This is a genomic window from Nodosilinea sp. P-1105 (assembly GCF_012911975.1).
Classification (GTDB): Bacteria; Cyanobacteriota; Cyanobacteriia; order Phormidesmidales; family Phormidesmidaceae; genus Nodosilinea.
Window position 1 is genome coordinate 57,672 of record NZ_SMDQ01000014.1, and the last position, 50,317, is coordinate 107,988.

The 50,317-nt window shown below is 56.7% G+C and carries 47 protein-coding genes, 1 tRNA gene and 2 pseudogenes (1 of these 50 running past the window's edge); 27 read left to right on the top strand and 23 right to left on the bottom strand.

What is annotated here, in order from left to right; genetic code table 11:
• Positions 1-472 carry the 3' portion of a photosystem II manganese-stabilizing polypeptide gene (locus E1H13_RS08720; RefSeq protein WP_169613025.1) on the top strand. It extends 356 nt beyond the left edge of the window, so only the last 472 of its 828 coding nucleotides appear in the window; its start codon lies off the left edge, out of view; its stop codon occupies positions 470-472.
• A gap of 335 nt (positions 473-807) precedes the next feature.
• On the opposite strand, the gene E1H13_RS08725 is transcribed toward E1H13_RS08720, so the two are convergent.
• A complete protein-coding gene (locus E1H13_RS08725) occupies positions 808-1,554 on the bottom strand; it encodes a creatininase family protein (protein WP_169613026.1) in 747 nt (248 codons plus the stop codon).
• A 470-nt stretch (positions 1,555-2,024) separates the two neighbouring features.
• Here E1H13_RS08725 and E1H13_RS08730 point away from each other — a divergent pair, with 470 nt between their 5' ends.
• On the top strand, positions 2,025-2,336 hold the full coding sequence (locus tag E1H13_RS08730) for a DUF6679 family protein (RefSeq protein ID WP_169613027.1): 312 nt from the start codon (positions 2,025-2,027) through the stop codon (positions 2,334-2,336).
• Positions 2,337-2,408: 72 nt separating this feature from the next.
• Here the strand turns inward: E1H13_RS08730 and E1H13_RS08735 are convergent, their stop codons facing one another.
• The 3 genes from E1H13_RS08735 to E1H13_RS08745 all read right to left on the bottom strand — a co-directional run bounded on the left by E1H13_RS08735 (position 2,409) and on the right by E1H13_RS08745 (position 4,694).
• Positions 2,409-3,320, bottom strand: coding sequence for a hypothetical protein (locus tag E1H13_RS08735; protein WP_169613028.1), 912 nt, complete (start codon positions 3,318-3,320; stop codon positions 2,409-2,411).
• Positions 3,321-3,525: 205 nt separating this feature from the next.
• Complete coding sequence (tilS, locus tag E1H13_RS08740) at positions 3,526-4,569, bottom strand: tRNA lysidine(34) synthetase TilS (protein ID WP_169613029.1); 1,044 nt, start codon at positions 4,567-4,569, stop codon at positions 3,526-3,528.
• A 52-nt stretch (positions 4,570-4,621) separates the two neighbouring features.
• Positions 4,622-4,694: transfer RNA gene (locus E1H13_RS08745), tRNA-His, on the bottom strand.
• Positions 4,695-4,767: 73 nt separating this feature from the next.
• Between E1H13_RS08745 and E1H13_RS08750 the strand changes: the two genes are divergently transcribed.
• The 3 genes from E1H13_RS08750 to cobA all read left to right on the top strand — a co-directional run bounded on the left by E1H13_RS08750 (position 4,768) and on the right by cobA (position 7,236).
• Entirely contained in the window at positions 4,768-5,160 is a 393-nt protein-coding gene (locus tag E1H13_RS08750) for a DUF4359 domain-containing protein (RefSeq protein ID WP_169613030.1), read from the top strand.
• Between the two features lie 205 nt (positions 5,161-5,365).
• On the top strand, positions 5,366-6,343 hold the full coding sequence (locus tag E1H13_RS08755; RefSeq protein WP_169613031.1) for a sirohydrochlorin chelatase: 978 nt from the start codon (positions 5,366-5,368) through the stop codon (positions 6,341-6,343).
• A gap of 89 nt (positions 6,344-6,432) precedes the next feature.
• Positions 6,433-7,236, top strand: a complete 804-nt coding sequence (cobA, locus tag E1H13_RS08760) for a uroporphyrinogen-III C-methyltransferase (protein ID WP_169613032.1) — start codon at positions 6,433-6,435, stop codon at positions 7,234-7,236.
• Between the two features lie 321 nt (positions 7,237-7,557).
• Here the strand turns inward: cobA and thrC are convergent, their stop codons facing one another.
• Positions 7,558-8,664 carry a threonine synthase gene (thrC, locus tag E1H13_RS08765; RefSeq protein WP_169613070.1) on the bottom strand — a complete coding sequence of 369 codons (1,107 nt, stop codon included), beginning with the start codon at positions 8,662-8,664 and terminating at the stop codon, positions 7,558-7,560.
• A gap of 397 nt (positions 8,665-9,061) precedes the next feature.
• Between thrC and E1H13_RS08770 the strand changes: the two genes are divergently transcribed.
• The 3 genes from E1H13_RS08770 to E1H13_RS08780 all read left to right on the top strand — a co-directional run bounded on the left by E1H13_RS08770 (position 9,062) and on the right by E1H13_RS08780 (position 10,910).
• Entirely contained in the window at positions 9,062-9,358 is a 297-nt protein-coding gene (locus E1H13_RS08770) for a hypothetical protein (RefSeq protein WP_169612977.1), read from the top strand.
• 86 nt (positions 9,359-9,444) lie between these two features.
• Positions 9,445-10,284, top strand: coding sequence for a hypothetical protein (locus E1H13_RS08775; RefSeq protein WP_169613033.1), 840 nt, complete (start codon positions 9,445-9,447; stop codon positions 10,282-10,284).
• A 101-nt stretch (positions 10,285-10,385) separates the two neighbouring features.
• A complete protein-coding gene (locus E1H13_RS08780) occupies positions 10,386-10,910 on the top strand; it encodes a hypothetical protein (RefSeq protein WP_169613034.1) in 525 nt (174 codons plus the stop codon).
• 150 nt (positions 10,911-11,060) lie between these two features.
• On the opposite strand, the gene E1H13_RS08785 is transcribed toward E1H13_RS08780, so the two are convergent.
• Complete coding sequence (locus tag E1H13_RS08785) at positions 11,061-12,779, bottom strand: hypothetical protein (protein ID WP_169613035.1); 1,719 nt, start codon at positions 12,777-12,779, stop codon at positions 11,061-11,063.
• A gap of 175 nt (positions 12,780-12,954) precedes the next feature.
• On the opposite strand from E1H13_RS08785, the pseudogene E1H13_RS08790 reads away from it, so the two are divergent.
• A pseudogene (locus tag E1H13_RS08790) lies at positions 12,955-13,110 on the top strand (YjbQ family protein); the annotation flags it as partial.
• A 25-nt stretch (positions 13,111-13,135) separates the two neighbouring features.
• On the opposite strand, the gene aqpZ reads toward E1H13_RS08790, so the two are convergent.
• On the bottom strand, positions 13,136-13,894 hold the full coding sequence (gene aqpZ, locus E1H13_RS08795) for an aquaporin Z (protein ID WP_169613037.1): 759 nt from the start codon (positions 13,892-13,894) through the stop codon (positions 13,136-13,138).
• A 230-nt stretch (positions 13,895-14,124) separates the two neighbouring features.
• On the opposite strand from aqpZ, the gene glgX reads away from it, so the two are divergent.
• From glgX to E1H13_RS08825, 6 genes are all read left to right on the top strand, one after another.
• Entirely contained in the window at positions 14,125-16,281 is a 2,157-nt protein-coding gene (gene glgX / locus E1H13_RS08800) for a glycogen debranching protein GlgX (protein ID WP_169613038.1), read from the top strand.
• 3 nt (positions 16,282-16,284) lie between these two features.
• Complete coding sequence (locus E1H13_RS08805; RefSeq protein ID WP_169613039.1) at positions 16,285-16,665, top strand: MGMT family protein; 381 nt, start codon at positions 16,285-16,287, stop codon at positions 16,663-16,665.
• 343 nt (positions 16,666-17,008) lie between these two features.
• Positions 17,009-19,513: a tetratricopeptide repeat protein gene (locus E1H13_RS08810; RefSeq protein WP_206070252.1), complete on the top strand. Its 2,505-nt coding sequence runs from the start codon at positions 17,009-17,011 to the stop codon at positions 19,511-19,513.
• A gap of 76 nt (positions 19,514-19,589) precedes the next feature.
• Positions 19,590-19,883, top strand: a complete 294-nt coding sequence (locus E1H13_RS08815) for a DnaJ domain-containing protein (protein ID WP_169613040.1) — start codon at positions 19,590-19,592, stop codon at positions 19,881-19,883.
• A gap of 11 nt (positions 19,884-19,894) precedes the next feature.
• Entirely contained in the window at positions 19,895-20,404 is a 510-nt protein-coding gene (locus E1H13_RS08820) for a nucleotide exchange factor GrpE (RefSeq protein ID WP_169613041.1), read from the top strand.
• A 109-nt stretch (positions 20,405-20,513) separates the two neighbouring features.
• Positions 20,514-22,076, top strand: a complete 1,563-nt coding sequence (locus E1H13_RS08825) for an Hsp70 family protein (RefSeq protein WP_169613042.1) — start codon at positions 20,514-20,516, stop codon at positions 22,074-22,076.
• A 9-nt stretch (positions 22,077-22,085) separates the two neighbouring features.
• Here the strand turns inward: E1H13_RS08825 and E1H13_RS08830 are convergent, their stop codons facing one another.
• Positions 22,086-23,507: an amidohydrolase gene (locus E1H13_RS08830; protein WP_169613043.1), complete on the bottom strand. Its 1,422-nt coding sequence runs from the start codon at positions 23,505-23,507 to the stop codon at positions 22,086-22,088.
• A 109-nt stretch (positions 23,508-23,616) separates the two neighbouring features.
• Here E1H13_RS08830 and E1H13_RS08835 point away from each other — a divergent pair, with 109 nt between their 5' ends.
• On the top strand, positions 23,617-23,871 hold the full coding sequence (locus E1H13_RS08835; RefSeq protein ID WP_169613044.1) for a ribbon-helix-helix domain-containing protein: 255 nt from the start codon (positions 23,617-23,619) through the stop codon (positions 23,869-23,871).
• A gap of 528 nt (positions 23,872-24,399) precedes the next feature.
• Here E1H13_RS08835 and E1H13_RS08840 read toward each other — a convergent pair.
• The 6 genes from E1H13_RS08840 to E1H13_RS08865 form a co-directional block, all read right to left on the bottom strand.
• Positions 24,400-24,645, bottom strand: a complete 246-nt coding sequence (locus tag E1H13_RS08840) for a type II toxin-antitoxin system VapB family antitoxin (RefSeq protein ID WP_169613045.1) — start codon at positions 24,643-24,645, stop codon at positions 24,400-24,402.
• Between the two features lie 110 nt (positions 24,646-24,755).
• Positions 24,756-25,787 carry an aromatic ring-hydroxylating dioxygenase subunit alpha gene (locus E1H13_RS08845; protein ID WP_169613046.1) on the bottom strand — a complete coding sequence of 344 codons (1,032 nt, stop codon included), beginning with the start codon at positions 25,785-25,787 and terminating at the stop codon, positions 24,756-24,758.
• Positions 25,788-25,925: 138 nt separating this feature from the next.
• Positions 25,926-26,990: an aromatic ring-hydroxylating dioxygenase subunit alpha gene (locus tag E1H13_RS08850; protein WP_169613047.1), complete on the bottom strand. Its 1,065-nt coding sequence runs from the start codon at positions 26,988-26,990 to the stop codon at positions 25,926-25,928.
• A gap of 226 nt (positions 26,991-27,216) precedes the next feature.
• Complete coding sequence (locus tag E1H13_RS08855) at positions 27,217-28,053, bottom strand: ABC transporter permease (protein ID WP_169613048.1); 837 nt, start codon at positions 28,051-28,053, stop codon at positions 27,217-27,219.
• An 82-nt stretch (positions 28,054-28,135) separates the two neighbouring features.
• Positions 28,136-28,909 carry an ABC transporter ATP-binding protein gene (locus tag E1H13_RS08860; protein ID WP_169613072.1) on the bottom strand — a complete coding sequence of 258 codons (774 nt, stop codon included), beginning with the start codon at positions 28,907-28,909 and terminating at the stop codon, positions 28,136-28,138.
• A 176-nt stretch (positions 28,910-29,085) separates the two neighbouring features.
• On the bottom strand, positions 29,086-30,171 hold the full coding sequence (locus E1H13_RS08865) for an ABC transporter substrate-binding protein (RefSeq protein WP_169613049.1): 1,086 nt from the start codon (positions 30,169-30,171) through the stop codon (positions 29,086-29,088).
• A gap of 268 nt (positions 30,172-30,439) precedes the next feature.
• Here E1H13_RS08865 and E1H13_RS08870 point away from each other — a divergent pair, with 268 nt between their 5' ends.
• Both E1H13_RS08870 and E1H13_RS08875 read left to right on the top strand, forming a co-directional pair.
• Positions 30,440-31,180, top strand: a complete 741-nt coding sequence (locus E1H13_RS08870) for a GntR family transcriptional regulator (RefSeq protein WP_169613050.1) — start codon at positions 30,440-30,442, stop codon at positions 31,178-31,180.
• 156 nt (positions 31,181-31,336) lie between these two features.
• Positions 31,337-31,915 carry a hypothetical protein gene (locus E1H13_RS08875; protein ID WP_169613051.1) on the top strand — a complete coding sequence of 193 codons (579 nt, stop codon included), beginning with the start codon at positions 31,337-31,339 and terminating at the stop codon, positions 31,913-31,915.
• Positions 31,916-31,942: 27 nt separating this feature from the next.
• On the opposite strand, the gene E1H13_RS08880 is transcribed toward E1H13_RS08875, so the two are convergent.
• From E1H13_RS08880 to E1H13_RS08895, 4 genes are all read right to left on the bottom strand, one after another.
• On the bottom strand, positions 31,943-34,510 hold the full coding sequence (locus E1H13_RS08880; protein ID WP_169613052.1) for a tetratricopeptide repeat protein: 2,568 nt from the start codon (positions 34,508-34,510) through the stop codon (positions 31,943-31,945).
• The gene (locus tag E1H13_RS08885; protein WP_169613053.1) at positions 34,467-35,804 is read right to left on the bottom strand and encodes an AAA family ATPase; all 1,338 of its coding nucleotides are present in this window, start codon (positions 35,802-35,804) and stop codon (positions 34,467-34,469) included. The genes E1H13_RS08880 and E1H13_RS08885 overlap by 44 nt, the downstream gene beginning before the upstream one ends.
• Before the next feature lie 64 nt (positions 35,805-35,868).
• Positions 35,869-36,543, bottom strand: coding sequence for a DUF2293 domain-containing protein (locus E1H13_RS08890; protein ID WP_169613054.1), 675 nt, complete (start codon positions 36,541-36,543; stop codon positions 35,869-35,871).
• A 29-nt stretch (positions 36,544-36,572) separates the two neighbouring features.
• Positions 36,573-36,980, bottom strand: a complete 408-nt coding sequence (locus E1H13_RS08895; RefSeq protein ID WP_169613055.1) for a universal stress protein — start codon at positions 36,978-36,980, stop codon at positions 36,573-36,575.
• A gap of 192 nt (positions 36,981-37,172) precedes the next feature.
• On the opposite strand from E1H13_RS08895, the gene E1H13_RS08900 reads away from it, so the two are divergent.
• Positions 37,173-38,378, top strand: coding sequence for a phosphoglycerate kinase (locus E1H13_RS08900; RefSeq protein WP_169613056.1), 1,206 nt, complete (start codon positions 37,173-37,175; stop codon positions 38,376-38,378).
• A 160-nt stretch (positions 38,379-38,538) separates the two neighbouring features.
• On the opposite strand, the gene E1H13_RS08905 is transcribed toward E1H13_RS08900, so the two are convergent.
• Together E1H13_RS08905 and E1H13_RS08910 are read right to left on the bottom strand one after the other, a co-directional pair.
• Complete coding sequence (locus E1H13_RS08905) at positions 38,539-40,173, bottom strand: PAS domain-containing sensor histidine kinase (RefSeq protein ID WP_169613057.1); 1,635 nt, start codon at positions 40,171-40,173, stop codon at positions 38,539-38,541.
• A gap of 304 nt (positions 40,174-40,477) precedes the next feature.
• Positions 40,478-40,669: an EF-hand domain-containing protein gene (locus E1H13_RS08910; RefSeq protein ID WP_169613058.1), complete on the bottom strand. Its 192-nt coding sequence runs from the start codon at positions 40,667-40,669 to the stop codon at positions 40,478-40,480.
• Positions 40,670-41,051: 382 nt separating this feature from the next.
• Here E1H13_RS08910 and E1H13_RS08915 point away from each other — a divergent pair, with 382 nt between their 5' ends.
• A complete protein-coding gene (locus E1H13_RS08915; protein ID WP_169613059.1) occupies positions 41,052-41,756 on the top strand; it encodes a thioredoxin domain-containing protein in 705 nt (234 codons plus the stop codon).
• Between the two features lie 105 nt (positions 41,757-41,861).
• Here the strand turns inward: E1H13_RS08915 and E1H13_RS08920 are convergent, their stop codons facing one another.
• Complete coding sequence (locus tag E1H13_RS08920) at positions 41,862-42,149, bottom strand: Precorrin-3B methylase (RefSeq protein WP_169613060.1); 288 nt, start codon at positions 42,147-42,149, stop codon at positions 41,862-41,864.
• 88 nt (positions 42,150-42,237) lie between these two features.
• Between E1H13_RS08920 and xth the strand changes: the two genes are divergently transcribed.
• The 5 genes from xth (at position 42,238) to E1H13_RS08945 (ending at position 47,969) form a co-directional block, all read left to right on the top strand.
• Complete coding sequence (xth, locus tag E1H13_RS08925) at positions 42,238-43,023, top strand: exodeoxyribonuclease III (RefSeq protein ID WP_169613061.1); 786 nt, start codon at positions 42,238-42,240, stop codon at positions 43,021-43,023.
• Between the two features lie 120 nt (positions 43,024-43,143).
• The gene (locus E1H13_RS08930; RefSeq protein ID WP_169613062.1) at positions 43,144-46,395 is read left to right on the top strand and encodes a DEAD/DEAH box helicase; all 3,252 of its coding nucleotides are present in this window, start codon (positions 43,144-43,146) and stop codon (positions 46,393-46,395) included.
• 196 nt (positions 46,396-46,591) lie between these two features.
• The gene (locus tag E1H13_RS08935) at positions 46,592-47,341 is read left to right on the top strand and encodes a DUF554 domain-containing protein (protein ID WP_169613063.1); all 750 of its coding nucleotides are present in this window, start codon (positions 46,592-46,594) and stop codon (positions 47,339-47,341) included.
• An 81-nt stretch (positions 47,342-47,422) separates the two neighbouring features.
• A complete protein-coding gene (locus E1H13_RS08940; protein WP_169613064.1) occupies positions 47,423-47,593 on the top strand; it encodes a hypothetical protein in 171 nt (56 codons plus the stop codon).
• Positions 47,594-47,603: 10 nt separating this feature from the next.
• Positions 47,604-47,969 (top strand): Lin0512 family protein, encoded by a 366-nt coding sequence (locus E1H13_RS08945; RefSeq protein WP_169613065.1) that lies wholly within the window; start codon positions 47,604-47,606, stop codon positions 47,967-47,969.
• Positions 47,970-47,992: 23 nt separating this feature from the next.
• Here E1H13_RS08945 and E1H13_RS08950 read toward each other — a convergent pair whose 3' ends face one another.
• Entirely contained in the window at positions 47,993-48,691 is a 699-nt protein-coding gene (locus tag E1H13_RS08950; protein WP_169613066.1) for a hypothetical protein, read from the bottom strand.
• A 17-nt stretch (positions 48,692-48,708) separates the two neighbouring features.
• Positions 48,709-48,930 (bottom strand): hypothetical protein, encoded by a 222-nt coding sequence (locus tag E1H13_RS08955; RefSeq protein ID WP_169613067.1) that lies wholly within the window; start codon positions 48,928-48,930, stop codon positions 48,709-48,711.
• Between the two features lie 373 nt (positions 48,931-49,303).
• Here E1H13_RS08955 and E1H13_RS08960 point away from each other — a divergent pair, with 373 nt between their 5' ends.
• Both E1H13_RS08960 and E1H13_RS08965 read left to right on the top strand, forming a co-directional pair.
• Positions 49,304-49,702, top strand: coding sequence for a cytochrome c (locus E1H13_RS08960; protein ID WP_240966547.1), 399 nt, complete (start codon positions 49,304-49,306; stop codon positions 49,700-49,702).
• A gap of 358 nt (positions 49,703-50,060) precedes the next feature.
• A pseudogene (locus E1H13_RS08965) lies at positions 50,061-50,317 on the top strand (photosystem II q(b) protein); the annotation flags it as partial.

Here is a 50,317-nt window from a genome sequence, read left to right on the forward strand (position 1 = left end):
TAGCCTGCTGTTCTCTGAGACCGGTGGCATGGATTTCCAGGCCACCACGGTACAGTTGCCTGGCGGTCAGCAGGAACCTTTCCTGTTTACGGTGAAAGGCTTAGTCGCTGAATCCCAGCCTGGGCTCAATGCCATTACCACCTCCACTGACTTCGAAGGGGACTATACGGTACCTTCCTACCGAACCTCCAACTTTTTGGATCCTAAAGGTCGTGGCTTAGCAACAGGCTATGACACCGCCGTTGCTCTTCCCGCCAGCGGTGACAGCGAAGAGTACGTCAAGGAAAACACTAAGGCCTTCGACATAGGCCAGGGTCACATTTCCCTCAGAGTGTCTAAGATTGACGCCTACAGTGGTGAAATTGCGGGTACTTTTGAGGCCGAACAACCCTCTGACACTGACATGGGTACGGCTGAGCCTGTGGATATCAAGGTTCAAGGGATATTCTACGGTCGTCTAGAAGAGGTCTAAGGACATTTCCAGGAAAGATTTTCCCTCTGCGTAGGATGGGCAAAGGGGTGTGCCCGTGTCCATCCGCAGCTTTCATAGAATGGGCTGTGCCTACCAATTGATAAGAAAGCTTTCCAGACATCACCTAAGTACCCTGAGGGGACGGCTCTCGCCAGAGTCGTCCCCTTTTGTTTAGGCAATTTCCAGGCAGGATTTTCCCTCTAGAGCATCGGTACAGTATGGCTAAAAACCCGGTTTCTTCGTCGCTGCTCTAACGACATGACTGGCCTTCTACCCCAGAAACCGGGTTTCTGTACCGGCGTTCTAGCGGTGGTATTTTGTTATCCAGACATTGCCTAAGCCGACAAAAACTGTAGATAGTCATTGCTCAAAGCTTTGACAGCCACCTCGTACAGTTGCTTGCCGTGCTCAGGGGTGGCTAGGGCCGGGTTCGATCCCATCCGCCCATCGGGATAGTGTTGACGGAAATCGGTGGGACTGTAAATCGCGTGGCCTGAGGGTGCGATCGCTGGGATGAGGTCTGCCTGTTTAATGTGGTCGGGGTAAACATACTGAGTTAAGGCCACTTCACTGGGGGTCGCATGGGAGCCTTCCTGATTGCCATACAGGGTTTTGGCGAGCCCGTGCACCGCTTGGGCCATAAACCAGTTGGCGACCACACACCGCACCTGGGGCGCTTGGGGAACCTGCTCTTGGGCTAGGGCAGCGTAGGTTTCAGCAAAGGCGGCTTTTAGGGTGGCAATGTTGCCCCCATGGCCATTGATAAAAAAGAAGCGGGTAAACCCATACCGGGCTAAGGGAAGAACATAGTCTTGGATCAGAGCAATCAAAGTGCTGGGGCGTAGGCTCATGCTGCCAGGGAAGGCGGTGTGATGTAGGGCCATACCCACATTGATGGTGGGGCCTACCAGTGCATTGGTCGCGTCTCCGACCCCCTTGGCGATCGCCTCAGCACAAATGGCATCGGTGCCAATCAGCCCCGTAGGACCATGCTGTTCTGTGGAGCCAATGGGCATAATGATGCCGGTCGATTGGGCCAGATAGGCTTCGACCTCGGGCCAGGTGCATAGGTGCAGCAACATGGATACTAGGGAATGAAAGGTCAAAGTTCACTATAGCGCTGGTAATGATTGACCTGGGGATGCGGTCATAAGTGCATGTCTGCCACACCTGATTCAGACTGTTGGACAGGCTCATACATGGGGCTAAATCAGGTCTCTAGAGCAGGGGTATTGTTAGATGGCCTAGACTGAGGCCAGCCAACCGTAGCCTGAGCTACTTTGCTATGCTGGACCTACTGATAAGAGAGGGAATAACGCCTTTGGTGGTCAGAACTAAAGTCAGACTTTCGTTAGGTTCCCGTGACAGGGCTGGCAGTGCCCACCTTAGCGGATTAAGGCCCTGAGTGATTTGCCAGGGCTAGTTTTATCTTATTTCAGTGCCATTAAGGGCTATTATCGTTTACCCAAGAGGGTGACTCATTAAGCGATCGCCTAGACTGATGAATCAAGGGAATCAAGCGTTGATGTTACCTGTTGAGGAGACTCGACCTATGCTAAGCCGCAAAATCTATCAACTCTGCTGTGATGGTCGAGAAGTATGGATTTTCTTACGGGATCAGCAGCGTTGGATCGAGCGCGCGCGGATTCTAGACATAGAGGGGGACTTAGTTACGCTCCGCTATGAGACAGAAGAGGATGATGAAATTTGCTCTTGGGAAGAAATGGTGCGCCTAGAAAGCATTGGTACAATTACTCAGCGCCTGGCGGTTGTACCCCGGGGCAATGTGGAGCTTAACATTGCCGAAGACTGCCCTGAGCCTGAGCAAATCAAAGACTCGTACCCAGAATCGAATCCGGATTAGAGGGTTCCCTCTCAATACTACTTATTATCTGGATGATCTGGGATGTCACTGCGATCGGCCCAACGGATTGGGTTACCAGTCTTCGTTAGGATTGGAAAGCGTGTCGATGTGGCCCCCGCCTGTATGGGTACCGGGAGCCCGTGGGGCTGTAAAGGGAACTGAGTCCACCGGGGCGGTAGCCGGATTGATGTTGTGATCTGGGGACTGCGGTGCCGGGAGACGGTCAACGCCAGTCGATCGGCGAGCAGGCTGAGGGTCCATGGGCACATCTGGATGCACCCTGGGGGCGGGAGCGGTAGGTTTTAGGGCATCTGTCCCACTCCTGGGGGCACTTCTGGGGGACGGCTGGTTGAGGTTGGGCGGTTGAGTATAGCCCGTGATTCTGGAGGAGGAGGGCAAAACAGGCTGACGACGGTCCCTATCGAAAGACGCTGTATCCGGCTGGGGGGTGCTAGGACTAGCCATGTTTCTGTCCTGTGACCCGGGAGCGGTTCCGGCAAAACTATGGGGAGGACGTTCCGCGAAGGGGGTGGGTGCTGTTGTATCTGGTATTTGACTGGGTGGGGACAGGGAACCAACCCGAAACTGACGCCGTTCTAAATAATCAGCAAAGGGGCTCTGGACGCCCTGGGTCTCAGGGCTGCCCAGATCTAGCTGCAGCGGTTCTGGGGGAGTGGCATCGGCCGATTCTAACCAGGGTGGGGATTGATTGGGGCCAGAGGCGGTGCCGGCCAGCGATTGTTCAACCGGGCTGGATAGGGGGACAGGGGCTGCTTCACCCAGGGGCATGAGCTGATTGGGGGATGGGGTTGAGGCGCTACCGGACTGACTCGGGGTAGGGGAAGACGGCGAATGGTACCCGATATGGGTGGGCCGCAGGTGCTCCACCACGATCACGAGACCTAGTCCGACAACGGCAGCCCACACCACCGGATGATTAAAGTGGTGCAGTCGTTGCTGCCAGGTTCTAGATAAGGGTGCCATGGTTGCGGCTGGTATCGGCTTTCCCCAGTGTAGATCACTGATTTAGTGACTAATACCAAATCCGATGCACAAAACCCCGAAACAAGTTAGGGCTTGCTCCCTTTGGGAGCCACTTCGTGTTTCATGTCGCTTGCGAAACGACAAGCTCAGCCTGAGCGGTATAGGGTTTGATTCGGGGGTATACAACTAGGATTTGTTATCGGGTTTAAGGGCCAGGGTTAGCGGTGGGGGGTCTGATCAGCACAATCCAGTCGGTATCGACCCGGGCAAGCCATCCCCCTGGAAATGGATCAGTCTGACTGCGGTTGGGGGCATAGATCAGGCTAACCAGCTTTTCTCCGTGGTTAAAGCTCACTTCACTGGCCACGACCTGCTGCAGCACTTGACGCACCACCCGTCGTTGCAACGCCAGGGGGGCGGCCTGTAATGGCGATCGCTGAATCCGCCAGCCTGGGAAATCTGTAGCGGCATGCACAGTCTGGTCGTAAAGGGTTTGAGCTAGCTGATCGAGCAGGGCGACCTCTGCCGTTAATAGCTCTGCGGTTTGGGCGAGGGTCGTTTCCACCTGGGGATTAAAGTGCTGCTGCAAGTACGGCATCAGTTCTAGGCGAATCCGGTTGCGGGTATAGCTGAGGTTTTGGTTTGTGGTATCTGCCCAGATGGGTAAGTCAAACTGATGGCAAAAGGTGATGGTCTGTTGTCGAGTCAATGACAAAATAGGCCGAACCACCTGGATATGAGGACTTTGGTCACTCAGGGAACGTTGGGGAGCCAGGGCTTGCAGCCCCTGACTACCACTGCCTCGTAATAGGTTATACAGCATGGTTTCTGCCCGATCCGAGGCCGTGTGGCCCGTGGCCACATGGGTCACCTGATCGGCGATCGCCGCCGTTTCAAAAACCTGGTAGCGCCACTGCCTCGCCTCGGCCTCGGTGTGCAGCGGTTCTGGGGCTGTGACCACCTGGATGGGGATGCTCCAGCTGTGACACAAGTTAACCACAAAGGCGACATTGTCAGCGGAATCTGATCGCCAGCGGTGGTCACAGTGGATGGCCTGCAACCGCCAATGCCATTTCGGCTGCAAGTCCACCAGTAATTTCAGGAGGCAAACAGAATCTTGCCCTCCGGATATCGCCACCAGGCAGACGGCCCCAGGGGGAATTAACGCCGCTGACGGTTGGGATGGCGATCGCCCCTTGAGCTGCCGATGCACCGTAGCATGAATATCACTCCAAGCCCCCTGCGCCATCTACCGGGCCCTTGCACACAGTGCTATATCAGCCAGGGACTGAATTAACCAGGGCGAGTGAAGGGAATCGAACCCTCGAATGGTGGAACCACAATCCACTGCCTTAACCACTTGGCTACACTCGCCATAATCGCGTTTTTCAATATAGCATTGATGGGCAAAGAGAAACTAGTAAAACGGGTTTTTGGGTGAGTTAAGATGGCCAAGCTTAATTTAGGATGTGCCATAACGGGTCTAGCTGTGGCGGGTTTGGCTGGGGGGATGGTCGCCACCAATCCTGGCCCCGAAGCCTATGGGGACTATGCTTACCGCACCCTGACCGAGTATGTCAGTGGTAATTTGTGCGACAACCTACCCCCAGTCCTAGGCTCGATGCTGGGAACCTCCTGTGAGGACTTAGTACAAACTACCCAGGTGGTGACACCACAGATGATTCTCGATCGCACCCAGCGCTATAACCTGGGTCTGTTTAGCCTCTACCGCACCACCCTGGGGTTGCCGGTGGAGGGGGTTTTGCCCACCTACCAGGCTGATACTATTGGCGTTTTTGATCGGTTCTTTACGGTGCGGGTAGAGCAAATCGACGGCTGAGGTCGCTGGGGTCATGCCTGCCTGGGCCATGGGCTATCGCTTTAATGTGGATGCTATGTAGGGACTATTCTGGCCAATTGCGTCATTGGATACCAGACGGTACCGGTGAAATTCCTATAATGTGATTACTCTTTATAAAGAGTGACAACATCTGGTGCCAGGTGCTCTGTTCGCTCGGTGGCCCATCAATTTTCAGGTTTGACTTGTGTCTGCATCCCCCTCCACAGCGTATCTTTTAGTTTCCCACGGTAGCCGTGATCCACGGCCGGGGCAAGCTCTGGAGCACTTAGCCCAGTTTGTACGCCAAGCGGTAACTGGTCCTCCAGGGCGATCGCCTCTGGTGCAAGCCGTTGATAACCCCAACCGCAGTGGCGTGATGGTGGCTTACGCTAGATCTTCGTTGTCGGAGCTGACGACTAGGCGTCCCCGGTCTACGGCACGATCGCACGCCTATGAGGTGCTCACTGGCCAAGATGCCAGTCACCAGCAAACCCATATGCCCCTGGTGGGTACGGCCTGCTTAGAGGCCACCAGCTTACCGTTGCACCAGCAGGTGATTGACTTTAGCCGCCGGGCTAGGGCGATGGGAGTCACCAAGCTCTGTATTGTGCCTCTGTTTCTGTTGAAAGGCGTCCACGTGATGGATGACATTCCAGCCCAGGTGAACCAGGCCCAAGGGGCTGTTCCCGACATCACCTTGGACATCTGTACTCACCTGGGGGGGCATCCCGGTATGGCTAACCTGCTGCGCCAGCGGCTCAAGTCCACAGATACAGAATCGCTACTGCTGCTGGCCCATGGTAGTCGTCGCCCTGGGGGCAATGCCCCGATTCAGGCGCTAGCGCGCTCCCTGGGGGGAGCGGCGGCTTTTTGGTCGGTGGCTCCCCAGCTTGAAACCCAGGTAGTGCAGTTGATGCAGTCTGGGGTGCAGCGTTTGGCCATTTTGCCCTACTTCTTATTTACGGGTAGTCTCACCGATGCCATTACCCACGCCACCGAAGAACTGGCGGAGCGATTTCCCCAGTTAGGATTTCATCTGTTGCCACCCCTGGGTCCCTCCCAAGACTTGGCCAACCTAGTGATTGATTTGGCGCTGCATCGGGTGCCGCCCAAAGGCGCCCAGGCGATGCCGATGAAACGGGTCGCGTTTAGGCATCAGCTGCATACCCCTCTCGTCTCTTAGGGGCGTATCTTGGGCTGTGGGGCTTGGGGCGATCGCTGGCTGCTTCGCTAATATGCTAGAGTGCTGTTCTCAGATTTTCTTAACATTCTATGGTGCCAACAGCCGCTCGACCCGATGGGGACATTACCTATGGCAAGGTCTATCTTGTGGGTGCTGGCCCTGGGGACCCTGGCCTGTTTACCCTCAAAGGCAAAGGGCTGTTGGAATGTGCCGATGTGGTCATTCATGATGCCCTGGTTAGTGCCCCCATCCTGGGCATGATTAACCCTCAGGCGGAGGTGATTAACGCTGGCAAGCGCCGTGGTCGCCATTCCATGGTGCAGCCTGACATTAATAACTTGATTATTGAAAAAGCCAAAGGACAGGCGGTGATCGTCCGGCTTAAAGGCGGCGATCCATTTGTCTTTGGTCGGGGCGGGGAAGAAATGGCCGCCCTGGTTGCAGCGGGGATTGAGGTGGAAGTGGTGCCGGGCATTACCGCTGGGGTGGCGGTACCGGCCTATGCCGGTATCCCCATTACCCACCGGGACCAGAGTTCGTCGGTCACCTTTGTCACCGGTCACGAAGCCGCCGGAAAATATCGCCCCCAGGTAAATTGGCCAGCCCTAGCCCACGGGTCTGAAACCCTGGTGATCTACATGGGCATTCGCAACCTGGGGCCAATCACCCGGGAGTTGCTGAAGGCTGACCTCAGCCCCGAAACCCCCATTGCGCTGATCCGTTGGGGCACCCATCCCCAACAGGAAACGTTAATCGGCACCCTAGGGACGATTGTGGAACAGGTCGCTGCCACCGGGTTTGAAGCCCCCGCGATCGCGGTGATTGGCCGGGTGGTCGATTGGCACGAAACGTTTCAACATTGTCGTCCTAGCCGCACCATCTGGCCTCAATAGTCTTTTGTAGGGAACAGATTGCAGGAGACAGCCAGGGTTAGTCAACTAAACAGCAGCAATTCTCATTATTATTTCTGAGAGAAGGTGGTACCGGTCAGGCTGAGCTTGTCGTTTCGCAAGCGACATGAAACACGTAGGGGCTCCCTGAGGGAGCAAGCCTGTTTCTGCGTCTACAGCGCAGGGTTATGGCCTTCGACACGCTCAGGCCGAACGATAGCGACCCAAAATGAGAATTGCTGACTAAACAGACTTCTAGGAAAACTGTAGTTTCCATAAGTTGGGCTGCGTCCACCCTCGGGAAGACCATTTCCCAGAAGCGGGCTAAAACCCCATCGCTTTGGCCAAGGTAACCGGATCAGGGTTGAGCCCGGCCTTAACCTGGTTGTTGCTGTGCTGAATGGCCGTATCAGGATCCTTCAGACCATTGCCAGTCAGCACACAGACCACATTAGCCCCAGCGGGAACCTGGTCCTTCACCTTCAGCAGACCAGCCACCGAGGCGGCACTGGCGGGTTCACAAAATACCCCTTCCAACGCCAGGATGCGGTAAGCCTCTAAAATCTCTTCATCGGTGACGGCGTTAAAGGCCCCTTGGCTAGCGTCCCGCACCGCTTCGGCTGGCTGCCAGCTGGCGGGGTTACCGATGCGGATGGCCGTGGCAATGGTGTGGGGATCGCTGACCACATGGCCGTTCACCAGCGGAGCCGCCCCGGCCGCCTGAAAGCCCATCATTTTAGGCAAGCGACTACACTTACCCTGCTGGTGATACTCGCAAAAGCCCATCCAATAGGCGGTAATGTTGCCAGCATTGCCCACCGGAATGCATAGCCAGTCAGGGGCATCCCCCATGGCATCTACCACCTCAAAGGCCCCAGTCTTTTGCCCTTCTAGCCGATAAGGGTTCACCGAGTTAACTAGAGTCACTGGATAATCTTTGGCTAACTCGCGCACCATGTGCAGGGCGTCGTCAAAGTTACCATTGATAGCCAATACCTCTGCCCCATACAGCAAGGCTTGGGCCAGCTTGCCCAAGGCCACATAGCCATCAGGAATTAACACAAAGGCCCGCATCCCACCCCGACGAGCATAGGCCGCCGCCGCCGCCGACGTGTTGCCTGTACTGGCGCAAATCACGGCTTCAGCACCATCTTCTTTGGCTTTAGAAACGGCCATGGTCATCCCCCGGTCTTTAAAGCTGCCGGTGGGGTTGAGGCCATCGTATTTCACCCAGACTTTGACCCCCTGACCGATGCGATCGGCCAAGGCGGGCATGGCAATCAAAGGGGTATTCCCTTCGCACAGGGTGACCACAGGGGTTTGAGCAGACACCGGCAGGTAAGCCCGGTACGCTTCAATCAACCCTGGCCAAGCCTGTATCCCCGCCGAAGCAGCGCGATGGGCCGTGGACGCAGCAAGGTCAGAGGTGATGACGGAAGGAGATACGCTAATGGTCACGATAAAGTAACAGATATGATGCTCTAGAGGCCAAAGGCTAATTGATTTAGGCAATCTTTAGCCAAATTTGTTATTTTCTAGTTTACCGTGCCCTAGGACACACGACTGGAAAGGGGGACAAAACGATAAATGTCGGCTTTGGGCCACTGGCCAAGTCCCCGCTAGAGAGTACCCACAACCCAACCCAACAAACCAGGAAAACGGAGGGCTGGGGGAATGGCCTTGAGGCCGGATTAAAAGGCCGGATTAAGATAAGAACTGATCTAGATTTAGCTCCCTGATTTGGGTCCTTTACCCTAAGATAGTTTTCTGGACAAGGATGTAAAAATGCCTTAACGTTTTACTAAGTACATATTCCTATGGTTGTGCCATGAATGCCCCTGTAGACAACCGCGATGTCTCTCAATCTGCGTCTGCCAATACCGTTGCCTCGCTTCAGGCGGCATTGGATAAGACCCATGGCGATCCGACATCTCATCAGGCTGCCGTTGACCGGTCTCCAGCCGCCGATGACAAAATTTGTTGGGTCGAGCTGCGTCAGTCCCCTTACTTGCCCGATCAGCAGGTGGAGTTACTACATTTGCAGGCCGAAGCCGAAGCCCTGCTTTTACAGCTGCAAGCCGCCCAGCAAAAACGTCAAGGACAGGCGGCTGCTCTACCTCGGTAGGATCTGTTCTCTACTCACTCAAAAGAGCGTGTTCCATTTTTGGTGGAATTCGCTATTGTTATGAACAACGTGTGGGGAGATGACGAATGACTTATTCTGCAACCCCTCAGGCCGAACAGCCGAGGAACGCTAACAACCGTAAGCTCTACCTGGTGATTGCTGGAATTGTCGTCGCAGCATCGTTGGGTGGGGCGACTTTCAAGCTGATGCAGAGTGACTCGGAGACCACGACGGGAGCTGACCCGGCGGTGTTCGGTGAGCCTACTGATATAGATGCAGCGGCCCCTGTTTTTGAGTCAGAGCCCTTCTTTCAAGCGGCATCGCCATCTATCCAGCTAGCGGATCCTAGTCTGCTCCAATCTACGTCATCTCAAGCCAGAGTTGAAACCGTTACCGCCGGACGCCCCGATCCATTTTCTCCGGTGATTGTACCCACCCGAGCACCGAGCCGACCTCAGCCTGTTGTGGCCGCAGCTACCCCTGCTACCCCCACAGCCCAAGCCCCAACTGCAACGGCTCAGCCCCCCTCCCCGACAGTTTCTCCTGTGACTCCTGTGACGACCCAAGCCTTGCCCCCCTTACCCCAAGGGGCATTGCCTATTCTGCCCCCGTCCCTTGTCCCGGGTAGTGTGCCCCAGGACAGTCAAACCGTTGCTGTTGCCCCGACTGGTAGTCCCACCTTTCAAAGCTTGATTGACCAGGTGGTGATTAGCGGTGCCGTGCAGGTGGGCAGCAGTGTGAGTGTGATTGTGACTGAGCCAGGCAGCACCGTCAGTCGTCGGGTCAGCCAAGGGGATATGCTGGCAGGCGGTCGAATTCGGGTGAAAGCGATTGATATGTCGGCTCAGGAACCCATGATAGTGTTGACCTATGACGGTCGAGACTACACCCGCAGCATTGGCGCGTCTATGGTGAGCACGCTTTAGGAAACTCCGCATGCTGGCTGTGCGGTAAACAGACTTTCACGATAGGCTGATATAAGCCTTGGTATAGGAAGAGCCTAGACAGGCCGTCTGGGGAGAAGCGTATGGGCAGAGCCGGTAGCCGAATCGCAACATCAGGTGCTCGACATCATCGAGCCTTAGACTTAGAAGCCGGTGAAACTTATGACTGCCCGGTCTGTCGCCATGGGCAGTTAGAGGTCATGGCCTTGATGGATGCCTATGCCTGTAGCTTCTGCCGCCATATTTTTGAAGCTAATCTTGAACAGCAAACTATCCATGTGGTGGATGGGGTTCAACCCATGGGCTGGCGTTGGCAAGGCTGGCGCTGGCAAGCCCTACATCAGGGCCGCACTGATATTACGGTCACCCTCTGGGTGGTTGGTTTAGCGCTGGTTGTATTGCCCGCTGGGATTGTGGCGCTAGGGGGGTACCTGTTTCCGCCTTTGGAGAATACGACCGAGGTGAACTGGTCCTTAGTGTGGGCTCTGATTACCCTGGCGGCTCATGGCACTATGGTGGGCTGGCTAATGGCAGAACACTATCAGTTCCCAGTCTATGTATTGGCGAAAATCCGACTGCGACGCTTCCTGGAGCGCTTGCCAGGGTAGCAAAAGGCAAAAGGGCTATACCTATGCGCCGCAGGATAGATAATAAATGAGTACTCTGCGGCATCGGTCGGCCAACCATGCCTGATACCTAACGCCCAGCACCTGCCACCCAGCACCAGGCTGTCTGTTGTAAACAGGATTTGCTGATCTTTAGCGGCGGACGAAGTCAATCGTTGATAGGTAAAGGCGACCTGGGGAAGCTTGGTCAAAGACAATGGTTAGAGACTCTAAGGCGGTTAGATCGACGCCATGGAACTGCTGGAGGGGTACACGCAAGGCCGTTGGGTAGGTGTGACCTGAGGTGGCTTTCTCGGAAAACTGACGCAAGGCCGGGGCGGTGACCGGGATATCGACCCGCACCGCTTTACCCTGCTGATCTTGCAAAATCAGGCCCAGGGCCACCTTTGAGTCGGTAAAGTTGGCATTCATGGCGAGCCTGAGCTCTAGGCTGTCAAAGGCGTTGATCGGGACGCTTGGTAGGGGAAAATGGAGCTGTTCTGCAGGGGTAGCCCAGTCGAGGACTAGTACGCCGGGAAATTTGGGGTAGGGGCGAGGTCTGTCGGCGCAGGCGGCAAAGCTGGGGCAGCGGTGGAGGGTGAGTCCTGGGCTTGGTTGGGGGAGTTGATCTGGGCTAGTCTCAGCGTTGAATACGGTGCAGCGGTGGGTGGTGGGTAAGACCAGGTGCGTGGCGATTGACAGGCCCTGGAGGTGGCTGGGGGCGGCCCGGTCGGGGGCGAGGCCTAAGGTGGCTAATGAGTGGCGGTCGGTGGGCTCTGACCACACCGCCTGGAGAAAGGTGATGATGTATTGACTCAGTACATCTTCTTGCACCACCCGAGATAAGCGGTAGGCCGATCGCTGGGGATCACAGAGATCCCCATGGTTGGGTTGGCGATAGTAGTCGTCTGGGGCGACAGCGGCGTTAAAGAAATTGTGGTTGGCCCCCCACAGCAGCACACCAATGGCTGGAGTGGTGCGGGCCGAGTCTTGGCGAGCGGTTTCCAGATAGTAGAGGCTGCTGAAATCAAAGATGTCGCGATCGCAGCCTCCCATCAGTACAGCGGTAGGCACATCCGGTAGCTGAAACACATCGGGGCGATCGCTAACTGGCTGGCTGCGGGTGGGGGCAACTAGCACCAGGGCCGATGGTGTCAAGGTCTTCTCGGCGGGGTTGACTTGGGTCCGCCCTGAGGCCCACAACGCTGCTGCACCGCCCCCCATGGAATGGCCTACCACCGCCAGTTTTGAGTCATCCACCTGGCCTTCAAGGGACAGGTCAAACCCCCCAGGCTCACCCCGATGGGCGGCCTCTAGCCGGGTAAGATGAGCTTCAATGATCTGGCCACTGCGCTGGTCCGCCAGGGTACTGCGGTTGGCAGCGGTAGCCCCATGGGTATCGGCAAAGGCCCCATTCAGGTTGGGCACTAGCACCCCGTACCCCGCCTCAGCCAGTGCTTGGGCCAGGTAAGCCAAGCCCCAGTCATAGCGGGTTTCTGTCCCCGGCGGACAGGGCCACTGGCTGTCGTCCCCATCGGCAAAGTGACAGCCGGGATGGCGACCATGCAGCAGTAGCACCCAGGGAAAAGGGCCAGGCCCATCGGGGACTGCGATCGCGCCTGTCAGGGGGATGGGCATGGTGTGAAATGGTGCTGCCACCCCCTGCTGGCTGATGGTCACTTCCCCCAGATTGTAGGACTGCACCAAGGGAAAGTCGGCTAAATCTGGGGTGAGGGTAGGCGGTGGGGCCAGGGACTGCGCTGGTAGCCCGGCACCGATCAAGGCAAGGCAAAAGCCTAAAGCCAGTTGAGTCATCCAGCGGATAGGGCGATCGCATCGCTGGCTGGTGTGTCGATTTACCGATGAGTTCACTTACGCAGGTGGCCAGGTTCTAGGGACCAGATATCAGTATCAGGAATGGTTGGTCGACTGACGTGGCCGAGTACTCGTTTGTTTCCCATGGTCGGATCGGTAGGATCGAAAGTTAAGTTGCTAAAACGGAGAGAGGGCTATGGTTTATCAAGACACCATTAGTTTACCGACGGAAGGTCATGGAGACATGGCCACTTGGTTAGGCCCATCCCTGACGGTACTGGTCGCCCAGGGGCAGCTCGTGCTGGGAACCTGGCAGCAGATCTTCTATCTAGAATGCGACATCAAAGCCCGGCAGCGCCAAGTGATGGTGACTGTTTACGGCAAATAACGCAGGGTAACAAGCAGGATACGGCCTACACCACCTTGTTGACGGGGGTGGCCTGATCGCGTCTGGGTTCAAACAGGGTGGCATAGACCCAGCCAGCCAGCAAGGCTCCTAGAATGGGCGCTACCCAGAACAGCCAAAGCTGTCCTAACACATCACCTCCCACAAACAGAGCTGGACCCGTGCTGCGGGCTGGGTTTACCGAAGTATTGGTGACCGGAATGCTTATCAGGTGAATCAGGGTGAGGGCCATCCCAATCGCGATCGGGGCCAACCCGGCTGGGGCTCGGGTATCGGTGGCCCCCATGATGATCATCACGAAAAAGAAGGTCATCACCACTTCACAGAGAAACGCCGCAAACAGGCTGAAGTTCCCGGGGGAATGCATCCCAAACCCATTGGTGGCCAGGGGGTTGCCGCTGGAGGGGTCAATGGCAAACCCTGGTTGCCCCAGGGCAATCAAATAAACAATGCCAGCGGCTACGATCGCCCCTAATACCTGAGCCACAATATAAGGTAACAGTTCGCTGCTGGGGAAACGCCCCCCAGCCCAGAGGCCAAAGGACACCGCTGGGTTCAAGTGACAGCCAGAAATGTGGCCAATGGCGTAGGCCATGGTTAGTACAGTCAGGCCAAAGGCCAGAGAAACGCCCAAGAAGCCCAGGCCCAGGTTAATAGCACCGGTACCGTCTAAAAAGATGGCGGCCAAAACGGCGCTACCACAACCGCCCAGCACTAGCCACAAGGTTCCCAGAAATTCAGCCGCACAACGGGTTACGAGAGGCATGGTTCACCAATCCTAGATTTAAGTTTAAGTAATGAGGTCAAACGCCTTTGCATCAGTAGGGACAGAGACGACTCACATGTTGATGGACCGAGAATATCGCAAAACTATAAAAGATTTATAAGTAACCCCGCTGGCTAGGGCCGGAAGACAGGACCCCTTTCCCTAACGAGGAACAAACTTCGCCTGTTACTCTGAGAAAAGATCGTTGTCGATAGGAACCAGCCATCACTATGGGAATGCAAGTCTGGCCAGGACGTTCTCACCCCCTGGGGGCCACCTGGGATGGTAAGGGCACGAACTTTGCGTTGTTTTCTGAAAATGCCACGGCAGTGGACTTATGTTTGTTTAACGGGGCTGGTCAAGAGATCCGGGTCCCCCTGCCGGAGGTGGAAAACTATGTGTGGCATGGCTATGTGGTGGGGGTAGAGCCAGGACAACGCTATGGCTATCGGGTACATGGCCCTTACGATCCAGAGGAAGGGCAGCGCTTCAATGCCCATAAGCTGCTGATTGATCCCTATGCCTATGCCCTAGATGGTGATGTGCGGCTAGATCCATCGATTTTTGGCTACGAAATGGGGGCGATCGCCGACGATGATACCGACCTCACTTTTTCCACCACCAACAGTGCGACCTACGTGCCCAAAGGGGTAGTGGTAGATACCAGCTTTGACTGGGAGGGCGATCGCCATCCCGACACCCCCTGGCACCACACCGTCATCTACGAAACCCATGTCAAGGGGCTCACCCAGCGCCATCCCGATATTCCTAACGAACTGCGGGGTACCTATGCCGGATTGGCCCACCCGGTGATGGTTGAATATCTCAAAACCCTGGGCATCACCGCTGTCGAGCTGTTACCTGTGCATCACTTCCATGCGTTTCCTGGGCACTTGGCTGGTACGGGTTTGCGCAACTACTGGGGCTATGATTCCCTTGGCTACTTTGCCCCCTATGGCGGCTACAGCGCGGTCGGTTGGGCGGGTGGCCAGGTGAAGGAGTTTAAGCACATGGTCAAGACCCTGCACCAGGCCGGAATTGAGGTGATCTTAGACGTGGTTTACAACCACACTGGGGAAGGTAGCCACTTAGGCCCTACCCTATCCTTCCGGGGTATCGACAACGCCGCCTATTATCGGCTGGTGGAAGATGACCTGCGCTACTACATGGATTTCACGGGCTGCGGCAATTCCCTCAACGTGCGCCATCCCCAGGTGTTAAAGCTAATCATGGATAGCCTGCGCTACTGGGTGCTAGAAATGCACGTCGACGGCTTCCGGTTTGATTTAGCTTCCGCTCTGGCCCGAGAACTGTACGACGTTGATAGTCTGGCCGCCTTCTTTGACATCATTCACCAGGACCCGGTACTTTCCACTACCAAGTTGATTGCCGAACCCTGGGACCTGGGGGAAGGGGGCTACCAGGTGGGTAACTTTCCGCTGCTGTGGTCTGAGTGGAACGGCAAGTACCGTGACTCCATGCGCGATTTCTGGCGCGACCACGACTGCCGCCTGGGGGAATTTGCCTTCCGGATTACCGGTAGTTCTGACCTGTACCAGGCCAACGGCAAACGGCCCCACGCCAGCATTAACTTCATTACCTGCCATGATGGCTTTACCCTGCGGGATTTAGTTAGCTACAACGAAAAACACAATGAGGCTAACCAAGAAGACAACCGGGACGGGGAAAGCTACAACCGCTCCTGGAACTGCGGGGCCGAAGGGGAGACCGATGATCCTGACATCCTGGCCCTACGGCAAAAGCAGCAGCGTAACTTTATTACCACGCTGTTTCTTTCCCAGGGGGTACCGATGATTTTAGGGGGCGACGAACTGGGTCGCACCCAACAGGGCAACAACAACACCTACTGCCAAGACAGTGAGTTGGCCTGGTTTGACTGGGATCTGAACCCGGATAACCAGCAATTGCTGGACTTTACCCGCCAAATCATCGCCCTGCGCCGTGACCATCCCAACTTGTCTCGCCGTCATTGGTTCCAGGGGCGCGATATCCATGGCTCAGGGGTGAATGACATTGGCTGGTACAACCCTGACGGTACTGAAATTAGCGATGAGCAATGGCATGATGGCGAGGCCAAGGCGATCGCGGTCTTCCTGAACGGTGAAGGGCTTATTGCCCCTAGCTACCAGGGCGATCGCATTGTCGATGACAGTTTCTTATTGCTATTCAATGCCCAAGCTGAGCCCCAGGAATTCAACATTCCTCGCACGGTGCAAAAGCGTCCCTGGTCGCTAATCATTGACACGAACCAGCCCCAGGGCTTTGTCCAAGATAGCCACGACTATAAGCCTGATCAGGTGCTAACCGTAGCTGACTTTGCCACCATGGTCCTGCGTTGCCCTCCCCTTGCTAAACCCCAGCGATAGCCCATGACCACCTACGATCGCATCTACGCCATTGTCCGCCAAATTCCCCCAGGGCAGGTGGCCACCTATGGCCAGGTAGCTGAACTGGCCGGGCTGATCGGCAAGCCGCGCCTGGTGGGCTACGCCCTCTACCGGGTGGACATGGCTGATGATATCCCCTGGCAGCGGGTAATCAATGCTAAGGGGGAGGTGTCGCACTCGGTCTTGCGCAACGGTACCGACTACCTGCAACGGGCGATCCTGGAAGAGGAAGGAATTGAGTTTAATGCCAAGGGGCGGGTGGACCTGAAACGCTACCGCTGGCGGCCATCGGAGGCGCTGATTGAGCAGGCGATGGGGGTGATGGGAGATGGGGGAGATGGGGAGATGGGGAGATGGGTGTAGACGCGGAGCGGCTTCCCGGAGGGTAGGGGAGATGGGGGGATGGGGAGATGGGGTGTAGACGCAGAACGGCTTCCCGTTCGGCGGTGCCGCTCTCGAAGAGTAGGGTAAGGGTGGTGGGGTGATTTGTGGTGGTTGATAAAATCTATTACGCTGTACCGTATAGCGTATGGGTTTGACCCGCTGGGTTCCTGGAGCGAGGGAGAGCCATGGAATAGCCAGGCCCTAGATTGGTTCTTTCCCGATAGACCTAACTCAAGCGCGATCGCGGTTTAGGTGGGCTTTTATAAAGACTAACCTTACCCATCCCGCGCCATCAGTTTGCTGCCCTTAGGGAGGTTTGATTTTGGCTAAAAGTAAGGGAATCCGCCAACAACTCTCTCAGCTAACGGCTTCGGGCAAAGCTCTGGACAAGCAGTTGCAAACCTTAGTGGCCCAAGGGCAATACACCAAGGCGATTCGCAAACTACAGCAAGCCCTGAAACGCGACCCCGACCTCACCCCCAGTTTCACCGAGGCCGAGTTGTGGCTAAGGCAGGGCGAGGAAGACTTTGAGCAGGGGCGCTATGGGCAGGCCGAAACCGCTTACCGCAGTGCCCTTGACCTGGGGTCCTATGGGGATAGCCATTACTGGATCGCCAAGTGTCTACTGGCTCAACAAAAGGTCGTTGAGGCTCTGGATCTGTTCCAGCAGGCCTTTGACGATAAGACTCTGCCGAAGGAGTTTGGCGGCTGCTACCTCAAATTGTTGTGGCTGAATGGTCAAGTCGATGTTGTGGAGCGTCTGGTTAAGGCCCAGGCCAAGCGCTTCTTGGCCCCCCACCTGCACTGGGCCAGGGGAGCCCTAGCGCTGCGAGCCCAGGAGCCTGAAGCCGCTCTAACCCACTTCAAGAAAATGGGACGGCCTGCTAGCCCAGGGGATAAGGTTGCTGTTTGGAGCGGCTATGCCCATCAACAACTGGGGGACTGGCCTGCGGCTAAAGGGGCCTTGGGTCTGGGCCAGGGCAGCTTTGGTAGCCCTCTGTTCAGAATCAGACCCCAGCAACATGCCGCTGTCCAAGCCCTAGCTGTGGTTCAGGCTGCCCATGGCCAGGAGAGTCCGGCCGATCTGGTCAACCTGCAACAGCTTGATGCCTCCCAACGGGATACGGCCCTGGTGCTTGATCTATTGCACCTGTTACGGCATGAAAATTTCCATGATGCCGCCCATGCCATGCTCGACCTGTCTGAGCAGGTTAGGGCAGCCTACCCCGAGTTACAAGCCCTAACCGGTCCCCTGATGCGGCTTGCTGGCGACCAGGCCATGAAGCAAGGGGAGATAGGCTGCACCGCCACCTTTTGGAGTCATGTGGTCGATCAACCCGAGTTTGACCCGCAGCTAGCTGTGCAGTTGTACCCGGTGCTGGTGGCAACGGGGGAACATCACGAAGCCCAAGACCTGGTCAAGCAGCTCCTGACTTGGGTGCAGGCCAACGCCAAGCAGCAACCTCAGCTTTGGCCCGAAGAGCGGTTATCCTCTACCCTGGCTCGGTTGTACTGTTGGCTGGCGGATAAACAGATGGCCACCCGGCGCTATTCAGAGGCCAAACGTAGTCTAGGGAAAGCTGAAAAGCTGGTGCCTGATCACCCTGAGGTGGTTGGGCGCAAGGGGCTACAGGCCTATGAAGCCGGTAAGGTGCCGGAGGCGATTGAGCAATTAACCCAGGCCTTAGAGGGCGGCTGCCAATTTGCTGAAGTCTACCAGGTGCTGCTAGAAGGCCTGAAGCAAACCGGCGATAAAAATGCCATCAAAACTGTGCGCCGCAAGTTTGGCAAGACCTTCGGGGACATGGGGGTGGAAACTGAGGTGGATATGCCTGAGTGGATTGAGGCTCTGGCTTTCCAAAATTATGATTTACTGGCGGATTTTGTAGACCAGCAGCCCCAACCCACGCCCCCAGTGCAAGCCCTGAAAATCTTTCTGGATGCCGCCACCGATGCGCCTAGTAGTAGCCAAAAAATCACCCTAGATCAAGCCGTGGCCGTGCCCCAGTGGGATGAGTTGCTGCGATCGCATCCCCCTGACGTACAAGTCGATATCTTACAAGCCATTTATTGGGTGATTCAGCTGCACGCCAGGCGCAACAAAAAGGGTATCGCTGGTGTTCAAAGTCATTATTTCACGAAGATTATTGAGCTCAAGGCCACAGCACCAGCCGCAGACCTGGCTCATCTGGTGGTATTGCCCCTGCGTAATTTGTCAGCCGAGCGCTTTGCTACAGCTGTAAAGGCTACCCTGAGCCGAGCTGCCCAGCCCGGTCGCCTGATTGCCCAGGCCCAGCTACGGCTACAAATTTTTGCTGAAAGTCGGGCCCTTGCCCCCTTCATCGCCGAACAACTAGAGCAGGATCCCCAGAACCCGTTGCTGTTGTTGGCCCAGGCGACCCTGTATCCCTTCCGATCGCTGGACTACCAAACCTACTATGACCAGGGGTTTGAGCTGGCCCGCAAGCTCCAAGATGCCGAAGCTCTGGAGGCGTTTCGGCGGCAGGACTGGGTGCAAAGCCAAGCCATGGCCCGTAAGGTGATGGGTAACCAGCTGAATCGAATCAGCGATCCCAGCCAGATCGATATGATGGATATTTTGAAGCGTATGGCCCGGGAAGCCCTGGGGGTGGATGTGCCCCCTGAGGTGTTGGATCAAATGATTTTGGAGTTTATGGGCCAAGCGGGCAATCCTTTTATGGATGATATGCCCTTCAGCCTGGACGATTTGATCGACGAGGAAGAGGAGGATGATTTCTTTTTCTTGCCGCCCCCCGGTAAAAAGCGAAAATCGTCGAAAAAGCGCAAACCCTGGTTCGAACTCTAATAAGCCCTTGAGAGATAGGGAATTCATTTTCTGCCTTCTGCCTTCTGCCTTCTGCCTTTATTCATCGTCGCCTGCCATGTCTGATTCCCACGACCTGTTAGGGCTCGCCCCCGGAGCCACCCCCGCCGAAATCAAATCGGCTTACCATCGCAAACTCAAAGAATTTCCGGCCCACAGCCACCCCCAGGAATTCAAGGCGATTCGAGCCGCCTACGACACCCTCCGCAAGTCACCCCAGGGGCTGGATGACTTTTTTGCGCCTAAGCCAATTACCGCCGACCTGGATAAGGCCTTGGTAACTCAACTGGAGCAGCGAGTCAGGGGCTCGGTGGATGTTACCTTAGAGGATCTAATCTTGCTGACCTTTTAGCGTGTTGCCCCATGACCCGATCGCCCCGAGAACTGGCCACTCAAAAAATCCAGCTGCGCAAACAGCAAGAAGCCTTGCTGAAGGATTTATTGCCAATTTTAGACGCCCTCGATCGCGCCGCTGACCACTGGCAACAGGCCCAGGCCACCCAGACCACCTCGACCCCGGCCCAGCCCCAGGCCTGGTGGCAGCGCTGGCTACAACGTCTGGGACTGGGCAATCTCCAGAAGTCTGGCCCAGAGGCGGCCAGCCTGGAGACCGTCGTCACCAGCGCCCATGACGGCATCGCCATGATCCGGGAGTCGATGCTGACCGTGCTGGACCAACATCAGGTCGTCCCCTTGCCCGCTGTGGGGCAGCCCTTTGACCCCAGCCACATGCATGCCCTGGGGCAGCAGCCCGACCCTAGCGTGCCGCCCAATACCGTGGTGCAGGAGGTGGTACGGGGTTACCGCTGGCAGGATCGGATGCTGCGGGAGGCCCAGGTGATCGTCGCCGTGGCTCCGACAGAGCCGTCCTAGGGGCGATCGCTGAAAGCTGTTTTCGCTTGCCTTATTGATTCGCTTAACTGTTTCAACGCCAACTGTTTCAACGCCAACTCTATAGTCCAGCCGCATAAGGATATCGTTTATGACCGCAGTCGTTGGTATCGACTTGGGCACCACCAATTCCGTGATTGCCACCTTAGAGAATGGACAGCCCTGGGTGATTCCCGATGAAGAGGGCGACTTTTTGCTGCCCTCCTATGTGGGCATGACAGACACTGGGCAGCTTTTAGTAGGACAGGCGGCTCGACGGCAGTATGCTGCGGCCCCGGAGCGGACCGTCAAGTCGATTAAGCGCCAAATGGGCACCGACTACACGGCTACCCTGAACGATCGCACCTATCGACCCCAGGAAATTTCTGCGATTTTGCTGCGATCGCTGAAGCAGCGGGCCGAAGCCGTACTAGACGAGGCGGTCACCCAGGCCGTGATCACCGTGCCCGCCTACTTTACCGATGCCCAGCGCCAGGCCACCAAAGAAGCCGGGGAAATCGCTGGCTTTGAGGTGCTGCAAATTCTGAATGAGCCCACCGCCGCCGCCCTGGTCTTTGACGTCAATAGCGAAGAAACCGAAACCGTTCTGGTTTATGACCTGGGGGGCGGTACCTTTGATGTATCTATCGTTGAAATTACTGGCGATGTCACCGAGGTGCTGGCCAGCCACGGCAACAATCGCCTGGGCGGCGATGACTTTGACCGGCAGCTTCAACGCCATCTGGCCGATCGCTTCTTCCAGACCCACAATGTGGAGGTGCCCAGCGATGCCGCCACCCAGGCTCGGCTGCTACAGGCGGCCGAACAGGCCAAAATTGCCCTCAGCGAGCACGCCTTTACTACGGTGCGGGAGCCCTTTTTGGTCAGCCAGGGGGAAACGGCGCTGCACCTGGAAACTGACATGGCCCGAGAAGACTTTGAGAACCTGATTAAACCCCTGCTGAAAGACACCCTGGGGGCGATTGATCGGGCTCTGGAAGATGCCAGTATGACCGCTGATGACATTGACCGGGCAATTTTGGTGGGGGGCTCCACCCGCATTCCTCTGGTGCAGCATTTGGTGGAAGATCATTTGCCCAATACCCCGGTGACCAGTTTTGAGCCCGATCTCTGTGTGGGGCTGGGGGCGGCCTTGCAAGCTGGAGTCTTGTCCGGGGCCGAGGTGGAGACGGTGTTGGTGGATGTGACCCCCCATTCCCTGGGGATTGCGGCGGTGATGGATACCCCCATGGGGCCGATGCCGGGGGTGTTTAGCACGATTATTCCGCGCAACAGTGTGATTCCCACCTCCCGCTCTGAAGTGTATTTTACGGCCATGGATAGGCAGGAAGCGGTTGATGTCGAAGTGTTCCAAGGGGAAAACCCCCTGGCCCAGGAAAACGTTCCCCTCGGGTCATTCCGGATCGAGGGGCTGCCCCCCAAACCAGCCGGTGCAGTGCAGGTGGAGGTACATTTTGACTTTGACCTGAGCGGCATTTTGACGGTGACGGCCACCGAAAAAGGCAAAGGGCAGCAAAACACCCTGGTGGTGAACGATGCGGAAACCGGTCGGCTGTCTAGCCACGATTTGCGCCAGTCCAGAGAGGCGATCGCCTCCCTATTCGATTTGCCCGCTGGGCTTGACGATGACGATGACGATGCTGACGCTGAATAACTCGACAGGTCAGCGGCCTTCCCCTGGTCCATGGATCATCACTTGCCGGTAGTGGGGTTCCACCGGATGATGCTGAGTCTGCTGATTGCCCTGGGCACCAACAGAGCGGGCCAGGATGTGGTGCAGAGCGTTGACATCGATGGTCTGTACTTGTCCTTGATCCACAATTGTCTTGCCGTTAACCCATACCGTTTCCACCACATCGGTGGGTCGGCCCAGCACCAGCAACTGTAGGGGGTGGTTGCGGGGCAACATAGAGGGATGATTGAGGTTATACAGCACCAGATCAGCGGCCATGCCAGGGGCCAGGGTGCCGGTGCGATCGGCCAAATTCACCCCCCTGGCCCCGCCAGCCGTCGCCATCTGTAGGGTTTGCTCCGGGGTGAGCCAGTGGTCGTAATCGTCATCGGCAACCCGGTGCAGAATCGTGCCCAGCTTAATCGCTTCTAGCAGGTTCTGGGCGTCGTTACTGGCGGCCCCATCGCAGCCAAAGCTAACGTTGAGCCCCCGTTGGCGGCACCGCAGAATGGGGGCCAGCCCACTGCCCAGGCGCAGGTTGCTGACCGGGTTATGCACCAACGTGGCCCCAGCCTCAGCCAGGATCTGAATATCCCCCTCGTCGATCCAGACGCCGTGGGCTACGGAGGTGCGGGGGGTGAGGCAGCCCAGATTGTGCAGGTGTTGCACAGCGCTAATGCCGTAGCTCTCCTGGGCCAGGCGGTGCTGGGCGCGGGTTTCCAGCAGGTGGGTGTGGTAGCAGAGGTGGTGGCGATCGCTCAATTCCTGACAACCCGCTAGCAACTGATCTGAACATCGGTGGAACCCCGTCGGCCCCACGCCGATGTAGATACCGTTAGCCGGGTCGTGGAACGTGGTCACGATGTCCGCCATCATCCCCAGCAGTGCTACAGCCGATCGCGGCGAGGCCCCCTGGGGCAGCAGGCACCCTTGCGGAAACCCCGAGGCAAAGGGCAAATCTTGAATCAAGGGCGCAATCACCGCCCGAATCCCCACCGCTTTGTAGCCCCGCACCAGAGCCTCCACCGTTTCCATCTCCTGTCCGGGAATCACATAGGCGTGGTCCATGACACAGGTGCCCCCCGACAACAGCGTATCCACCGCCGTGCTCACCGCCCCCCAGTAGAACTGCTCCAGCTGCCTGGGGGTAGACTCAAACACATTGGCCAGCCACAGCTCCAGGGGGAGCTGGGGAATCAGCCCCCGTTGCCACACTTGAGATGAATGGGTGTGGCCGTTGACAAACCCCGGCAGCAGTAGCCGGTCGCTGCCGTCGATCAGCCGCTGGTGGGCCGCGACGGGCAGGGTATGGGCGGGGGCGACGGTGTGAATGCGATCGCCCATCAAGAGGACATCCACCGCTTCGAGGGTGCCGTTTTGCAGGGTGAGGACGGACTGGATCAGGGTTTGCATGGCAGGGGATTTTGGATTTTAGATTTTAGTGGGTGGCGGGGGCGGTGGTTGGAATGTCGGCCAGGGCGTTGGTACAGTAGAGACAGGGTCCTGGTGCCGATGAGGGATAATGACTACTACACCAGATAAGCGGCAAGTTTCGATCATGTTGGATGCGGAACTTTTGGATGAAATCGATCGCCTTTCGGACAACCGTTCGGCGGTGATTGAGGAAGCGCTGCGGCTCTGGCGCAATCAAAGAATTGATGCCCAACTGCGGCAGTTCTACCAATCGCGCAGCCAGGCCGATCTAGAGCATGAGGAAGCATGGGCGAAATTTGCGGAGTATCAACTTGGTGAAATATTGGAAGGCGAAGGACTCTAGGAAGCTGGGTGACTCGCCTTCTGCAAAACGAGATTCACTTAATCAAGTTGCTGCGTGATTAGAGAAAAAGCCATAGAGCTCAGGAATCATCTTCACAAATGAGGTGGATTCCGTAACAAGCGAAAACAGATGTTGCATTTTATACATTTGATCGGCTAGAAATGATTAGCTCCAGTTATTGGTGTCTAAAGATAGCTGTAAATTTTTTTCATGAGGTACGAAGTATGTTTCAAGCATTGTTCTCAGGCTTTGGGGGTGCAGCAGCAGGTTATGGAGTCGTTAGCGCATCAGGTATGACAGCTGCCGGTATGGTTGGGGGTGGTGCTGGCTTTGGCGCTGCCGCAGGTCCCGTAGGGGCAGGCATTGGAGCGCTGGCAGGTTTAGCCGTTTATGGGGTTATCAGAGCTATTGGTGACTAGTTAGTCATTGAGAGGCTAACTGATGGTTTCACTTTCCCTCCACATGCTGGAGGGTTTTTATTGCTCTTTAGTCACAATTTGCCCAGCCCCTTGAACCGACCCCTTGGCCTTAATCAGCGTCGTAGCCCAAAATTTCGTCTGGATCGCGGGGGTCGCGATCAGGCAGAGCGGCACAGCGCAGAGCAATTTCATTCAACCGCTCAACCAGAGGTCTAGGCTGAGTTGCACCCTGCATGGTTTTAAATTGGGTAAGCGCTTGCTGCAAGGCCATTTTGATAGCATCGGACAGGCTTTGTCCTGTGAGTTCGGCTAACTCCTGGGCCATACGATTGGCTTGGGGATCCTGGATGTTCATAGCCTGTAGACCGATTAGTGAAGGGGTTTCTTCATTTTATCCTTGACTCATTGGTAGCCATAGACCTGGTTTGCGATTGCGTCGGATAGCTGGACGCACGGCAGGCACCGCTACACCTCTGCCAAAATTCGCTGACCCTGTTGACCCGATCCATGGGCCTTGATCAGTGCCGCTAGTTGCCGTCGCATGACGATGCCGGGCTGGTCAGAGGGCATGTGCTGCTCCACCGCCACATCCACTGGGGTGTCGTAGTCGGTGGACTCCAGCACCACTTTGTCTTCATTCACCACCTGGCGATCGAAGGCGATGATGTCGGCGGCTTTGGCGTCGGCTTCGCTGTCGTTGCGAATGCAGAACTGGACGATCTGGGAGGTGCGATCGCCCACCGGAGTCGCTGCCGTAAAGATCAGGTGCAACAGCCCGTTGGGATAGGTAATCTTCAGGGTGCGGCTAAAGGGCACATACCAGGTGGACTCGATCTCTCGTAGGGTGAGGCTGTCGGGAATGTTGAGCAACTGCTGCTGGAGCGGCGGGTTGACCACGGGCACAGTGGCGTAGGCTTTGAGGCCCAGTTCCAAGGGCACCAGCTCCGACTTCACCGGCTGCGGCTGCTCGGTCACCCCAAAGGATGCGGCGTGGACGATGCTGAAGTGGGCATTGTCGAAGGAGTTCTCCATCACCCGCAGGCCACTGCACTGCCAGGGCTCGTAGAACTGAGGAATCAGCCGGTTTTCAGGGGCGTCCGCTTCGGGAATTTCCGGCAGGGGCAGCAGCGGATCGTCCGCCAGGCAGACCCAGGCGTAACCGTAGCGCTCAGCACACTGGAACGCCTCGACTCGGTAGGTCTTGGGAATCGCCGCACCGGGATCGAGCTGGGGAACCTTCGCACAGGCCCCAGATGCGTTGTAGGCCCAGCCGTGGTAGGGGCAGCGCACGCAGCCGTTCTGCACGATGCCCATGGAGAGTTTGGCGGAACGGTGGCAGCAGCGATCGCGCAATGCCGCCGGTTTTCCTTCTGCCGTCAGCCACAGTACCAGGAGCTCTCCGAGGAGCGTAAAGGGCTTAGGGCCGCTGGTGAGGTCAGCGATTGGCATCACGGGATACCAGAAGCGGCGGAAGATTGGGTGTTGGGTGACGAGCATGGCGGATGGGTGGATGGGTGGATGGGTGGATGGGTGGATAGGTGGGTGGGGGAAGATCCCAGGGTTCTTTTTGAGGATAAGAGAGGATTCTGGCGATCGCGCAGAAGAACCCTGGGATCTGTGGCAGCAGGAATCTGCTCAAACGATGAACGTTTCCAACGTTTTGGCAGGGGTCGTTAGGCCATCCTGTCGCCGTTGCTCGGTTTCGCCGTGCTCCTTCAGCAGCCGCGCCAGCCGATGGCGCATGAGAATGCCGGGGCGATCGCTGGCCATGTGCTGCTCCTCCCCTAGACTCAGGGGCGCATCGTAGTCGGTGCCCTCCAAAATCACCCGGTCTTCGCTGGTCACCTGGCGATCGAAGGCGATGATGTCCGCCGCCTTGGCTTCGGCTTCGGTGTCGTTGCGCAGGCAGAACTGCACCACCTGGGAATGCTGGTCGTCGATTGGGGTGTAGGCGGTAAAAATTAGGTGAATCAGGCCGTTGGGATACTCGATGTGGAGGGTACGGGCAAAGGGCATGTACCAGGTGCGGGTATTGGTGCGGATGGTTTTTTCCCCCTCGATGCCCAGATTTTTCTTTTGCAGGTCGGGGTTGAGCACCTCCAGCCAGTGGCGCATGACAAAGCCAAAGTCAGTTTCGGTCACCTCGTCAATCGGTGGCGGTTGGGGGTTGGCCATGTCCCCCCAGGAGCTGGCGTGGACAAAGTGCCCGTGGGCGCTGTCGAAGGAGTTTTCGATCGCTCGCAGCCCCCCCACTTTCCAGGGTTCGTAGAACTCGTGGATGAACCGAAAGTTGGTGTCGGCAAATTCAGGAATTTCGGGAATGGGCTGTAGCGGGTGCTCATCCAGGCAGACCCACACATAGCCGTAGCGCTCAACGCAGTGGAACGCATCGACTCGGTAGGTTTTAGGGATGGCTGTGCCCGCATCGAGCTGGGGCACGTTGACGCAAGTGCCCTCGGCGTCGTACTCCCAGCCGTGGTAGGGGCAGCGGACGCAGCCATCTTTGACGATGCCTAACGAGAGTTGGGCCGAGCGGTGACAGCAGCGATCGCGCAGCGCTGCCGGTTTGCCATTCTGGCCAATCCACAGCACCAGCGGTTCGCCCATCAGGGTGAAGGGCTGGGGGCCGTTGATCAACCTGTCTAGGGGCATCAAGGGATACCAGAAGCGCCGGAGCACGGGTTGTTGGGTGGTTAGCATGTTTTTTGGGGGAGTGGAGGGGTGGATGGGTGGAGGGGTGGATGGGTGGATGAGTGGATGAGTGGAGGGGTGGATGAGTGGAGGGGTGGAGGGGTGGATGGGGGGATGGGCAAGAGGAAAGTTCAAAGCTCAACCTTCTGCCTTCTGCCTTCTGCCTTCTGCCTTCTGCCTTCTGCCTTCTGCCTTCTGCCTTCTGCCTTCTGCCTTCTGCCTTCTGCCTTCTGCCCTAGTTCTCGTGCTTCATGGCGCTAGCGTGCCAATCTTTCAGCAGGTAGTTTGACAGGGCCGAAAGCAGGGCAAAAATAGCGATGCCCGACACCGTGATCAGCAGCAGGGCGGCAAACATGCGGGGAATTTGCAGGTTGTAGCCTGCCATCAAAATCTGGTAGGCCAGCCCCGACTGGGTGCCCCCGGTGCCAGCCACGAACTCTGCCACCACGGCCCCAATCAGGGCTAGACCGCCGCTAATTCTCAAGCCCGCTAAAAAATAGGGCAGGCTGGTGGGCAGGCGCAGGTGCCAGAGAGTTTGCCAGCGATTGGCTTTGTTGAGCTTAAACAGGTTCGCCAGGGAGGGATCCACACTGTTTAGCCCCAGGACCGTATTCGATACGATCGGGAAAAAGGCCACAATCCAGGCGCAGACCACCAGGGCGGCAAAGGTGTTGTTCCGTAGCCAGATGATAATCAGCGGGGCCACGGCCACGATCGGCGTGGTTTGCAGCAGCACCGCGTAGGGAAAGAAGCTACGCTCGATCCATTTGCTCTGGGCGAAGAGGATGGCGACGAATAGACCCGACAGGGTGGCGGCGACCAGGGCGGTGAAGGCAATCTTCATGGTCACAAACCAGGAGGGGAACAGCGTGGGCCAGTCTGTCGCCAGGGTTTGCAGAATCAGGATGGGGCCGGGCAGGATGTAGTGGGGCGTATCAGTCAGGCGAACGGCCAGTTCCCAGGCGGCCAGCAGCACGAGGCCGACGATAATTGGGGCCAGCACATCGGGAGAAAGGAGCGATCGCACCCATTTAGGCTGAGACTTGGGTTGGTCGAGGGCGGGGGAGAGCATGGAAGTATCAATTTTGGGATTTTGGATTGGGGATTTTAGATTGGTCCTCATCCCCAGGGAGAGGAGCAGGGGTGAGGGGCTTCTATAGCGCCAGCGCCAGGGATTCGCCCATGGCGGCAGATAGGCTGTGGGAGACATCGCGGCAGTAGCGGTTGAACTGGGCCGAAGTGCGGTAGTCGGGTTCGCGGGGGTGGGGGCTGTCGATGGCAATTTCTGCCACCACGCGCCCTGGCTTCGAGGCCATCACCACCACCCGGTGAGCCAGGTACACGGCCTCGTAAATGCTGTGGGTGACAAACAGAATCGTCAAATTTCGCTGATGCTGGAGCTGGAGCAAATCCTGGTTGAGCTTGCCGCGGGTCATTTCATCTAGGGCGCCGAAGGGCTCGTCCATCAGCAGCACGTTGGGGCGAGTGACCAGAGCCCGGGCGATGGAGGCGCGCATTTGCATACCGCCAGAGAGTTCGCGGGGGTAGACCCGCTCAAAGCCTTGGAGATCCACCTGGGCGATCGCCTCTGACACCAGCTCCAGCGCCTCTCGCTTGGGCACCCCTGCCAGCTTCAGGGGTAACCGAATGTTATCGATCACCGTCGCCCAGGGCATCAGCGCTGCCTCTTGAAATACATAGGCCAGCTTCGGTTGGCCTATACCCCCACCCCAGGCGAGCCGACCAGTGCTCAGATCCCCTAGACCAGAAATAATTTTCAGTACCGTGCTCTTGCCGCAGCCCGATGGCCCCACTAAGCTAGTAATCGTCCCCGGCGCCACCGCCAGGTTAAAGTCTTGTAGGGCCACGGTGCCGTTGGCGTAAGTTTTGCCCACATGCTCTAGGGTGAGGATGGGTTGGGTCTGCATGGCGATCGCATTAGGTAAGGTTGAAACTATCATCGGCCAAACCCCCTCCCTGGAGGGTCGTAGGTGAACAATTCGATAGCAGTCGGGGTGCGCTAACTCACTCCTAACTCCTTCCCAGCGGGGATTTAGCCTCCCCGTCCCCTCCCGGGAGGGGCGGCCCACAGGGCGGGGTGGGTTTAGCCCTGGTAAGCCTCTGGCCCCTTGTTAATGAAATCCAACGTGTAAGCCTGGGTGTAGTCCACCGAGGGGTCAAACGCCCCCAAATCAGACATAACCGTGAAAATTTCTTCCCAGCGCTCGTCAGTCATCGCGCCAATGCCCAGGGTTTCGGCATCGCCGCTGAGAATAATGCCGTACTCCGCCATTTTTTCCAGGCCAAAGGCGATCTGCTCGTCGGTCATTTCGGGGTTGTCCTGCTGGATCAAAGCATTGCCGGGTTCCGGGTTCTCCAGATAGCTATACCAACCCTTGATCGAGGCATCCACAAACCGCTGCACCAGGTCGGGATTGCCCTCCATGATTTCGCGACGGGTTTCGATGGTAGTGGTGTAGTTGGGGTAGCCGTGGTCGGCCATCAGCAAAATCACCGGCTCAAACCCTCCTTCCCGCTTAACGGCAAACGGCTCTGAGGTAATGTAAGCCTGCTGCACCAGGTTTTCGTCCGCCACGAAGGGGCCAACATTAAAGGTGTAAACCCCCATCTGCGACTCGTCGAGGTCGTACTTGGCCTTAATAAACGGCCAGTAGGTGGTGTGGGCACTGGTGGACATCAAAATGGTCTTGCCCTGCAAATCTTCAAAGGACTCGATACCCACGCCGGGATGAGCCAGCAGTCCCTGGGGATCTTTCTGGAAGATGGAGGCCACCGTTACCTTGGGCACACCTTCCTGAATGGAGTTGATGGCATCGATCGCATAGCCCATCTTAAAATCCATCGCCCCGGCCATCAGCAGCTGGTTGCTGTTCACCTGGGGGCCACCCATACGAATGGTGACATCCAGCCCGTGCTCTTCGTAGATGCCCGTGGCCACCGCCTGGTAAAAGCCGCCGTGTTCGGCCTGAGCATACCAACTGGTGCCAAAGGTGACTTGATCCAGTTCGCCAGAGGATGCTCCGGTGGATGTTGCAGAATCCGTCGGCGTGGTTTGAGTGCCGCCACAGGCCGCTAGCACCCCGGCCCCCATGGCCAGAGAGCCATAGCGCAAAAAACGGCGGCGGTTGAGTGCGATCGCAAAAGACTCAGGGTGGCGAGAAAATGTCATAGCAAAAGGCCCAATCCAATCAAAAAGAACATAACCGTCAACGCGAATAGCAAACCGAACGAGAGCCGACCATCACTGCCCAACAAATTCTTTCAGTTTAATATTTAGAACTCGGTGGGTTGCGTATACTAGACATACAACACTGAATACCAGTAGACGTTTATTGCTGAATTCAGCGTTGTATACAACAGACGTTAAAGACTTTGCCTAGGCGCTTCTGTACTTTTAGGCACACTTATTTATTCGTCTTGACATGTGGAGTGCGATCGTGGCCCAAGCAGGTTCCTCACCTCCCCAGCCCCAGGTTTCCCCGACCACCCAGCACCCGGTAACCAAAGCCCGTAAATCCTCTGGCAGCAGCGTTGATCGCATTTACGATCAGCTCAAGCAGATGGCGATGACTTATCGGTTTCGTCCGGGCGAACCGCTCAACGAGGTAGAGTTGGCCGCCTCGTTTGGGGTCAGCCGCACCCCCCTGCGGGAGGTGCTCAACCGGCTGGTGGCCGAAGGCTTGTTGGATTTCGTGCCCCGCAAGGGTTTCTCCTGCAAACCCCTGGATACCAAGCGCGTGTTTGACCTCTACGAAGTGCGCTGCGGCCTGGAGATGATGAGCGCCAAACTGGCCACCGAGCGGGCCAGTGACGCCGAAATTGATGCTCTGGTGCAATTCTGGAAAACCGCCACCGAACAATTCTGCACCTTGTCGGCCACCGATTGCACCCGCTGTGACGAAACCTTCCACGAGCAGCTAGCGGCACTCTCGCAAAACAGCGAATTGCTACATATGCTGCAAAATGTCAACGCCCGTGCCCACTACCTGCGGCTGATTTCCATGGAACAAGAGACTTACCGCCGCAACACCTGCGCCGAGCACCACCTGATCCTCAAGGCAATTCAAGAGCGCAACATCGAGGCCGCCGTCAACGGCATGTCAGCCCATGTCACCCTGCGACAAGAGCAACTGGTGGAGGTGATCAAGGAAGGGGTAGCACGGTTGTATATGCGATGAGAGATTATTACTGCCTGGCAGAAGTATGACCATCGTTGCTGAGGGTGTCAGGTGTCGGGTATCAGGAATGATGAGCCGACTTATGCCTCAGACCACTAATGTTCAGTCAAAAAATAATGAAATTCTTGCCGCACTCAGCTAATCGAGAGAGGGACCATGGCCATTGAGTATGTGAACCGTAAGCAGAAAACGTACTACCTCCACGCAGGAAAAACCAAAACTGGTAAGCCCAAGTATTTTTTCTCGATGAAAGCAGAGGGCACCCTGGTGGAGACCATCCCCGAGGGCTATGAAATCTATGAGAACCCAAACGCCCAGGTGTTTTTGAGGAAAGTTCAGCCCCGGGTGATTACCCCTGAAGAGGTGGCGATTGTGCGGGAGGGGGTGAAGCGAGTTGCTAAGCTTGACTACTTTATGGTGGATGTGAAAGGTAAGCGCATCGTGGTGTACCTCTGTGACCAAAATGTGGATGTCTTAATGGATCTAGTCACCTCGTCTCCTAGGCGTGACGCTGGCACGGTTGATCGACTGACCCAGTCGTTCACCTATTCACCGATGATGCAATTTGTGCTGGTGGATGAAGAGACCCGGGAGTTTGAGGTGGAGCGCTGGTGTTTTCGCGGCTCAGTGGATGATTGGCTAGGGTTAGATAGTTCAACTGACCTGAAAGCTTTGGTCAAGCAATATGGTCGCCATTTGGGCAAAGAGTCGTTTTATGAGTTGACGCCGTGGTAGATAGGGAGATGGGGGAGATGGGGCGGATTAGTGGGCAGGGGAGTCTGAGTTGAGGGATGGGGTTTCGGTGAGGGTTTGGGCGGCTTGCCAGATGGCGGTGCGGAGGTCGTCGCGGCTCTCGGGTGCTGGGTCAGCTGGCCACAGAGCTAAGAACTGAGCCTCGCCCAGATGGTTGAGCATGCGGCCTAGGTCTTCTATATCGGCGTCTACATAGTCTGGGTTGTGCTGCTGATCAATCGCCAGGGCTTGGAAGTAGCGTTTAGTGGACTCTGGGGCGTTGCCCTGGGCCGCTAGCGCCTCGGCCCATGACCTGAGACTCCAAGAAGCCCTGCGCCAGTCGTTGGCGGCCTGTCGGGCGGTAAAGGCGCTTTGAAAATGGGCGATCGCCGTTGCCAGATCCCCTTGCTCTTGGGCAATGGTTCCCAGGCTCTGGTATGCGTAGGACGCTTGATAGTTGTCGTCTGCCGCTTCATAGATGGTCAAAGCCTTTTGGTCATAGGCGATCGCGTCGTCGAAGCGGCGCTGATCTTGGGCTACTCTGCCCAACTCGTGATAAGTGCTGGCGGCCCCGTAGGTATCGCCTGCGGCTTCTGTGAGGTCTAAGGCTTTTTGGTAGTAGGCGATCGCGTCGTTGAAGCGGCGTTGCAATTGGGCGACCATGCCCAACTGGTGATAGATTTTGGCAGCCCCGTAGGTATCGCCTGCGGCTTCTGTGAGGTTTAAGGCTTTTTCGTAGAATGCGATCGCGTCGTCGAAGCGGCGCTGATCTTGGGCTACTATTCCTAACTGGTGAAGTACACGAGCCGAATCATACTCAGCTCCAATCTCTTCACAAATTTTTAGGGCTTTTTGGTAAAACGCGATCGCGTCGTCGAAGCGGCGCTGATCTTGGGCCACGCAGCCCAACTGGTGATAGGTTTTGGCGGCCCCGTAGGTATCGCCTGCGGCTTCTGTGAGGTCTAAGGCTTTTTGGTAGAAAGCGATCGCGTCGTTGAAGCGGCGTTGCGTTTGGGCTATTATGCCTAAATTGTGATATACCTTACCTCCCATGTAGCTATCACCAGCGGCTTCGTAACGGGAGAGGGCCTGTTGATAGTAGGCGATCGCGTCCTCGAAGCGGCGTTGCTCTTCAGCTACCACGCCCAACTGGTGGTAGGTGCTGGCGGCCCCGTAGGTATCGCCTGCGGCTTCTTTGAGGTCTAAGGACTTTTGGTAGTAGGCGATCGCGTCCTCGAATTGGCGCTGATCTTGGGCAACCATACCCAACTGGTGATAGGTTTTGGCAGCCCCGTAGGTATCGCCTGCGGCTTCTGTGAGGTCTAAGGCTTTTTGGTAGAAAGCGATCGCATTATCGAATTGGCGTTGATCTTGGGCAACCATACCCAACTGGTGATAGGTTTTGGCAGCCCCGTAGGTATCGCCTGCGGCTTCTGTGAGGTCTAAGGCTTTTTGGTAGAAAGCGATCGCATTATCGAAGCGGCGTTGATCTTGGGCAACCATACCCAACTGGTGATAGGTACTGGCGGTGCTGTAGTCCTCACCAAGGGCTTGCTCGATCGCCAAGCATTGCTGGTAGTAGGTTTCTGCCTGGGCAAAGTTTCGCCGCTCTAGCTCCACATTGCCCAGGTAAAACAGGGTATTCGCTTCCCCGCGTCGATTGCCCAACTGACGAAACTGGGTCAGGGCGTTTTGGCAGGCCCTTGCAGCGGCTTCAAACTGGCGCTGTTCGGCCAGGGTGCGCCCTAAAACCTGGGTTATCTCGGCGGTTAGGGGTGCATCCCCTCGCTGTTGGGCCAGGTTCAGGGCTTCTTGTAAATAATCCTGGGCTTTTGCGGCCTCGCGGCGGCTCAGGTAGGCTACCCCCAGCTGGTACAGTAGGGTGTTGCAGGTGCTTTGGTCAGCGGTAGTGGTGGCCCGCCCAGGGGAAGGGCGGCTATCCATCAGCAGGCTTTCGAGCAGGGCAATGCGCTCTAGGGATTCGGGCGGCCCAGAGGCAGCAAGGGGGCGGTCAGAGTCCAGGGTTTCGGCGCGGGCATAGTCTTTGGTTGTCTGGGGGGTTTGAAACAAAAACACCCCAGACCGCCAGGCCCAAAAATCGGGGGCAAATTTGGCCAGGCGGGTAATGGCGTAGTCGGGCAAAAAGAACAGCATGGGGTGGGGCACGGTGCGCTTATAAGCATCGCGCACAAAGTTCAAGTCTTGCAGCACCGGGGGGTAGTCGCCCTGCAGGTTAACGCCAATGGCCTCCTTTAGCCCTAGCACCAGCAACACCAATTTTTGGTCGGGGTGCCGCTCCAGGGTGGCCAGGCGCTGCACTATTTCATCCCGCAGAAAGCGCAAGTCGGGCTGCTGCGAAAAATCCATCACCGCAAACTGAATATCCTGGCAGCTAGGGTCAGCCCGCAGCGATTGGATCAACACATCCACATTAGGTGCAAAGTTGACCTCCACAAAGCCCACCGTAAAGTCTTCGGCAAAGTCAATAAAGGTCAGCAGCTCGCGGTAGACCTGCCGATTGAGGGCCAAAAACTGGCGGGCCTCGGCATCGAGGTTACTGGTTTTGGGCAGCTCTGAGGGCGGCTTGGAAAGCGTCACTTTGCTTCACCACAGGGTTAGGGTAGTTCCATCGGGTATTGCCGTTGTACTCCAGCACAGACAGGTTAAACATCATCAGCTGGCCAATGTCGTCTTTGGTGATGTTTTTGCTCAGGCAGACCTGGGCCAGCACGGGGTAATGCTCTTGGGGAATGAACCGCTCAAAGTCAAACTGGATCTGCTTGACAGCGTAGGTGACATCCTCCTCGACAATTTTATCGTGGCTTCGGGTGCTGGCGGTTTGGCAGGCAATGCGCATCAGCTGCATCAGTTGCCGAATGTGGCCGCCGCTGGCCTTGGTTAAATCGAGCAGGTGGTGGCGGGTTTCAAATACGGCCTCGATATTGACCCGCTGCTCGATCACATCGGCGATCGCTGCCAGCCCTGTTTCGTAATAGTCGAGGTCACAGCGATCGCGCTCTAGCCGGTAAATATTCACCATGGGCACAATGTGGGGACTGCCAAAGGTGTTAAGTAAACCTTTGGGCGAATAGAGGGCCGAAATGGGCACGGTGTAAATCAGGGTGCAGTGCAGCTCCTTGAGCTGGGTGCCGTAGTCGAAGAATAGGTAATCGCTTACCGCCGGGGGCACCCGGTCGAGATTATCGAAAATGATCAAAAAGCCTTTGGGATACTGCCCTTTGACCTTTTTGTAGGCATCATTGAGCAGCAGGTTGAGGTCGGCCTTGAGGCGCGAAATATCTCGCTGGAGGGTCTGGCGAATGGTGGTTTTACGGTTGTCAGACCCCTTGATTTGGGCCAATAGCTTGACCAGCAGCTTGGCCAAAAACGGTGCTTCCGGCCCCAGGGTGACTTCACTCTCCAGACTGATGGAACTCTCGACGGAGCGCTCGTCTTCCTTGATGACTTCCTTGAACCAGTCTTCAATGTTCGCCAGCAGCCGAGGATCCACCTTATGACCGAGCCGCCGCAGCTCGTACTCCACCTTTTTGATCACAATCAGGTAGAGGTCAGTGTAGTCGGCGTCGTTGATGTCGGTTTCTTCGTCCGCCTCCAGGTAGATCACCCGGTAATCTTGCTCCCACTGGTGCTGAATGCGCTTCAGTTCGGTGCTCTTGCCGCAGCCCCGGTGGCCGGTGAACAAGATGGTGGTGAACTCCCCCGGTTCCTGGAAATCCAGGATCGTATTCACGCCTTCGATCGCCTCGGTTTTGCGCACCGCTGACAGATCGACGTAGTAGCGTGCGATCGCATCCCCCGACAGCGGGTCAACATTACAGGCCCGATAGGCGGTCTTTAGGGTGGTGGCACGATCCGAGGCGGGAGGGGTCATAGCATCAGCCAGGCAGTGACATCAGTATATCCACAGGAGACGGCTATCCTTGCTAATCCAGGGATTAGCTCCAGTTCTCAAGCACCGCCTGCACCGCATCCCATACCGCGCCTCGGGCGGCTTGGCGTTCCCACCCTTGGGCCAGCAGGGCGTCATAGGGCGTGTGGCAGTGGCGCACATGGGCCGCCACTGCCAGGTCAGTCGACTCTGGGGCAAAGTCCTTAGCCGCTGCACTGCGCCCCACCCGGCCTGAATACTTTTGGCAGGCATGGCCTGCAATCTGGGCCGCCTCTGCCGCTGGGCAACCCGGATAGCGCCGCTGAATGGAGTTAGTAAACTCGGTGACGAAAGCGGCATCCTGCTCTTCTCGGCGGACGGCTGCTCGCAGGCGGCGCTGTTCTCGGGCATCGGCATCGGCCAGACAGTCTGACTCAGCTCGCTCTAGGGCGGGCTCTTCGACTAAAATGCCCTGGCGCTCGTAGCGTTTGCGGGAACGGCTAAAGCGCACCACGATCGCCCGCAAGGTCGTGTATTTGCTGGCCCGTCGAGTCAAAGCGGCATTACCCTGGGGCAGAAACACTAAATGGCCTAAGTCCGCACAGGATAGACACAGTGCTATTTCCCCTTCTTTTTTGAGTAATGCTCCTGGTGCTAATTCTGTGTCGCACTCCCCACACTGTGACGCTTTCAGAATCGAGAAAACCACAATATCGTCTGGCTTGGCGGGTTTGGCAGCCATAGTTACTCTGGTCCTGTGAAGCTGTGGCCCTAAGGGATAATCAACACTGGGCAGGGAGATAGGTTGATGACTCGGCTAGTGACACTCTCGGCCTGGATGTCCTCAATCAACCCCACCCCACGGCAACCCATGGCAATCAGGTCAGCATTGAGCTCATCGGCGACGTCACAGATCACAAAAGCCGGCTGTCCCTGGCGCTCAATCACCTCAGTGGCAATGCCCTGGGAGGCAAATTGCTCCTTGGCTTGACCTAAAAGTCGGGCCACAGCCTCTGGAGACGACTGGCTGGATGGAGTTGCCGAACCCGCTTCGGTGGGCTCAACCACCGACAGCAAGATCAGCTGGCTCTGGTGCAACTTCACCAGCTCTGCCACCTTGGGGGCCGCCTGTTGGGCCTCAGAACTCATATCGATCGGAAATAGAACCGTCTTAAACATGGCGTATCGAAGGGAACTCAGTCTCCGGTAGAATGAGTGCGGTAATAGGTAAATATTACGACAGACCCAGAGCCCTGGTTAGGCTTTGCTACCGCTCTAAGTTCTACCTTAGACAAGGTTTAGCCTGCTTTGGCCAGTGCTCTGCATAACGTAATAAACCAACGACTTAAGCAGTTTTGGAGGATTATCGCTGTGGCTAAAAAATCAGTAGCAAGCTTAACAGCCGCCGACGTGTCTGGAAAGCGGGTACTGGTGCGGGCCGACTTTAATGTCCCCCTGGATAAACAGGGTAACATTACCGACGATACCCGGATTCGGGCGGCCCTACCCACTATTCAGGACTTAACTGGCAAAGGCGCTAAGGTGGTCTTAACCAGCCACTTTGGCCGCCCTAAGGGCAAGGTGGTCGACGACATGCGCTTAACCCCCGTGGCTAAGCGTCTGAGCGAACTGCTGGGTCAAGACGTGGTCAAGTGTGATGACTGCATTGGCGACCAGGTTGCAGCGGCCGTGAATAGCCTGCAGAATGGGCAGGTCGCTTTGCTGGAGAATGTCCGGTTCTATGCCGGAGAAGAGGCTAACGATCCTGACTTTACGAAACAGTTGGCCGCCAACGCCGACCTCTATGTCAATGATGCCTTTGGTACCGCCCACCGAGCCCATGCCTCTACGGCTGGGGTCACCCAGTACCTCAGCCCTGCTGTGGCTGGGTATCTGATTGAGAAAGAACTTCAGTACCTGCAGGCGGCGATCGAAAATCCCCAGAAGCCCCTCGCGGCGATCATCGGTGGCTCCAAGGTATCCAGCAAAATCGGCGTGATCGAAACCCTGCTGGATAAAGTGGACAAGCTGTTGATTGGCGGCGGCATGATCTTCACCTTTTATAAGGCTCGGGGGCTGAGTGTCGGTAAATCTTTGGTGGAAGAGGACAAGCTGGAACTGGCCAAGGCCTTAGAAGTCAAGGCTAAGGAAAAGGGAGTTGAGCTGTTGCTGCCGACTGATGTTGTGGTCGCCGATAACTTCGCGGCTGACGCAAATGCCCAAACCGTTAGCGTTGAGGCCATCCCTGATGGCTGGATGGGGCTGGACATTGGCCCTGATGCTGTGAAGGTGTTTCAGGATGCCCTGAAGCAGTGCAAGTCTGTGATCTGGAATGGCCCCATGGGAGTGTTTGAATTCGATAAGTTTGCTGTTGGCACTGAAGCGATCGCCCGTACCCTGGCAGACTTAACGGGGCAAGGGGTGACCACCATCATTGGTGGCGGTGACTCGGTGGCGGCCGTCGAAAAGGTGGGTGTGGCCGAGAAAATGAGCCACATTTCCACTGGCGGTGGAGCCAGTCTAGAGTTGCTAGAAGGCAAGGAATTACCTGGTATTGCTGCCCTGGATGACGCTTAAGGTTCTGTGACCCCCCGCTCACGAATGCTGGGGGCGACATGTTGACTGCCACGCTAAAACGGTGTGCGGTGCAGGGTATACGGTTCACGGGGCAGGCTGTGAACCGTATGCCTGTTTTGAGGGGGGCAGGTGTTGGGTGTTGGGTGTCGGGTTTTAGGGGTCAGGGGTTGGGTGTCAGGGGTTGGGAATGGGTGACAGACTTATGGGGCTTATGGGGAAGCATGACGCGCACCGTGGTGCCCGCCTCGGCGGTGGACTCAATGACTAACTCTCCCCCATGGGCGGCCACAATCCGTTTGACAATTGCTACTCCTAGGCCGTTGCCCCCAGACTTGGTGGTAAAAAAGGGTTGCCCCAGCCTGGCCAGCACCTTGGGAGGAATTGGGTCGCCGCCATTGTGAATGGTAATCCTAACCCAGTCGGGCCTTGTGTCAGGGGCGATGCGCCAGGTGACCGTTTCCCCAGGGGCAACGGCTTCACAGGCATTGCGCACCAGGTTGATAAACACCTGTTTGAGCTTGTCGATGTCCCCTTTAATCCATGCCTCAGGTAGGGACGACTCCAGATGAATAGAGCGGCCTTGGGCGACCGGCAACTCGGCTAGAGTGGTTCGTAGCGTCTGGCTCAGGGCGACTAAATCAATGTCGGTCAGCTCCAGGGTGGGCTCTCGGGTATACTGCAAAATCTCATTCAACAAGTTTTTCAGCCGCTCGGCTTCTTCTAGGGCCAGACTTAAACGGCGCTGTGCCCGTTCCGGCAGTTCCATCGTCTGAAACGACTCTAGGCCCATCAGCACTGTGGTCAACGGACTGCGCACCTCATGGACAATCATGGCTGATAGTTCGCCAATTTCCGCCAAGCGCTCCATGGCAGCTTGGGCTTGCTTGCGTTCGGTAATGTTTCGGGCTAGGGCTAGAATCAGCGGTTGCTCTGACCCTTCAAACCGGCATAGGCTGGTTTCTACTGGAAAGGTGGTGCCGTCTTTGCGGCGATGCACGCCTTCGACCACAAACGGACGCTCCGCTTGCAGATGCTGGCGCATGGTCCGCAATTGTTCAGGCGTTTGACCAACCTGAATGTCGGTCACAGCCAGCTGTAGCAGCTCTTCACGACTGTAGCCCAAGGCTTTACAGGCCTGAGGATTGACATCTACAATCTGGCCATCCATAGCCAAGATAAAAAAGGCATCAATCGCATGGTCCACAAAGGCTCGGAACCGGGCTTCGCTGGCTCTAAGGGCCGCTTCTGAGGCTCTGCGCTCTGTGACATCGCGCACGATGGCAATGATATGGGTGCCACCATTGAAGGGCACCACCGAGGCGGAAATTTCGGCGGGTAATTTATACCCTGATTGGGTCAGACAGGTGAGTTCGTTGGTCCAACCATACCCCTGTTCCCGCACTTGTTTGCTGAAGGCCCGTAGCTGGGGCATTTCATCGGGGTGAATGGTGGAAATGCGTACCGAGGTGAGCAATTCTTTGCGGCTGTAGCCCAACATTTCAGCCGCCTTGGGATTGGCTTCAAGGATGCGATCGCCCTGGGGGTCAATCACAAAAATAGCGTCGTTGGAGTACTCAAAAATTTTACGTAGCCGCTGTTCGCTAATGCTGAGGGCAGCTTCAACCTCTAAGCGACTTTGGGTCTCCTGACGGAAGCGGGCTTCTATCGCTTGTAGTTGGTGCATCAGTTCTGCCGGTATGTGCTGCGACGATTCGGCTTCACCATGGGTCGCGCCCTGACGGGGTTGGGGAGTATCCGAGGAAGAGGGCGACAAGGGCTGGTCTGGGTCACTCACCACAGGGGTAATTCAGGGAATTTTCAGTGTTTTTTAAGAGAATACTTACAGTTTACTGAGGTTATCTTAATAATGTAAGGGGTGGTTAATGTCATGTCATGACTGGACGGCGGCATCAAGGCCGACCTGCCGATCAAGCTGGTTTGAGATTAGGGGGCTTGGGTGCTGCGATCGCGCTTCTGTAGGCAATGTCTGTATACCGCAACCCATGGGCCGCAACCCACCACAAAAATGGCCCAAGCCATAGAGCTTGGGCCGTTTCGGTTTTTCAGGTTAATCGCAGTCAGCGTTGTTCACGTTTGCGCTAAGACTGACGTTGATCGCGGTTGTATCTGACCAATTCGCTAATCGAAACCACCCCATCGCCATTCAAATCAGCCGCTGGATCGTGTAATGTGGTTTGCCCAGTTCTCGGCAGAGGGCCAGCCATCGCGGCCGACGCCATCACTAAACTGGATAGGGTTATGGTCAAACCAGAAATCAATAAGCGTTTCATGGAGTCCTCCTTGCAAAGGGTGATGTCTTTGCTGGCTGTGTTGTCTATGGTTCCTATAGTGCTTTCTCTACCTGAGATAGGCCTGAATGTAGCCTGAGATACATTTGCCAGATTGCTGAGAGCACCATTAACGTTGGTGCCTAGTCAAGAAGGCAGAGATGTGTACCCCTTGAGGAGGGTCAGCTTTTAGGTGTCAGGTATCGGCAATGGTGGCTCGACTCGTGGTGGACTGGAAAGACTCAGTTGCCGTAATGGCTCTACGTTAAAACCGCTATTCCAGGATCCATTCAGAAAAAGATCAGCCTTTTCTCAGGCTACTCTCAGGGAACAAACGCCCAGGCCCGGTTGAATAGATAGGCTATTACCTACGACATCATTCCAGATGACTAACACCAGAACCGGCGATCGCAGAAAACGTTACCTGATTTTCTTTGGGCTGGGGATCATGATCTTTGCCCTGGCGCTGCCTCTGTTAGCCTTGATCCCTCAAGGGGGGCAATTGCCACCTCCCAACGCTGAGGCCCATCAAGAGCTTGTGGCTGAAGTGGTTACGTCTACCGATCGGGCTGAATTGGTGGGGGATTCTCCCACTCGGGGTAACCCCGACGCTGAACTGGTGCTACTTAAGTTCTCTGACTTTCAGTGCGGCTTTTGCGCTCGGGCTGCTGGTCCCATGGCCGGGTTTATGGACGAGCATACAGAGGATGTGCTCTACGTTTACAAGCACCTGCCGCTGACCCAGATTCACCCCGAGGCGATGCCAGCGGCCCGAGCCTCCTGGGCGGCCCAGCAGCAGGGACAGTTTTGGGCTTACCACGATGCCCTATTTGTCAACCAGGCGCGGCTGGGGTCAGATTTGTATGAAGAAATTGCCCAGGATTTAGGGTTAGATATAGAGCAGTTTGAGCGCGATCGCACCAGTGCCGCCGCCAGAGATGCTGTCAACCAGGATGTACAACTTACCCGCCAACTGCGGCTCAACAGCACCCCTACCTATGTGCTGAACGACTTATTAGTACCGGGCAACGCTCCCGTAGAATTTTTTGAAGATGTCGTTGTTCGGGTCAAGGAACAATCAGGTAGTTAGTGGTCTGTCAAGCCAGAAGTGACGAGGCAACAGGGTCAGCGACGCACGATAAACGGTAAGCGGTTTAAGGCAAGCCGTTTACCGTAGGCCGTGCCCCCCATGCCCCTATCTTCGCCCTTTGGCCGATCGCCGTTTGTGCCCCGGGGGCGTTTGGTGAGGGCCAAAATACTTCTCGCTGCGGTAGCGCAGCCACACCCGCAGGGTCTGGGGAATTTGGTCTTTCTGCTCTTTGCTCAGGGTGCTGTACAGGGCCAGAGCCTTTTCCCGCTCCTTGCGGCAGGCGGCATTGTTGTGGGCATCCCAGTAACTGCGGGCCACCCGAATGCGGCGACACACCTCTTTGATCAAGGCTTTGCCCTCTAAAGGAGAGTCTGGGTTGGGTTTGGTAGCCATAGACGCGATCTTAGACGATTGCAGGGATTGAAGCTCGACGGTTTAAGCTAGAGAACTGTCCCCCTATCCATCCAGCCTACCGCCGTCTATGAAAGTTGCCACCTGGAACGTCAATTCCGTCCGCACCCGCCTCGACCATGTTACCCAGTGGCTGCAAACCAACCCGGTGGACGTGCTGTGCTTGCAAGAAACCAAGGTGGTGAACGACGCTTTTCCTGAGGCGGCGTTTAAGGACCTGGGGTATCTCACCTATGTTCATGGCCAAAAGTCATACAACGGCGTAGCGCTGATCAGTCGGCAGCCCCTGGAGCAGGTGCAGTGCGGCTTTGCCCCAGTGCTGGGGGAAGCGCGGGTGGGCGACCTGGACGACCAAAAGCGGGTGATTGCTGGTCTGTGCGACGACGTTTACATCGTCAACCTCTATGTGCCCAATGGCAGTGCGGTGGGTAGCGAGAAATATGATTACAAGCTGCGCTGGCTCGGGTGTCTGCGGGATTACCTGGAAGCCCTGCTGAGTGATTATCCCCTGATCAACGTCTGCGGTGACTTTAACATTGCCCTAGAAGACAAAGATATTTACAACCCTGAGGGCAAAGACACCCACATTATGGCCTCCCCCACCGAGCGGCAGACCCTACGCCAGGTCCTATCCCTGGGTTTCATCGATGGCTTTCGTCAGTTCCATGACGAAGGTGGACACTTTAGCTGGTGGGACTATCGGGCGGCGTCGTTTCGCCGCAATCTGGGCTGGCGGATTGATCACCATTATTTGTCAGCCGGGCTGCGCGATCGCGCCATCGCCTGTACCATCGATATCGAACCTCGCAGCTGGGAAAAACCCAGCGATCACACCCCCGTAATCATGGAGTACTGAGATAGCCTGTAATGGAGATAGGATTAACATCCACTCTAGGGGGCCATGGTCTCAGTGAACTGCTCAGCCCTATGCTAGTGAATGGTCATTCCATTGTGAGCGAGTCGTAGATACAGGCTAATGGCAATCTTACACATCAGTTGGTTTCCCCAGACTCAGCGCTGTTTGCTTTGGGGAGAAGCCTGGAAACCGCTCCCCACCTCAGGGCTTGACCCCTGGGACGGGGTTCATCTCCACCCCTATGCCAGCCCTCAATCAGAGCTGGCTGAGGCCCTCACCAACCTGGAAAAACAGTTGGGAGATAAATCAGGAGGTAGCCTGTTCTCGCCCATCATCACCGCTGAGGCCAAAGCCGGACGACGTAAAACCACAGGTAAAGGCAAGAGTAAAGCAAAAGCAGGGGCGCTGGAGCCCACCTGGGGGGAGGTGGTTTTACCGTTGCCTTCTCGCCTGGAAGGCGGTGCTGTCACCCCCCTACACTCTGCCGCTGAACTGGAGAACCATGACCCCTCGGCCCCAGTGCTGCACCCCTGGCGGATCGCCGGATGGTGGCTAACGGCCCCCGATATACAGCGACTGTTGCTGGGGTTACCCCTGGGGCAGCAAACCTGGGTGGGAGCCGATACCCTCGGGGCCGATGTGCGGTTTTGGGGGCATATCGCCCGCTGGAGCTTGAACCTGGTGTCCCGGGGTAAGTTTTTGCCCACCATCGAACTGACCAGTCAAACCCTGGCCGCTGGCTGGCGGCCCCTGCTGGATAGCGCCGCCGACCAAGGACGGCTGCGGCAGTATTCCCTGGCGATGCCGCTGGTCTGTCGCAGCTATCACCCCCCCGGTAAAGGGGAACCGGTGCTGGGCTGCCGTTCCCCCCTGGCCGCGCCCCAGGAACTGCTGCTGAGCGTGCTCACGACCCTGGTGGATGAACAGGCCCGGCAGGCGGCCCAAACCCTACCCGAAAAAGCCCTGGCCAATCTGGGCCAGGAGCTGCCCTTGCAACCCTGGCTGACAGCCCTGGCCCGGCCCCAGGGCAAGCTAGAAGCCAGCCCCATGGCCGTGGCCCGCTTGCAAGAAGCCCTCAACACTTGGACGACACCGTTACAAACCCTAGAAGCTGACCTCGCGGCCCAATTTCGCCTGCGTCTGGTGTTGCAGCCCCCCGATTCCTTGGAACAGCCCTGGCGGCTGCACTACCAACTCCAGTCGGTGGCTAATCCCGACTGGCACCTAACCGCTGAGGTGATCTGGCAGCACCCAGTGGCCGAACTGCACCACCAGGGGGCCATCCTCAAAGCCCCCCAAGAAACCCTGCTGGGGGCCCTGGGCCGGGCGGCTCGCCTGTATGACCCCATCCGCCATAGCCTGGCCCAACAGCACCCTACTCACTGTGAGCTGGATCCCATCCAGGCGTATCAATTTATTAAGGCCACCGCCTGGCAGCTGCAAGACAATGGGGTCGAAGTGGTGCTGCCCCCTGGTCTGGCCCAGACCGCCGAGGCCAGCCAGGACCGGCTGGGGTTGAAGGTGGCCGCTGAAGTGCCCGCCGATCAGCAGCGACAGCGACTGGGGCTCAAGAGCCTGTTGAATTTTAAGTGGGAACTGGCGATCGCAGGAGAAACCCTGACCGCCAACGAATTCGAGCAGTTGATTAACCAGGGGTCACCCCTGGTGGAAATTAATGGCAAATGGGTGGAGCTTAAACCCCAGGATGTGAAAGCGGCCAAGCGCTTTTTAGACGGCCAAAAAACTGCTGATCCCCTATCGGTGGAAGATGCCCTGCGCATGAGTACCGGTGATACCCAGTTGATCGACAAGCTGCCAGTGGTCAGCTTCGAGGCCTCTGGGGCATTGCAAACCCTAATTGAAACCCTGACCACCGGCAACCAAACCCTAGCGGAAATGGCCGAACCCAGCGGCTTTAAGGGCAAGCTGCGACCCTACCAGGGGCGGGGGGTGTCGTGGCTGGCCTTTTTGGAACAGTGGGGGCTGGGGGCTTGCCTGGCCGACGACATGGGCCTGGGCAAAACCATTCAGCTGATTGCCTTTTTGCTCTATCTCAAAGACAACGATTGGCTCGAGGCCCCGACCTTACTGGTATGCCCCACCTCGGTGCTGGGCAACTGGGAAAAAGAAGTGAAGCGGTTTGCCCCCAAGCTAAAAACCTTGGTGTACCACGGCGACAAGCGACCCAAGGGGCGCAGCTTTACCAAAGCGGCCCAGGGTCAGCAGCTCGTCATTACCAGCTATGCCCTGGTCTACCGTGATTTGAAGGCATTGCAGTCCGTCGAGTGGCAGTGCCTAGTGCTGGATGAAGCCCAAAACATCAAAAACCCAGACGCAAAACAGTCTAAGGCCGCCCGGCAGATTAAAGCCCAGTTTCGCATTGCCCTCACCGGCACCCCGGTGGAAAACCGGCTGGGGGAACTGTGGTCAATTATGGATTTCCTCAATCCGGGCTATCTGGGGCCAAAGAACTTTTTCCAGCGGCGGTTTGCCACCCCGATCGAGCGCTACGGCGACACCGCCTCCCTCAAGACCCTAAAGTCGCTGGTACAGCCGTTTATTCTGCGCCGTCTCAAGACCGATCGCACCATCATCCAGGACCTGCCCGAAAAGCAGGAAATGACTGTCTTTTGCGGCCTGTCCGCCGAGCAGGCCAACCTGTACCAGCAGGCCGTGGATCAGGCCCTAGATACCCTTGACGACGCGACTGGAGTGCAGCGCCGGGGCCAAATTTTGGCCCTGCTGACCAAGTTGAAGCAAATCTGTAACCACCCAGCCCAGTACTTGCAAGAGCCCAGCCTGGGGCTGAAGGGGCGCTCCGCCAAGCTACAACGGTTTGATGAAATGGTGGATGAGTTGATCGCCGAGGGCGATCGCGCCCTAATCTTTACCCAATTTGCTGAATGGGGCAAACTCTTGCAGCGCCACCTGGAACTACACCTAGGCCAGGAAGCCCTGCTACTCTACGGCGGCACCTCAAAAACTCAGCGGGAAGCCATGGTAGATCGGTTCCAAAATGACCCTGCAGCCCCTCGCCTGTTTATCCTCTCTCTGAAGGCCGGGGGAGTGGGCCTGAACCTCACCCGCGCCAACCATGTTTTCCACTTCGATCGCTGGTGGAACCCGGCGGTAGAAAACCAGGCCACCGATCGCGCCTTTCGCATCGGTCAAACCCGCAATGTGCAGGTGCACAAGTTTGTTTGCACCGGCACCCTAGAGGAACGCATCCACGACATGATCGAAGGGAAAAAGGCCCTGTCTGAGCAGGTGGTCAGCGCCGGAGAAGGCTGGCTGACGGAACTGGATACCGACCAACTGCGGAATCTGCTAATCCTCGATCGCAGTGCAATTATCGACGACGATGGTGATTGATGGCGAGGCAAATATATTTGAAGAACGAAAAACGTAGGGCGTAGCTCGTGCGTAGCAAAGGGAAGAACGAAAAGGGAAGAGTCCAAAATCTAAAATCCAAAATCCAAAATTCCCCACCTCCCCATCCCCCCATCCCCCCATCCCCCCATCCCCCCATCCCCCCATCCCCCCATCTCCCCCATCTCCCCACCCCCCCATGCCCCCTCTCTGGACCCAAACCAGCGGCACCTGGATTAACGTCGCCACCGTGATCACCGGCACGGCCCTGGGGTTGCTGCTGCGTCATCGATTGCCTGGATCTATGCAACTGGTGATTACCCAGGCCCTGGGGTTGATTACCCTGGTGATTGGTATGGCCATGGCCCAAAGCCTGACCCAGGTGCAGGCGGGCCCTCTGGACGGCATTATTCTGGGATTGCTGGCCATGGTGGCGGGGGGGCTACTGGGGGAATGGTGGGGCATCGAGCGACGACTCAACAGGCTGGGGAACTGGCTGAAGGCCGCTGTCAAAGGAGGGGGGCAGTTTACCGAGGGGTTTGTGGCCGCTAGTCTTTTGTTTTGCATCGGCCCCATGACCATTCTGGGCAGCCTGAATAATGGCCTGAGCGGCGATCCTACCCTGCTCACCATTAAGGCCACCATGGATGGCCTGGCGGCGATCGCCCTGACCGGCAGCTATGGGGTGGGGGTCGGGTTTTCGGCCCTATCGGTATTGGTGGTGCAGGGGGGGCTTTCTCTGGGGGCTGCGGCCACAGGGACTATGGTGCCCGATCCCGCCACGAATCCCTATATTCTGCTGATTACGGGGACCGGCGGGCTGATGATCTTAGCCATTGGTTTGAATTTGCTGGAGCTGGTAGCGGTGCGGGTGGCATCGTTTTTACCGGCCCTGCTCCTGGGTCCTGTGGCGATCGCGCTGATTCAATCTTTTCTGTCTCTCCCATAAGATAAAGATGTGTGTCTGCGCTACGGTGATGTCACCCTGGCTATGGAGCTGAAAGTCTGACGGCAGGGTCGCCCTGATCCCTTGCAAGCTGGACTGGGGCCATTGGAGCGCTATCTGGCCAGCCTGGGTCTAGACCCAGGCTGGCTGCCCATTTTTGATCAGCGCCCAGGGCTACCAGCCATTGGCGATCGCACCACCACGGAAACTGCAATCACCCCGGACCAGCGCACGGTGACAGTGATTCGCGCCTAAAGGAGACCCGATGAGCCACAAGCGACTGATTATTGAAATGGGGATGGGGGTTGACCAACATGGTCAGGACCCGACGGTGGCCGCGGCCCGGGCCGTGCGCAACGCCATTGCCCACAATGCTCTACCCGGCGTCTGGGAAGTGGCTGGGCTGAGTCATCCCAATCAAATGTTGGTGGATGTGCAGGTGGCCGTCCCCTTCCCCGATCAGGTGCGCCAGGACGAGGTGCTAGCGGTGCTGCCCTTTGGCCAAAAGACCCTCACTCTCACTGATGGGGGTATGGTGGTGGCCGGACGCGCCATTGCTGAGCTAGAGGACAAAAACGACGATATGTATGTGGCGATCGCCGCTGTCACCGTGTCCATCCCAGACCCCTAACCCAGCCCTACCCCTGGGTAACCTTAAGAATAAATCAGGTTAAAGACTATCACTAAGCCGCCCAGCAGCCCCAACACCAGCACTGTGCCGAGCAAATTCACCCTAGTTGACATCAGCCGATAAGCCGGTCGTAGCCAAAATTTCAACAGGCGGGTTATCCGGGGCATCACCAACCAGGTGAGAATGGCAGAGGTAATCAAATTATTCACCACCAGGGCACTGGGGAAAGGCCAGGTTTGCATAATCCCGAGGGCCGAAAACACCCTGTCCTGGATCACCAGGGTCGGGTATAGCCCCAGGACAACGGCCAGCACCTGTTTCCACGGGGGCGGCCCCAACCCACTTTGCTCCGTATCTCCGGCTTGGCTAGAAAACCAGCCCTCCAAGCCGGTGGTAAAGGACTTAAACCGATAGGCCAGAAAAATATCCTGCCCCGCTTGGAAGTGACTGCGCCGCTGCTGCGATCGCAGCCATCGATTCAAATGATCTGGGGTATTAAAGTGAATGATCGAGTACCACTTCACGACCCCGTCATTACAGTTAAGCGGGGTACATAGATCGGCTCTCAGGAACCCCTCATATCCCTGAGCCGCCTCAGACAAGCGGCCATACCACTGCTGAAACGCCTGATCCATCCCTTCAGGCACGATATACTCCATCATCGAACTGGAATAGAAATGCTCCTGCGTGGAACGGTTTAAGCGCTTCAAAGGGATAGTCATAGCCTACTCATGCCAGATTAATAATGGAAGAAGATGGCCCGAGCGGCAAAAAAGCCGGCTACTAACAACACCCAAAACAAGTTTTGCTTAATACGCTTTAACTCTGCGAGAATTTGCTCCCCTTGCGCTTGGGTCAGCGGTGTGGTGGATGCCTCTGCCTCTGCCGTTGGGGTAGGCGTCTCGGGGGAAGACGACTGGCCAGGATCAGACATAGCTTTTTCTGGGGCTGGATTAGCCATAGGTTTAGACACCTCTACTCGCTACAGGTTGGATCAATCGCGGTCAACATAATGCCCTTACTCTAGCGACAGACTGGGGGGGGATCTGTGTAACAACTGCAACAAAATCTATGGGAGTATGGTTAGCGCTAACTACCAGCCTGGGCTAGCGGTGCCAACCCACGGCCTGATTTGCCATATAAACCCAATCCAAGTCCAGAGCTTGCTGCCTGTGGGAAAACTCCAGCGCCTCAGCTGGACTGGGTATCTCCCTGCCAGGGGATTTGGACATAGAGAGTATACAAAATTCAGAATCCTTAAGATTTCGTCGTCAAACCTTGCAAAGCCTTCAAAATGCGTAACACTTAAAGTGAACCATAGCTACCAATCACCGTTGGCACCAGAGATACTAGACGAAAAAGCAGAGGATCTAGACGATCTAAGCGGCCCTTTGCGGCGGCTAGTCATGGTCGTTGTGGCGTTGGTGATGGCAATTATCTTGAGCATTGCCGGGCTTCGCCATATTCAAGCCTCAGATCCTTATATTCAGGCCGTGTTGGCCATTGATGGCGATCGCACCCGTGGGGAGGCCATCTTTAAAATGAATTGCGCCGTTTGCCATGGCATCAATGGTTCGGGGGAAGTGGGGCCTAACCTGCTGGGGGTTTCTGACCACAAGACCAAAGTCAACTTGATTCAGCAGGTTACCAGCGGACGCACCCCGCCCATGCCTCAGTTTCAGCCCGACCCCGAATCTATGGCCGACTTACTGACCTATCTGGAAAAATTGTAGGTGGCCCCGGGTACTGGCCCCACTAGAGAAAGAATATGATGGACAGACCACTAGGGGCGATCGCTCGACCTCAGATTGCCGATTGTTAAGCAACACGTTCTCAGAATTTGGCCCCACAATGGTCAGCCGAGCCGCTGACTCAGACCAGCGCCAACGCTCAAACCCCCGTCATACAAGAGATTCTGCCCTGCCAAGAAAAATCTCAGCGACTGTCGAATCTGAGAAACTTTACTCTTTTTAGAGAGTTTTGTTTACAAAAGTCTACATCGTTGGTATTGTATGAGTGTGGAGGTTACAAATCTAAATCAGATTTTGACCTACATACCTTGAGACAATAAATACCAAGGACTAATACATCATGACTACTACTCTACAGCGGCGCGAAAGCGCCAACCTGTGGGAGCAGTTTTGTCAGTGGGTCACCAGCACCGAAAACCGCCTTTACATTGGCTGGTTCGGCGTGTTGATGATTCCTACTCTGCTAGCTGCCACCACCTGCTTCGTGATTGCCTTCATCGCGGCTCCCCCTGTCGACATTGACGGTATTCGTGAGCCCGTTGCTGGTTCTCTGATGTACGGCAACAACATCATCTCTGGTGCGGTTGTGCCTTCATC

Coding starts and splice junctions, on each gene's coding strand:
- tilS (WP_169613029.1), bottom strand. CDS start 4,569: ATGGCGCAGGGGGCTTGGAGTGATATTCATGCTACGGTGCATCGGCAG.
- E1H13_RS08950 (WP_169613066.1), bottom strand. CDS start 48,691: ATGACTATCCCTTTGAAGCGCTTAAACCGTTCCACGCAGGAGCATTTC.
- E1H13_RS08730 (WP_169613027.1), top strand. CDS start 2,025: ATGCTAAGCCGCAAAATCTATCAACTCTGCTGTGATGGTCGAGAAGTA.
- E1H13_RS08830 (WP_169613043.1), bottom strand. CDS start 23,507: ATGCAAACCCTGATCCAGTCCGTCCTCACCCTGCAAAACGGCACCCTC.
- xth (WP_169613061.1), top strand. CDS start 42,238: ATGAAAGTTGCCACCTGGAACGTCAATTCCGTCCGCACCCGCCTCGAC.
- E1H13_RS08920 (WP_169613060.1), bottom strand. CDS start 42,149: ATGGCTACCAAACCCAACCCAGACTCTCCTTTAGAGGGCAAAGCCTTG.
- aqpZ (WP_169613037.1), bottom strand. CDS start 13,894: ATGCCTCTCGTAACCCGTTGTGCGGCTGAATTTCTGGGAACCTTGTGG.
- E1H13_RS08935 (WP_169613063.1), top strand. CDS start 46,592: ATGCCCCCTCTCTGGACCCAAACCAGCGGCACCTGGATTAACGTCGCC.
- E1H13_RS08750 (WP_169613030.1), top strand. CDS start 4,768: ATGGCCAAGCTTAATTTAGGATGTGCCATAACGGGTCTAGCTGTGGCG.
- E1H13_RS08855 (WP_169613048.1), bottom strand. CDS start 28,053: ATGCTCTCCCCCGCCCTCGACCAACCCAAGTCTCAGCCTAAATGGGTG.
- E1H13_RS08945 (WP_169613065.1), top strand. CDS start 47,604: ATGAGCCACAAGCGACTGATTATTGAAATGGGGATGGGGGTTGACCAA.
- E1H13_RS08835 (WP_169613044.1), top strand. CDS start 23,617: ATGACTACTACACCAGATAAGCGGCAAGTTTCGATCATGTTGGATGCG.
- E1H13_RS08860 (WP_169613072.1), bottom strand. CDS start 28,909: ATGCAGACCCAACCCATCCTCACCCTAGAGCATGTGGGCAAAACTTAC.
- E1H13_RS08890 (WP_169613054.1), bottom strand. CDS start 36,543: ATGGCTGCCAAACCCGCCAAGCCAGACGATATTGTGGTTTTCTCGATT.
- E1H13_RS08930 (WP_169613062.1), top strand. CDS start 43,144: ATGGCAATCTTACACATCAGTTGGTTTCCCCAGACTCAGCGCTGTTTG.
- E1H13_RS08725 (WP_169613026.1), bottom strand. CDS start 1,554: ATGTTGCTGCACCTATGCACCTGGCCCGAGGTCGAAGCCTATCTGGCC.
- E1H13_RS08820 (WP_169613041.1), top strand. CDS start 19,895: ATGACCCGATCGCCCCGAGAACTGGCCACTCAAAAAATCCAGCTGCGC.
- E1H13_RS08805 (WP_169613039.1), top strand. CDS start 16,285: ATGACCACCTACGATCGCATCTACGCCATTGTCCGCCAAATTCCCCCA.
- E1H13_RS08875 (WP_169613051.1), top strand. CDS start 31,337: ATGGCCATTGAGTATGTGAACCGTAAGCAGAAAACGTACTACCTCCAC.
- E1H13_RS08735 (WP_169613028.1), bottom strand. CDS start 3,320: ATGGCACCCTTATCTAGAACCTGGCAGCAACGACTGCACCACTTTAAT.
- E1H13_RS08850 (WP_169613047.1), bottom strand. CDS start 26,990: ATGCTAACCACCCAACAACCCGTGCTCCGGCGCTTCTGGTATCCCTTG.
- E1H13_RS08775 (WP_169613033.1), top strand. CDS start 9,445: ATGACTTATTCTGCAACCCCTCAGGCCGAACAGCCGAGGAACGCTAAC.
- E1H13_RS08910 (WP_169613058.1), bottom strand. CDS start 40,669: ATGAAACGCTTATTGATTTCTGGTTTGACCATAACCCTATCCAGTTTA.
- E1H13_RS08895 (WP_169613055.1), bottom strand. CDS start 36,980: ATGTTTAAGACGGTTCTATTTCCGATCGATATGAGTTCTGAGGCCCAA.
- glgX (WP_169613038.1), top strand. CDS start 14,125: ATGGGAATGCAAGTCTGGCCAGGACGTTCTCACCCCCTGGGGGCCACC.
- E1H13_RS08815 (WP_169613040.1), top strand. CDS start 19,590: ATGTCTGATTCCCACGACCTGTTAGGGCTCGCCCCCGGAGCCACCCCC.
- cobA (WP_169613032.1), top strand. CDS start 6,433: ATGGTGCCAACAGCCGCTCGACCCGATGGGGACATTACCTATGGCAAG.
- E1H13_RS08780 (WP_169613034.1), top strand. CDS start 10,386: ATGGGCAGAGCCGGTAGCCGAATCGCAACATCAGGTGCTCGACATCAT.
- E1H13_RS08845 (WP_169613046.1), bottom strand. CDS start 25,787: ATGCTCGTCACCCAACACCCAATCTTCCGCCGCTTCTGGTATCCCGTG.
- E1H13_RS08865 (WP_169613049.1), bottom strand. CDS start 30,171: ATGACATTTTCTCGCCACCCTGAGTCTTTTGCGATCGCACTCAACCGC.
- E1H13_RS08885 (WP_169613053.1), bottom strand. CDS start 35,804: ATGACCCCTCCCGCCTCGGATCGTGCCACCACCCTAAAGACCGCCTAT.
- E1H13_RS08955 (WP_169613067.1), bottom strand. CDS start 48,930: ATGGCTAATCCAGCCCCAGAAAAAGCTATGTCTGATCCTGGCCAGTCG.
- E1H13_RS08840 (WP_169613045.1), bottom strand. CDS start 24,645: ATGAACATCCAGGATCCCCAAGCCAATCGTATGGCCCAGGAGTTAGCC.
- E1H13_RS08770 (WP_169612977.1), top strand. CDS start 9,062: ATGAATGCCCCTGTAGACAACCGCGATGTCTCTCAATCTGCGTCTGCC.
- E1H13_RS08915 (WP_169613059.1), top strand. CDS start 41,052: ATGACTAACACCAGAACCGGCGATCGCAGAAAACGTTACCTGATTTTC.
- E1H13_RS08825 (WP_169613042.1), top strand. CDS start 20,514: ATGACCGCAGTCGTTGGTATCGACTTGGGCACCACCAATTCCGTGATT.